The 57,671-nt window shown below is 57.6% G+C and carries 41 protein-coding genes and 1 tRNA gene (1 of these 42 running past the window's edge); 20 read left to right on the top strand and 22 right to left on the bottom strand.

Translation table 11 applies throughout. The features are described from left to right. Nucleotides 1-210: 210 nt before the first annotated feature. Both lepB and FHS27_RS04770 read right to left on the bottom strand, forming a co-directional pair. Nucleotides 211-2,262 carry a signal peptidase I gene (lepB, locus tag FHS27_RS04765; protein WP_184302459.1) on the bottom strand — a complete coding sequence of 684 codons (2,052 nt, stop codon included), beginning with the start codon at nt 2,260-2,262 and terminating at the stop codon, nt 211-213. Between the two features lie 344 nt (nt 2,263-2,606). Further along, on the bottom strand, nt 2,607-3,380 hold the full coding sequence (locus FHS27_RS04770) for a sensor histidine kinase (RefSeq protein ID WP_246419107.1): 774 nt from the start codon (nt 3,378-3,380) through the stop codon (nt 2,607-2,609). A 289-nt stretch (nt 3,381-3,669) separates the two neighbouring features. Between FHS27_RS04770 and FHS27_RS04775 the strand changes: the two genes are divergently transcribed. Further along, nucleotides 3,670-4,638 (top strand): methyltransferase domain-containing protein, encoded by a 969-nt coding sequence (locus FHS27_RS04775; protein ID WP_184302462.1) that lies wholly within the window; start codon nt 3,670-3,672, stop codon nt 4,636-4,638. A 134-nt stretch (nt 4,639-4,772) separates the two neighbouring features. Here FHS27_RS04775 and FHS27_RS04780 read toward each other — a convergent pair whose 3' ends face one another. From FHS27_RS04780 to FHS27_RS04795, 4 genes are all read right to left on the bottom strand, one after another. After that, on the bottom strand, nt 4,773-7,307 hold the full coding sequence (locus tag FHS27_RS04780) for a dienelactone hydrolase family protein (RefSeq protein ID WP_246419108.1): 2,535 nt from the start codon (nt 7,305-7,307) through the stop codon (nt 4,773-4,775). Between the two features lie 47 nt (nt 7,308-7,354). After that, complete coding sequence (locus tag FHS27_RS04785; protein ID WP_184302467.1) at nt 7,355-8,542, bottom strand: RNA polymerase sigma factor; 1,188 nt, start codon at nt 8,540-8,542, stop codon at nt 7,355-7,357. A gap of 34 nt (nt 8,543-8,576) precedes the next feature. Continuing rightward, the gene (locus FHS27_RS04790; protein ID WP_184302470.1) at nt 8,577-9,323 is read right to left on the bottom strand and encodes an FHA domain-containing protein; all 747 of its coding nucleotides are present in this window, start codon (nt 9,321-9,323) and stop codon (nt 8,577-8,579) included. Between the two features lie 1,351 nt (nt 9,324-10,674). After that, nucleotides 10,675-10,923: a hypothetical protein gene (locus FHS27_RS04795; RefSeq protein ID WP_184302473.1), complete on the bottom strand. Its 249-nt coding sequence runs from the start codon at nt 10,921-10,923 to the stop codon at nt 10,675-10,677. 379 nt (nt 10,924-11,302) lie between these two features. Here FHS27_RS04795 and FHS27_RS04800 point away from each other — a divergent pair, with 379 nt between their 5' ends. Next, nucleotides 11,303-13,102 (top strand): 30S ribosomal protein S1, encoded by a 1,800-nt coding sequence (locus FHS27_RS04800; protein WP_009097532.1) that lies wholly within the window; start codon nt 11,303-11,305, stop codon nt 13,100-13,102. Between the two features lie 670 nt (nt 13,103-13,772). Here the strand turns inward: FHS27_RS04800 and FHS27_RS04805 are convergent. Then, nucleotides 13,773-14,984, bottom strand: a complete 1,212-nt coding sequence (locus tag FHS27_RS04805) for a tetratricopeptide repeat protein (RefSeq protein WP_246419110.1) — start codon at nt 14,982-14,984, stop codon at nt 13,773-13,775. A gap of 47 nt (nt 14,985-15,031) precedes the next feature. Further along, the gene (locus FHS27_RS04810) at nt 15,032-15,235 is read right to left on the bottom strand and encodes a hypothetical protein (RefSeq protein WP_184303376.1); all 204 of its coding nucleotides are present in this window, start codon (nt 15,233-15,235) and stop codon (nt 15,032-15,034) included. A gap of 362 nt (nt 15,236-15,597) precedes the next feature. Between FHS27_RS04810 and FHS27_RS04815 the strand changes: the two genes are divergently transcribed. From FHS27_RS04815 to FHS27_RS04845, 7 genes are all read left to right on the top strand, one after another. Beyond that, on the top strand, nt 15,598-17,508 hold the full coding sequence (locus FHS27_RS04815; RefSeq protein ID WP_184302476.1) for an FHA domain-containing protein: 1,911 nt from the start codon (nt 15,598-15,600) through the stop codon (nt 17,506-17,508). A gap of 32 nt (nt 17,509-17,540) precedes the next feature. Beyond that, on the top strand, nt 17,541-18,884 hold the full coding sequence (locus FHS27_RS04820) for a hypothetical protein (RefSeq protein ID WP_184302479.1): 1,344 nt from the start codon (nt 17,541-17,543) through the stop codon (nt 18,882-18,884). A gap of 191 nt (nt 18,885-19,075) precedes the next feature. Further along, a complete protein-coding gene (locus FHS27_RS04825; RefSeq protein WP_221224889.1) occupies nt 19,076-19,618 on the top strand; it encodes a hypothetical protein in 543 nt (180 codons plus the stop codon). Nucleotides 19,619-19,765: 147 nt separating this feature from the next. Next, nucleotides 19,766-21,271 (top strand): efflux RND transporter periplasmic adaptor subunit, encoded by a 1,506-nt coding sequence (locus FHS27_RS04830; protein ID WP_184302484.1) that lies wholly within the window; start codon nt 19,766-19,768, stop codon nt 21,269-21,271. Nucleotides 21,272-21,512: 241 nt separating this feature from the next. Next, nucleotides 21,513-24,857: an efflux RND transporter permease subunit gene (locus tag FHS27_RS04835; RefSeq protein WP_184302487.1), complete on the top strand. Its 3,345-nt coding sequence runs from the start codon at nt 21,513-21,515 to the stop codon at nt 24,855-24,857. A gap of 180 nt (nt 24,858-25,037) precedes the next feature. After that, nucleotides 25,038-25,880 (top strand): biotin--[acetyl-CoA-carboxylase] ligase, encoded by an 843-nt coding sequence (locus tag FHS27_RS04840; RefSeq protein ID WP_184302490.1) that lies wholly within the window; start codon nt 25,038-25,040, stop codon nt 25,878-25,880. Between the two features lie 77 nt (nt 25,881-25,957). Next, entirely contained in the window at nt 25,958-26,965 is a 1,008-nt protein-coding gene (locus tag FHS27_RS04845; protein WP_246419112.1) for a zinc-dependent peptidase, read from the top strand. A gap of 70 nt (nt 26,966-27,035) precedes the next feature. On the opposite strand, the gene FHS27_RS04850 is transcribed toward FHS27_RS04845, so the two are convergent. Beyond that, entirely contained in the window at nt 27,036-28,013 is a 978-nt protein-coding gene (locus FHS27_RS04850) for a cytochrome c (protein WP_184302493.1), read from the bottom strand. A 181-nt stretch (nt 28,014-28,194) separates the two neighbouring features. Continuing rightward, nucleotides 28,195-28,653: an NUDIX domain-containing protein gene (locus tag FHS27_RS04855; RefSeq protein ID WP_184302496.1), complete on the bottom strand. Its 459-nt coding sequence runs from the start codon at nt 28,651-28,653 to the stop codon at nt 28,195-28,197. Between the two features lie 53 nt (nt 28,654-28,706). Between FHS27_RS04855 and FHS27_RS04860 the strand changes: the two genes are divergently transcribed. Both FHS27_RS04860 and FHS27_RS04865 read left to right on the top strand, forming a co-directional pair. Continuing rightward, complete coding sequence (locus tag FHS27_RS04860; protein WP_184302499.1) at nt 28,707-29,306, top strand: cob(I)yrinic acid a,c-diamide adenosyltransferase; 600 nt, start codon at nt 28,707-28,709, stop codon at nt 29,304-29,306. Beyond that, the gene (locus FHS27_RS04865; protein ID WP_221224890.1) at nt 29,291-31,657 is read left to right on the top strand and encodes a hypothetical protein; all 2,367 of its coding nucleotides are present in this window, start codon (nt 29,291-29,293) and stop codon (nt 31,655-31,657) included. Before FHS27_RS04860 ends, FHS27_RS04865 begins: the two co-directional genes overlap by 16 nt. Nucleotides 31,658-31,821: 164 nt before the next feature. Here FHS27_RS04865 and FHS27_RS04870 read toward each other — a convergent pair whose 3' ends face one another. Beyond that, nucleotides 31,822-32,829 carry a methionyl-tRNA formyltransferase gene (locus tag FHS27_RS04870; RefSeq protein WP_184302502.1) on the bottom strand — a complete coding sequence of 336 codons (1,008 nt, stop codon included), beginning with the start codon at nt 32,827-32,829 and terminating at the stop codon, nt 31,822-31,824. Further along, entirely contained in the window at nt 32,826-33,410 is a 585-nt protein-coding gene (gene def, locus FHS27_RS04875; RefSeq protein WP_009097491.1) for a peptide deformylase, read from the bottom strand. The genes FHS27_RS04870 and def overlap by 4 nt, the downstream gene beginning before the upstream one ends. 264 nt (nt 33,411-33,674) lie before the next feature. On the opposite strand from def, the gene FHS27_RS04880 reads away from it, so the two are divergent. The 3 genes from FHS27_RS04880 (at nt 33,675) to FHS27_RS04890 (ending at nt 35,552) form a co-directional block, all read left to right on the top strand. After that, a tRNA-Gln gene (locus FHS27_RS04880) sits at nt 33,675-33,746 on the top strand. An 856-nt stretch (nt 33,747-34,602) separates the two neighbouring features. Beyond that, entirely contained in the window at nt 34,603-34,989 is a 387-nt protein-coding gene (locus FHS27_RS04885; RefSeq protein ID WP_184302505.1) for a CoA-binding protein, read from the top strand. A 2-nt stretch (nt 34,990-34,991) separates the two neighbouring features. Next, nucleotides 34,992-35,552: a GNAT family N-acetyltransferase gene (locus tag FHS27_RS04890; RefSeq protein ID WP_184302508.1), complete on the top strand. Its 561-nt coding sequence runs from the start codon at nt 34,992-34,994 to the stop codon at nt 35,550-35,552. A gap of 11 nt (nt 35,553-35,563) precedes the next feature. On the opposite strand, the gene FHS27_RS04895 is transcribed toward FHS27_RS04890, so the two are convergent. Further along, nucleotides 35,564-36,118, bottom strand: a complete 555-nt coding sequence (locus FHS27_RS04895; protein ID WP_184302511.1) for a sugar O-acetyltransferase — start codon at nt 36,116-36,118, stop codon at nt 35,564-35,566. A gap of 1 nt (nt 36,119) precedes the next feature. Further along, nucleotides 36,120-36,926 carry a YdeI/OmpD-associated family protein gene (locus FHS27_RS04900; RefSeq protein WP_184302514.1) on the bottom strand — a complete coding sequence of 269 codons (807 nt, stop codon included), beginning with the start codon at nt 36,924-36,926 and terminating at the stop codon, nt 36,120-36,122. 432 nt (nt 36,927-37,358) lie between these two features. Between FHS27_RS04900 and FHS27_RS04905 the strand changes: the two genes are divergently transcribed. After that, nucleotides 37,359-37,601, top strand: coding sequence for a hypothetical protein (locus FHS27_RS04905; RefSeq protein ID WP_184303378.1), 243 nt, complete (start codon nt 37,359-37,361; stop codon nt 37,599-37,601). 301 nt (nt 37,602-37,902) lie between these two features. Here the strand turns inward: FHS27_RS04905 and FHS27_RS04910 are convergent, their stop codons facing one another. Both FHS27_RS04910 and FHS27_RS04915 read right to left on the bottom strand, forming a co-directional pair. Continuing rightward, nucleotides 37,903-39,597 carry a sulfatase family protein gene (locus FHS27_RS04910; RefSeq protein WP_184302516.1) on the bottom strand — a complete coding sequence of 565 codons (1,695 nt, stop codon included), beginning with the start codon at nt 39,595-39,597 and terminating at the stop codon, nt 37,903-37,905. A gap of 459 nt (nt 39,598-40,056) precedes the next feature. Further along, complete coding sequence (locus FHS27_RS04915; protein WP_184303339.1) at nt 40,057-42,204, bottom strand: hypothetical protein; 2,148 nt, start codon at nt 42,202-42,204, stop codon at nt 40,057-40,059. A gap of 1,327 nt (nt 42,205-43,531) precedes the next feature. Between FHS27_RS04915 and FHS27_RS04920 the strand changes: the two genes are divergently transcribed. Beyond that, nucleotides 43,532-45,325: a GAF domain-containing protein gene (locus FHS27_RS04920; protein ID WP_184302520.1), complete on the top strand. Its 1,794-nt coding sequence runs from the start codon at nt 43,532-43,534 to the stop codon at nt 45,323-45,325. Between the two features lie 174 nt (nt 45,326-45,499). On the opposite strand, the gene FHS27_RS04925 is transcribed toward FHS27_RS04920, so the two are convergent. The 3 genes from FHS27_RS04925 to FHS27_RS04935 all read right to left on the bottom strand — a co-directional run bounded on the left by FHS27_RS04925 (nt 45,500) and on the right by FHS27_RS04935 (nt 48,298). Beyond that, on the bottom strand, nt 45,500-46,228 hold the full coding sequence (locus FHS27_RS04925) for a metallophosphoesterase family protein (protein ID WP_184302523.1): 729 nt from the start codon (nt 46,226-46,228) through the stop codon (nt 45,500-45,502). A gap of 8 nt (nt 46,229-46,236) precedes the next feature. Next, nucleotides 46,237-46,998, bottom strand: coding sequence for a YqgE/AlgH family protein (locus FHS27_RS04930; RefSeq protein ID WP_184302527.1), 762 nt, complete (start codon nt 46,996-46,998; stop codon nt 46,237-46,239). 271 nt (nt 46,999-47,269) lie between these two features. After that, nucleotides 47,270-48,298 carry a ketoacyl-ACP synthase III gene (locus tag FHS27_RS04935; protein ID WP_184302530.1) on the bottom strand — a complete coding sequence of 343 codons (1,029 nt, stop codon included), beginning with the start codon at nt 48,296-48,298 and terminating at the stop codon, nt 47,270-47,272. Nucleotides 48,299-48,565: 267 nt separating this feature from the next. On the opposite strand from FHS27_RS04935, the gene FHS27_RS04940 reads away from it, so the two are divergent. The 4 genes from FHS27_RS04940 to FHS27_RS04955 all read left to right on the top strand — a co-directional run bounded on the left by FHS27_RS04940 (nt 48,566) and on the right by FHS27_RS04955 (nt 54,452). After that, nucleotides 48,566-49,534 carry a UDP-glucuronic acid decarboxylase family protein gene (locus FHS27_RS04940; protein ID WP_184302533.1) on the top strand — a complete coding sequence of 323 codons (969 nt, stop codon included), beginning with the start codon at nt 48,566-48,568 and terminating at the stop codon, nt 49,532-49,534. A 375-nt stretch (nt 49,535-49,909) separates the two neighbouring features. After that, nucleotides 49,910-51,724: a cation:proton antiporter domain-containing protein gene (locus FHS27_RS04945; RefSeq protein ID WP_246419114.1), complete on the top strand. Its 1,815-nt coding sequence runs from the start codon at nt 49,910-49,912 to the stop codon at nt 51,722-51,724. 232 nt (nt 51,725-51,956) lie between these two features. Continuing rightward, nucleotides 51,957-53,153 carry a hypothetical protein gene (locus FHS27_RS04950; protein WP_184302539.1) on the top strand — a complete coding sequence of 399 codons (1,197 nt, stop codon included), beginning with the start codon at nt 51,957-51,959 and terminating at the stop codon, nt 53,151-53,153. A 54-nt stretch (nt 53,154-53,207) separates the two neighbouring features. Next, nucleotides 53,208-54,452 carry an outer membrane protein assembly factor BamB family protein gene (locus tag FHS27_RS04955; protein ID WP_184302542.1) on the top strand — a complete coding sequence of 415 codons (1,245 nt, stop codon included), beginning with the start codon at nt 53,208-53,210 and terminating at the stop codon, nt 54,450-54,452. A 174-nt stretch (nt 54,453-54,626) separates the two neighbouring features. Here the strand turns inward: FHS27_RS04955 and FHS27_RS04960 are convergent, their stop codons facing one another. From FHS27_RS04960 to FHS27_RS04970, 3 genes are all read right to left on the bottom strand, one after another. Then, on the bottom strand, nt 54,627-55,793 hold the full coding sequence (locus tag FHS27_RS04960) for a TlpA disulfide reductase family protein (RefSeq protein ID WP_184302545.1): 1,167 nt from the start codon (nt 55,791-55,793) through the stop codon (nt 54,627-54,629). A 325-nt stretch (nt 55,794-56,118) separates the two neighbouring features. Further along, nucleotides 56,119-57,306 carry a 16S rRNA (adenine(1518)-N(6)/adenine(1519)-N(6))-dimethyltransferase RsmA gene (gene rsmA / locus FHS27_RS04965; RefSeq protein ID WP_246419116.1) on the bottom strand — a complete coding sequence of 396 codons (1,188 nt, stop codon included), beginning with the start codon at nt 57,304-57,306 and terminating at the stop codon, nt 56,119-56,121. Between the two features lie 47 nt (nt 57,307-57,353). Then, nucleotides 57,354-57,671 carry the 3' portion of a riboflavin synthase gene (locus FHS27_RS04970; RefSeq protein ID WP_184302548.1) on the bottom strand. It continues 309 nt past the right edge of the window, so only the last 318 of its 627 coding nucleotides appear in the window; the start codon falls outside the window, past its right edge — the gene reads right to left on this strand; its stop codon occupies nt 57,354-57,356.

Genomic DNA, 57,671 nt, shown 5'->3' on the forward strand with positions numbered 1-57,671 from the left:
CTTCTGGCATCGCCGAGGCCAAAGAAACGACGGCTTCCGCCATCGACGTCGCAACACCAAAATCAAAGAAACCTAACAAACCCTGTCATGCACCCAATCAGGGCGCGCCAAACGTGAGCCTGGATCTCTCAGTCGGATCTGACCGCTTATCGGGGCCGAATGCAGATCGGAAAGGATGATCCGTTGCCCACGAATGCCAACCAAGTCCGGCTATCGAATCAGCCGCATTCGTTGGAAATTAGGCGTAAACGGGATGGGAGATCGCCACGGGTGCGGCCAAAAGATCGCCAACGCTTTGCCGACGAGCAAATCACGCGGGACATACGACGCGTCGGCGAACAGATAGGCATCCGGGTCGACGCTACGCTGGCGTCCGAATCGTTCTTTGGTACCGGCCCAGCATCGGGCGTCGAGGCTCTCGGGGCTGTTGTCGCCCATCGGGAAAAACTGATCTTCGCCGATCGGAAACGAGACCACTCGTCGGCTCGCCCAACCGGGGAATTGATCCCAGATCTCGGGTTCGCCCATCACCGCTTGGATTTCCTCCACGCGAACGACCGAACCGGCGAATTCGGCCAATCCGGGCATCTCGTAATCGAGCATCCGTGAATTGCCGTCTTTCGTGGCGATGTAGTACTTGTCTCGATCGATCGCGAGCTGGTGTACGGTGGCTGCACCGCCCTGCACCGCGATTCCGACTGGTGACGCGTCGAGTGGATTGCCCTTGCCGTCATACATCGGGCGAGCGGACTGAGGATTCAGGAAACTCGATGACGTGAACGTGGTTGGGGCGTTGAAAGAGACCACGTCTCCATCGACCCACAACAGCAGTTCGTCGTCGCAATTGCTAAACCGAATCTTGTGGCGAGTGCCCGCGGTCACCGACGTCGTCGCGACGGGGTTGAGGTTTGAGATCTTCTCGTCAAAGGGATCAAAAAATCTCGCTTGGCCATCTTCAATCGACAACCGAGCCTCACCGGTAGCCAGATCGATCGTGCAGTTGTAATGCACACCGGCTTCGACGATTTCCATCGTGAGCGATTTCGTCCCCGATGCGGTTTCTACGTCTGTTTCGACGATCAGGTCGCCGACCCAGTGCACACCGTCGCCGGCATAGCCCGTCCCGCCATACTGTAGGTGGTTGCGAAATTGGCTGAGGTCGCCGCCCGATTGATAGCCCGGTTTGAAGACGCCGCCGGCGCGGCTTTGGCCCATCATCCGTTGCAATCGTGAGGTCCGCATCGGCGATGGTTTCAAGTCGTAGACTCGATCGGAATCAACGAACAGGTACGCGTCATAGGCATAGAAATCCGTGATCAGTCGGCTGCGATAAGGGTCGACGTTGGCCAGTGATAGGCCGGCTTCGGCTTTCTCCCACTGTTCCTGTGTCGGCCAGCGGTGGTAGTATCTCAGCCACTCGGGTTGTTCGCCCGCGTCGACCTTCGCAACCAATCCATCGGCGGACCGCGACACGTTCCACGAGTCGTCCGGCGGGATTGTCGCTCCCGGCCGCCATGGTTGAAGCCGCGCCGGATAGTCGGCCTCGATCAACGCCGCCGCTTGGTGGGCACTGTCGTAGACGAGGTGCTTCATCGCCAGCAGCTTCTCAGGCGGTTTACGCAGGATCTCGCCAAGGTCCGTGGGGCGATCGCCCGTCAACGGCTGGTTATCGCTGTCGATGTTGGCACCGGGGAGCGCGTAGACGTCACCGTGCATGATGCTCAGCGTTTCGTTGGGCAAACCGACGAGCCGTTTGATGTAGTTCTGTTTCGGGTTAACAGGCACTTTGAACACGATCACATCCCATCGGTCAGGATCGCCGATCGCGTAAGCGAACTTGCTCACCAAAATCCGATCACCGCTGAAAGTCGCGTCGTCAGGGTTGTTCTTGAGGTCGAGCGAATTGACGTGTCGGCAGTTCGGGCAGATCCCGCCGACAACCACGTTCTCGGTCGACGGTTCGCGGTATTCCAGGCTCGCACCGATCGGGAATTGTTGTCCGCATTCGTCACAGAAAATGTCCTTGTGTGCACCCATCAGCGCCGGTGCCATCGATCCGGTCGGGATCACAAAGGCTTCGGCGATGAATGCACGGAACAGGAGTGCCAGCACGAAGGCGACGACGAAGGCTTCGGCGGTCTCGCGGCCACCTTGAACCCGAAAGACCGCGGCCCGTTGTTGCAAGAGCGGCATCTCATCCCAAGCTTCCTGGGGCGAGGGTTCTGAATCTTTTTCGGTCGCGGATGCGGCGGTTTCAGGCATGTCAGTTCAAGCAAAGGGGCGAAAAAGGTCACCGGCAGCCAACGCGAACTTGGGAGGAGTTCGGCGGGCTTACCTCGTCACTGCGATCGGTCAAAATCCGGCCGACGCAGCCACGTGGGCAGTAGTGTAGCGTGAAAGCACGATCGGGCAGTACCTCAGTCCTCAGACGTTCCAACCTCGATCGTCTCAGCATACAGCCGTGTCGAGAGCAGAGACGTCTCGTCGCGTTTTCGGGCATTTTACTGGCCGTTTTTTGCGAGTTTTCGAGCGGATTTCAGCGTGCTTTTAAACAGGAGGCCGCCGGACGTCTCACCGGGGCGGCGGTGAGATCGCTCCTGGGACATTCATTGCAGCCGAGGTGGCACGGGGAATTGCAGCGAGAATTTGGTGCCGCGGTTGATCTCGCTCTGAACGCTAATCCGACCACCGTGGGCTTCGATAATCTTCCGGGCCGTCGGCAGCCCCAAACCCGAACCGCCGTCTTTTGTGCTGTAAAACGGCTCAAACATGTGCAAAACAGTGTTGTCGTCCAGTCCGCCCCCGGTGTCGATCAGGTCCAAACCCACGCCCCCGCGGTTGCTGTACGTGCGAGCCCACAATTGCCCACCGTCGGGCATCGCCTCGAGCGCATTTTTGACCAGGTTCATTAACGCCGACTGCAGCGAATCGCTGTGCAAGCGGATCGAGGGCAGGTCCGGATCGAGGTACCGCTGCAGGTCCACCTTCTGCGAATCGGCTTGAGCCTGGTACGCGTTAAGAACCTGCCGAACTTGATCGTTCAGACTGCCGGGAATCAAATCGATATGCCGCAGCCGCGCGTAACGCAGGAAATCTCGCAACAACGCTTCCATTCGCTCACATTGGGCGCGCACCATGTCCACGCGAGGCAGGCACCTGCGGCTGCCTGGTGTGTCGATTTCGACCAAATCTTCGCTCAATAGCTCGATATTCATGTGAATGATCGAAAGCGGATTTTTGATTTCGTGGGCCAACGAGCCGGCCAATTCGGCGAGTTCCTCATACTGTCCGCGGACCTCCTCCATCGCCGCCTGGTGTTGAGCGGCCTGTTTCGCACGATCGTCGACGCGAGAATTCGTTTCGTTGGGGGGAGAGTTCATCGGTGCAGTCGGAATGGTCGCGAAAGAGTAGCCGTGCGAGAACGCGCGGACAGTCATCGAATTGTAACGACTGGCAGTTTCCGTGCCGATCGGCTGACTGGTCACTTCTGGAAAACGGGCAGGCCCCGCACCGTTGACTTGGGAGGAGGCATGCGAGAACGCGGGGTTTCCCGAGTGCTGTTTTACGAGAGGAGCGAGCCGACACGGGCAGGTTCCGCGATCAAAAGACAGTCGATTGCTCAAAATCCGATATTGAAAACGCCACGACGGATTCCGTAGGGTTGGCCGAATGAGCACCATTACCAAAGACGCAGCCCGCCGTTCGCATTCATCCAACCACAATGATTCCGCATCGGATTCGCCGAACGAGGAACACGTCCTCGGCCAATACATTCCGCTGCTCTATCACTACAACATGCTGCAGGATGAAGATCGCGTCGGTGCCTTTCGCGATGCCATCAATCTGACCGTTCGTGCGGGGATGCACGTTGTCGAACTCGGTAGCGGGACAGGCATTCTTTCATCGTTTGCCGCTCGGCGAGGTGCTCGTGTCACGTGTGTCGAACGTAATCCAGAATTGGTTGAAACCTCGCGACGATTTCTCGACGCGAATGGTTTGTCCAGCCAAGTTACCGTCGTCCAGGCTGACGCGGCTGAGTACGTTCCCAGTGAGCCGGTTGATGTTGTCGTGTGTGAAATGTTGCACGTCGGATTGCTCCGTGAAAAACAATCCGAAGTGATTGCCGCATTCAAACGGAACTACCTGCACGCGATGCGTGAACGGACGCACGGGCCTATGCCATTGCCGCTGTTCGTGCCCGAAGTTTCGATCTTGATGGTGCAACTGGTCGAACAATCGTTTGACTTCGCCGGGTACCATGCCCCCGTGCCGATGTTTCAACAGCCCGCTGCCAACCAAACACGCACAATCGAATTATCCGATTTGCATCCCTACTCGAACCTCGCCTATGCCGAGCGCATTCCCAATCGGTTTGCCGTTTCGATGCCGATGCAACTGCGTGCCGGTGGGCATCTCAACGCGATCCGGTTAGTGACGCAGAACGTTTTGGCTATCGACGAACCCGCTCAACACGCGATCACGTGGGCCAACCAATGCCTCGTGTTGCCGCTCGAAAAGCAGTTCGACTGCGACGCCGGCACGACACTGAACGTCGAGTTTGATTACGCTGCCGGCGGAGCGATTGAGGACCTCTGTCAGACGCTGCGAGTCGAAGTGGCAAAAACAGCAGATGGCTGATCTAAGACGCACCGGTTCTTTGCGGGCCACGCATGCATAAAGCCCACGCGTTCGTATAGCCCGCGATTTTGTATCGCCGCTTGCGCACCGATCTCATCTCGACCGAAGGCGGAATGCTCAGCAGTTCGAATTGATCAAGGGATCGAGACCTTGCCCCAGAACGGTCGTTTTCGATCCGCTCGCGTTCGTGCATCTTCCAGCAACGTGTCGATCTCGCCGCCAAATTGGAAGTTACTGCGACGGTTGCGATAGCGAACAGTGATTTGATCGCCGAAGTCGAGCGGCATGTCTGGCGACAGCCAAACCGTGAACGCGTTGCTAGGCGCCTGGGAAATCCGAATCTCGTTGTTGGCTCCGATCGTGGAAGAGACCTGAGCGGCTACGATTCGTTCTGCTTCGTCCCACAGGATCGGATCGATGACGGTTGCTGGTAACGAATCTTGCCATTCAAGCCACCAGAAAAAACGATCGCCTTCGCGCATCGACTTCACTTCGATTGATTCAGGGAATCTCGGGCGACGGTGTTCGGCGGTCTTCATCCACTCGAAAATGCGTTCGCTCTCTTCGTAGAAGAACTCTTTGCCGCGTCCGCGATACATCACGACCATGGCATCGTGTTGGTACGTCATGTAGTCGTCATAGATGGCGCCGTTGCGTTTGAGCGGTCGCCCGTCTTTGTCGCCCATGACAATGTAAACGGGCATGTAGACCGCATTGGCATTGTAATGATGCAATGTCTTTTGCGGCTCCGCACCGATCGCGATCATTCCTGACCAGATATCCGGATGGGACAACGCGATGTCCCACGCCGCGCCGCCGCCGGCACCGTGACCGCCAATGAAGACGCGATCGGAATCAATCGAGAATCTTCGCATCGCACTGCGGAGGCTGCGTAACACGGCATCGTGTTCTCGCATGGTGTATTCGTAGCTTTGCTGCCCGCCGCGTGTCCAACGCGGTGCCACGACGATGAAGCCGTTTTGAGCGGCGCGACCGAGCCGTACATGATCGGGCACCGAAGGCTGCGTCGTCTCGGCGTCTCCGTCGGCAGAGGCGTTGGATTCTTCGGGAGCCAAGAATTGTTTCGAGGCCACCCCCGACCACCAATTTAACTGCGTTTCCGCCGATGCACCCGCGGCATGCAACGCGACGATGCAGGGATACTCTCGCAGCGGGTCATACTCCGGCGGCAACTGAACCACGTACGCGGCATCAGGGATCGCGAAAGGGGCTGCTGCCGCGGCGGCGTAGAAATCATCCTGGTTCGGTCCGACGTGGTACATCCCTTGAACGTGTTCATCAGGGACCGCATTAATCGGTAGGATGAATGGACGGTCGTCGGTTGCGGCGTCCTCGCTCCGGTGAATCGTTACCGCTTGAGCACTCGCCATCGCCGGTGGGATCAGCGGCAGCAATTTCGCGATGTAGTCGGCACGGGTCGCCTCGAGTCGTTTGAGTTGGTCGAGAATTCGGGCCCGTGCCGCTTCGTCGGGATGTGCAAGGAATTGTTGCACGAGATCACGCACTTCGATCAGCGACGTGGTCAGCATCAAGTTCTGTTCTCCCGAACCGCTGCCCAGGATCCATCCGGCGATCGCCAGCGCCACGCGTTGGCGGGCAGGCGTTGTTTCAATCTTGCCCAACCGAATGAAATCGCTTAACCGGTTGAGAGTGTTGGCTGAAAGGTGTTCGTCGATCTCGTCAACGATGGGCGTTAACGCGGCTTGGTCGGCCTGCGGCAATCCCGACACGAGTTTGCGTAGTTGAGCAACGGTTTCATCCCGCTGCGTTCGCAGTTTCGTGATCTCCGTCAACTCGTCTTGAACACGCAACCGGGTGACCCGTCCGACGCGGCCGAGCGGGAACTGTTTGAGGATCGCTTCGGCCAATTCGGGTTGCCCCGATTCCCGCCGCAACTGCGCCTGTTCGATCAACTGCATCGCCTGTCGTTCGACCAACGCGGTCAGTTGGGGACGCAGTTCTTCTTGTTCGGGGAACTGTTTGAGGATGACCTGCAGTTCACGGTGGGCGTCGCCAAAACGTTCTGCTTCCATGAAGAAACGAACGGCTTCGAGTCGCTCGTTCGGATCGGTCTGATCCATCCGCTTTTTGAAAATCCGCAGCAGCGACGGTGTGTCGATCGATTCGGTGGCCACTCGCATGTCCAGCCGAATCGATTTTTCCGCTTTCAGGCCTTCGAGTCTGGCGTAACGTGACGTCAGTTCGGTTAACCCTTGGTGCAAGATCGTCGGGCTTCCGTCGGTACCACGGACGGTCAATTGACGCCGCCCATATTCATTCAGTGACGAGACGCCGAGGATTCGTCCGATCGAGCCGACCTCATCACCACCCTCGCTGACCGGTTGTGGGAACTCGATGTGAAGGCCGAGGTCGGGAATGTCGACGGGCTCATTGTTGACCATCCCGCGTCGATGGATGTACGTGCGCCGGAGTCCGTCGTCGACGGCCCAGATTTTCGGCGTTTGGATTCCACCATCGGCGCCAACGGAAAACGAGTTTTCATCCAAAGTGGAACGTTCAATGTAAACGCCACGAAGAGTCAACCCGTTGCGCAGCGTGATTAGTTGTTCGGCGTGGACCGAATCGACGGATCCGATCACTCCGATCAGCAATCCCGCCAACACGATCACCGTTGGGTGATTCGACAAGATGGATCGTATTAGATGAGCGAGCGTTGAGGACAGCGGCCGCAACATCATGACACCGAACCGAGTATCGGTTGCCCCGCAGGGCCGTCTTCGGGGAAGGTGTCCGGCAGGCAGTTGCCGCTTGAGTCGACTCCGTCCATACGATGCGAAGGGGTCGGGGAGGTCATCGCGGCAGGCGTCGTTTCGGATACCGCGAGATCGCATCGGAAGAGGTAGGCAACGCGTTGGAGTGTCTTGCCGAGAGGTTCGATTCCCGAACGCAGATGGTTGATCGTTGGGGTTGTTTCATCGACCCACTGGGCAACCGGTAACGCGTTGATGTCATCGGCGGCGAATCGAACATTGGAGAACGAGTCTAGTGAGACGAATTGCCAGTCGATGGCGTCGAAGTTGTACTCCGGTGCAAAGGTTGGTGAACCCGATGCGGCCAAGGATGGGTTCGGTGCAACCGATGGTGAATTCGGTTTCGAAGCCGGAATGTCAGTCGAAGCGACAGACGATCGCGAGTTTCCGGTTTCAGGGACCAACGCGGGTGCCACAGATCGATCGGATGCCGTCGACTCCTCGCCGAATGGGCCGCGATATCCGGACCAGAGACACGCCAGGACGAAGACCGATGCGACCCAGGTCGCGGTGGTTTTTGCGGTTGAGGCTCGATCGGATGATGGCGTCGCCGTCGATTCTCCGGCGAGGATGCTCTGCATTGACATCTTGGCCCGGCGGACCCATGTCTTAATCGTTCCCGTGGATCGACCCATGACTGAGGCGGCTTCCGGGTAGGACATTTCTTTCCGGTGGACGAGTTCGAACGCTCGACGTTGATTGTCCGGCAGACATCCCAATGCGCGGTTGATTTGTTCGTCGAGCGACACACATTTTGCGATGTCGGATTGGACCTTCGTATCGGCCAGGCCGTCGTCGAGGCGGTCGACGGAGCGATCGTTCTTGCGGCGGGACAAAAAAGTGCGACAGCGGTTGGCCGCGATTGTCACCAACCAAGGTTCGAGGGGACGCCGCGAATCAACGCGAGGCATCGCCAACGCGGCACGGCGGAACGTTTCCTGCGTGACGTCTTCGGCATCGTGATGGTGGCCGAGATACCTCAGGCAAACGTGGTAAACCATTTGCCGGTGGCGTTTGAAGATTTCAGTGAACGCCGCTTCGTCTTGATGCCGGCAACGGTCGACCAAAGCGGCGTTGGAAAGGACCGCGAAAGATTGCGTGTGCGGGCTCATCGGATGAATAGCCGTGGAAGAGAGTCGAGGGAGATCAGCGTCCGCTGAAGAAACGCTTCAGCGCGTCATCGGCAGCATCCCGCGAGCTTTCCTGCATCACCTTTTTCAGCCCCTCGGGCAGTTTGCCGGGTTTCTGTTTTTTCGGCGGGACGAATTTCTTGGACTTCTCTGATTCGTCATCAATGCCGGTATCTTGGGTCGCGTCGATATCATTTTTGCCACCGTCCTTACTCCCCGGCGTCACTTCACTGACGGAGAGTTCATCGCTGTCGGTGCCACTTGCTGATTGTAACTCGTTCAGCGTCAATTGCCGCGTTTCGGGATCGTTCATTTTGCGAACGCGGTCAATCGCGTCGGCTTCATCGAGCCATGAACTGACGTCGACTTCTTCAAATCGGCTGTCCGAAGAACCTTCCGAATGCGTCCGGGCAGCGGCTTCGGCAACGCTCTTCACTTCGGGCTTCTTGGCCGCCTGCAGGCCGTGTTCGATCACCAATGCAAAGCTGAGTTTGCCGATTCGCAGGATGTCGCCGTCTTTGAGAACCTTGGCTTTGTCCGGCGGCAGGCGTTTTTCGTTGACGAAGGTTCCGTTGCGGCTCTTAAGATCTTGCACCAAAACGCGGCCGTTTTGAACGGCGATGATGCAGTGTTTACGACTGACGGACTCACTCTTGGGGCGGAGTTGGCAGGAATCGCTTCGACCAATGACGAATTTCTCTTGGCCTATTTCGATTTCCTTGCCCTGAAGGCTGCCAGATTGAACTCGTAGTCTTATTTTCATTTTTACCCTTCGCGATCGACGAAGTTTGCCACAGGGTTCTTCCCCATGGGTGATGCTAGTCTCACAGACCGGTAAATGACCGACGTGGCGGCCGACGTTTCCACGCTAGACATCCGTCTGAACGCTCGCTTGCTGTGAGTATGTTGCAAGATGAGGCCACGGAGGTGGCATCGCTCTCACCCATCATACTCACCCTTGCATGCATTTGCGGTGGCCGAACGTCGTTAGAGTAAGTGATTCACCCATTGGACGCCACTGCGGGTTGGATAACATACGCAAAATACTACCGGATTGCCCTATTTATCCCCCTTAGGACAGAAGGGAACACCAATTGCTTAGGCTCCAAGTCCCCGCCCAAAACGGACAGTGATTCTCTGTCTAGCCTAGACGCCTGAGGCATTAGGCCAGCCGTTTCGTCGGGATTGAAACAGAAGGCGACACTATCGCGTATTTTGGCATCAAAACGCCAGCGACCGGTGATGCAGTATTAGCAATTGGGAAGTCGCTATGCAACGCGGCTAATACACAGGGTTTGGTGCCTTTGTCGCGACTGCTGTACATCCATCTCGGTTGTTTGGGGTGCGTCACCGGGCTCGCTGAAGGGGGGCGGCGCTCAGCAGCGCATAATGAGAATCAGTGCCCTCGCCGTCTCGATTCGCGAGTACCCGATTTCAGGCTTGGGAGCGGGCGAAGAGCCAGTGGCTTTTCATTGACCCGAGTTCGTTGGTTCGGGTGTGTGATCCACCTCGAAACCTGAATGACCAAGCGTACAGCGGTGAGGCAGGAGATTGATTCGAGAGCCCAGGACGAAAATGATGGCTGTCGGTCGGTCTCCGATTGCGCACAGTGCCGACACCCGTCGCGAGGAGGGGGGAGTCGGTTTGAAAAAATTTTGGATTTTCATTAGATCCCTTCCGTCCTGAGCGTCGGAATCGCCCTGTGCCCGATGACCCTGTGCCCGATGACTCTGTGCCCGATGATGACGCTCAAGCTTCGAGGAAGCTCAAGCGTTCCATCGCGTCGGCGTGGCTAGCCCGAGGCAGCGAGCGACGGCATTTTAGGCGGTTTGGGAATTCAAACGGTTCCGGGGAATGGACGGGGACGCGAATCTTGCCCCGTTTCATTCAAGAAAGACTTGTGGCCTCGCCCAATACGCTGACCCTGTCAGGGGCAATCCAATCTTCGCTGCCGTGACAGGCCGCCAGTGGTTCGTCACGGCTTTTGGGTCGAGACGCGGAACTCAGCATGAGTTCGCGCGGGGGTCGGTTCGTTGCCCAATGGACTTGCGTAGCCCAGTGGGGTGATGGCATTGGTTACCAACCGAACCCCCAAAACTAGTTGTGCGGCCGAGTTACGCCGGTGGGTTCAGTTCCTGGAGCGACTTACCGAGACGCTTTTGTGTGGTTCCCTTGCGGGCGACCCGTTTGCGTTTGGTGGTCGTTCCCGAGCGTCCGGCGGGATCGCCGAGCAACGCGGCGACTTCCGGGTTGATTTCCGAGGCGCTGTCGGGGGTGCCGATTTGCTCGACCGCGTCGCTGACGCCGAGCAGGACGGACTGCCGGACGCCGTCACGGAGCCAGTCAAAAAAGTTGAAATTCATGGTCTTGTCTTTCAAAACGGGTGCGATTTTGAGGATGTGTCGGGCGTGGCGTGGCGAGGGAGAACGCGAGAGCGTCCATGCCAGACCGAACCCGTTGGTGTTTAGCCTTTCGCTTTTAAGAAAGCTGGAAGGGCGATGTCCATAGCGCAACTCCAGGAATCTCTCGCCCGGATGTCGGAATCCCGGATGCAGGAATCTACGCCGACTTTCCTCCACAACGCCGTTGTGACGATTTTGCTTGTTTGGTAGCCTACTTGGCTAGGCTTCCATGCCGTCAATCCGGCCCGTTCCAACAATCTCCTTTAACCCCCTCGGGATGAACTCCCGCGAGCCCAGCGGCCGGTGCTCGCCTGTTTTTGTTCATCCCTGGTAATGATTCATGGTCAACCGCAACCTCATCCGCTCACTCGAAGACGACGACATCCTCGCAGATTTGGCCCTCATGGCTCCGGAGGACGAAGTCGAAGAATGGATGATCGAGAATTTTGCTGCGGAGCAGCAAGACTACAACTCAGGAAACATCGTCGAAGGCCGAATCGTCGAAATCAATGACGAATGGGCACTCATCGACGTCGGCTTTAAGAGCGAAGGCACCGTCGGTCTTGATGAATGGGGACCAGACGAAGACACCCCGAAGGTCGGCGACACGGTCAAAGTTCTCATCGAAGAGATGGAGGACGAACTCGGTGCCGCTGACGATCCTTACGGCATGATCTCGCTGAGCAAGCGAAAAGCCGAGAAGATCATCGAGTGGGAAGAAATGATGGAAACGGTTGCCGAGGGCCAAGTGGTCACCGGTACCGTGATTCGCAAAATCAAGGGCGGTTTGCTCGTCGACATCGGCGTCAACGTCTTCTTGCCGGGCAGCCAAGTCGATATCCGTCGTCCTGGCGACATCGGCGACTTCATCGGCCGTGTCGTTCAAGCCGAAGTGCTCAAGATCGACGACACCCGTCGCAACATCGTTATCAGCCGTCGTAGCCTGATCGAACGACAACGCGAAGAAGATCGCACCTACCTGATGCAGGAACTCGAAATCGGTCAAATCCGCACCGGTATCGTCAAGAACATCGCCGACTTCGGTGCCTTCGTCGACCTCGGCGGCATCGACGGTTTGCTCCACATCACCGACATGGCATGGGAACGCATCGGTCACCCGACGGAAATGGTTTCGATCGATCAAGAAATCGAAGTCAAGGTTCTGCACATCGACCGCGAAAAGCAAAAGATTGCTCTCGGTCTGAAGCAAAAGGACCGCAACCCATGGGAAAACATCGAGTCGAAGTACCCTGTCGAATCACGTCACCCTGGCGAAGTCGTCAACGTGATGAGCTACGGTGCGTTCGTCAAACTCGAACCGGGTATCGAAGGTCTGGTCCACATCAGCGAAATGAGCTGGACCAAACGCGTCAATCACCCGAGCGAATTGGTCAACATTGGCGACAAGATCGAGGTCATGATCCTCGGCGTCGACCCCGAAGGCCAACAACTCTCACTGGGTATGAAGCAAACGCTGAAGAACCCATGGGACGAAGTCCTCGAGAAGTACCCAGAAGGCAAGGACGTTACCGGCAAGGTGCGGAACCTCACCAACTACGGTGCGTTCATCGAACTCGAAGAGGGCATCGACGGATTGCTGCACGTCAGCGACATGTCATGGACCCGCAAAATCGCTCACCCGAGCGAAGTGCTCGAGAAGGGCCAAGAACTCGAGTGCCGTATCCTCAGCGTCGACGAGCAACGCCGTCGTATCGCTCTGGGGCTGAAGCAACTCGATAACGACCCATGGGATGGCGACATTCCAGACAAGTACCAACCCGGCCAATTGGTCAAAGGTGAAGTCACCAAGATCACCAACTTCGGTGTCTTCATCGGCCTCGAAGATGGCCTCGAAGGTCTGCTTCACGTCAGCGAGTTGGCCGAGCACAAGGTCGATGATCCTGAAGAAGTCGTCAAAGTCGGTGACGAGATCGAAGTCAAAGTGCTTCGCGTCGATACCGATGAACGCAAGATCGGCCTGTCGCTCAAACGTGTCGACTGGAGCGAAGAGCAAGAGAAGTCGGCCGCCGCAGCGGAAGCTGCCGAATCGGGCGTCCCAGCAACTCTCGACGATGGCAACCTCAAGGGTGGCCTCGGAAGTGCCGGACCTCTGTTCCCAACCGGTGGCGAAGAGTCCTGAGTTTGACTCGCCTCTCTGGTTAGCAACCGAACGAAAAGCCCGATCGGATCCCCCGGTCGGGCTTTTTTCATGCACACACCTAACTACGCTCAATCGCATCAGACGCTCAAAACCGCGTTTTCACACGCCACCCCAACATCTCCCGAACGTAACACAGGCTGCCAGCCTGTAGCGACAATTAAACCAATGCCTCGTCAGGGTTGTCACTATAGCCCTGCCATTGGCTGTCTCGATGGAGTACTGCTTCGCGGTGCAGCGTTGTACGTCGGCGGGGTGCCACGCTGATTTTCGGTGCGTTTGCCTCGATGAGAGCGAGTGATGCAGATGCATGCTGGCAGCATGCACTACGGCTAAAGGGGATGCACGCTGGCAGCGTGCGATACGGAGAGGTGGAATGCACGCTGGCAGCGTGCACTACGTTTGGGCCGATGTGCTTTGGAGGAGTGCCGTGCGTCACGCGGTGCTCCGAAACGCGAGAGGGCCAACGGCCCAGGCATTTGCCCCGGTGCACCGGGTTGGCAAATGACCGGGCCGTTGGCCCTTCGAATAATGTGGATCGCGTCGGTGCCGGCTTCGTCGCCGGTGCCGCATACGCGTCGTTGATAAATCAGGTCGTCACTCAACCGCGAGGTTCAGACGCGGTTGAGGAGTTGGCTACTTCGTTTGGCGATCAACCGTTGGGAAGCGTGAAACCGCCAGGCAGCGTGAAACCGGTCGGAGCCGGGCCGTCTTGAGCAGGCGTCGCCGCTGCTGGTGCGGTCGATGTCGCTGGTGCGGTTGGCGTCGTTGGAGCAGAGGCTGCCGGGGCTGCTGTAGCAGGCGTTTGCGGTGCCGTCGGCGTTGACGTGGCGGCCGGTTGTGTGGCACCTGCCGGGGCTTGCGGCGACATGTAGCTCCGTGGGTCTTGGTAGCTGACTGGGGTCATGCTGCCAGGAACGACGGGTTGCTGCGGGACCTGGCCGAGTACCTGCGGTGATTGGTTGCTTCGGTGGGCAGGAGCGGCGGCGATGATCGCCGATGGTCCCGCGGCCGGTCCAATTTCAGCAGGCGAGCCTTGCGGCATTGCCGGACGTCCCGCAGGCATGATGCCGTTCGGGTTAAGCTGGGCGAGCATTTCTCGTGAACGATCGATCGCCCGTTTGGTGGCCGGATCCGACGAGGCTTCGTGCTCGTGGGCGAGCGACTGAGTCAGTTGGGCCTGTGCCTCGGCATTTTGACCTTTCTTGTAATGCAGGAACGCCATGTTGAAGTGAGCCACGGCGGCTTTGTTGTTCGCCTTGAGAACCTTCAACGCTTCGTCCGTCTTGCCCGACTCAAAGTGCACGCTGGCCAAATTGTTGGCATAACGAGACGTGCCTGGGGCGAGATCGAGTGCCCGCTGCAGCGTTTGTGCGGCCATGTCATGCTGGCCGAGTTTGCTCAGCGTCAGGCCGAGGTCATTGTACAGGGCCGCGTCGGTTGGGTTCTGCGCGATCGCTTTTTGAAAGTACTCCGCTGATTGCGGGTAGTTCGATTCGCGGAAGTGCAGGCGAGCGATGCTGGTTAACGCCGGTCCGTTGTTAGGAGCGGTCTCGAGGGCCTTGGAATAGCTTTCCATGGCCTTGGTCAGGTTGCCCGTCGATTCCCAGAGCTGACCGTTGGCAACGAACACATCTGGTTCGAGCTTGTCAGGTTGATTCTCCAGCGACAGCGGGTCTTCTTGAGCGAGTGAGTCGTCGTCCCCGCGTCCGAACCAACCGCCGATCGTGCTGGTAGTCTTGGAGACCATGCTCTTCGACGCGTTGACGGTACCCGATGCGACCTTGCTAGTCGTCGAAACGAGCTTGCTCGGTGTTTCGGTCACATTGGTCGTTTCAGTCGATTTCGCCTTGAAGGGGTTCATCGAGGCGAGGGACATCGAACGACCAGCGCAGCCGACGGATGAAAGGCTTACGGTTCCGCCGATGAGCATCGCGGCAACGAGTTGCCGACGGATGGCCCGCCGGGCAACGACAGATCGGCCTGAGCGATTTGATCGCGGATCTTGTTGAAAGATTCGTGTGTCGTCCATGTTTCACACTTCGTTGAATGCGGGTGATTGTCGAACAATGCGATTCGACGGAGGGCGGGCAACGGCGTGGTTGCCAGTTTCACGACCCTCGATTTCTGTTTGAATGGACAGCCGAAACTTGTTCGAGCCGTCCTACCATCATGAAAATCGGCACGACAGGGGCATCGTCTTGATCGACTTTGACGATTTGTTCGCATTTTGGGGAAATACTTCTCGGCACGGTTCGGGCGATCACTCGGTTTATCCCCCCAACGCGATGGGCCCGGGCCTGTGATGAGCCTAGCCTGTGATGGAGCCTAGCCTGTGATGGAGCCTGCCTCGCGCGTGGCAACCTGAATGGCGACCCTGTGTCATGCAGGTGACGGCACCCGTTAGGCAGTTTGCTCACATCCAATCGGTGGGATAAACTTGGAATCATAATGACTTCCACCACATCGAGGCCCGGATGAACGATCGACAATGGATAATCGGCTGCGATCGCGACGTGGATGTGCTAGTCCACGAGAGCGTCGTCTCTCGCCGTCATTGTCGACTGTCGCTGCACGGTAGTCTTTATTTCATCGAAGATTTGGCCAGCCGAAACGGCACCTTCGTCGGCGACAAAAGAGTCGTGACGCGAACCGCGATCGAGCCTGGCACCAAAGTCATGCTGGCCGACAGCGTCTTAATGCCGTGGGCGGACGAGTCTCTTGCCAAGGAAAAGTTCGAAATCGGGCGAGCCAATTCCAACGATATCGTGATCGATGACGCGAGCGTCTCATCTCATCACGCGATTCTGTTTCGCGACCCCAACGACGTCTGGATCGTCCGCGATCTCAATAGCACCAACGGGACGAGTCTCGGCGATAGCGAACCGATCGCGTCGGCGGCGCGTGTTACTAACGAAGACGTCATCCGATTCGGCAGCGTTGCCGAAACGCTGAGTAGCCTTCGTCGCAACGTGAACCCGAATACGTCGACGAGGCAATCGAAATCGGATTCTGCGAGCGGACCCAAATTACGGCGGCCTACCAAAGACACCGATGCCAAGGGGATTCCCACGATACCGGTGCGGGGAATAGGCGACACAACCGCGGTCCGCAAAACGAATTGGATGGACAACGCGATCGGGATGTGGAAGTCGCTTCCCACCGGCGTTTCCTATTCGTTGGCCGCCGCCGTTGTGCTGATCGCTCTGTTCGGCGTTTGGGGCATGATGACCAAGGGCGACTCGGCGACGCCACGCGAGGCTCTCGCGGACGGTGATCCGAACACGACTGCTGAAGATCCGACCACGGCATTGACGGCAACGAACATTGACGCAGACGCCATTGCCGGTACCACGCCACCACCCGTCACGACGGACCCTGCCGACAACCACCCGCCGGCCGCGGCCGTTAATAGCCAAAGCGAGGTTGCCGCGTCGCCCGCCAAAGAGACCTCTTTCGAGTCCGCGATTCGCAGTTGCCTCTATCAAGTGATCGCTACTTCAGAAGGGAACCGGTTTGGGTTGGGGATGGCTTTGGCGATCGACTCGGATCGACTGCTAACGACAGGCAACGTGGTTGAAAACCTGCAGCGTTTGGAGGCGACGATCCGTCCGGCGTGTCGCCACCTTACCTCCAATGAGGCGATCGCGTTGCAAGAAACCGCGATGCACCCGAAGTGGACCGAAAGTCGTCGGACCGAACAACAATGCATCGACTGGTTGAAGTACTATCAGTCGCAAGTCAGCGAACTCGCCGGGGATGAAGGCGTCGAAACCGAGGAAATGCTCCAACAACGCGATGAGGTCTATCGATCAGCGATGGTCTCTCGAACGCTCGCGCGTGCCTACGACGTCGGTGTCATCAGGACCACCGAACCACTGCCTCAGCATCTTGCGGCATTGGAGTCCAAGGCGACGGGCCAAAAGTCGACTGGAGCTGTTTCAGCATTGGAATGGATCGCGACGCCAGCCAAACCGCCTCGCCCGATGGCCATTCATCGGTTGATTGGCGAATTCGTACAAAACGAAGATCCTTTTCTTCCGCCAGACTCGGAATCATCGATCACCAAGAAACAAGTCCAGCCGCTCTTTCTCCTGCCTCGTCTCTCCACCGACATGCCGCCGATCTACGTTGGCAGAATGCGAGGCGCCGCGGACAGTGGAATGGATTACTCCGGAGGCGTCATTTTGGACGGGCGAGGTCGACTCGCAGGTCTCTTTTCGACGCCCGCGGAACTCGATCAGCAGCAGAAGAAACGCGTGGCAAGCCTCGTTGCGGATCGTGACCTGATTTTTGATTGGATTTTGATGGACGTTTTGTCTGAATTGATGGCCAGACCGTCATTACCATGGGTAGCGAATCAGACCGAAACGACCGGTACGCCGTAAATCAACTCGCTTTTACTAGAGGAACGCTCGCCATGAATCTCCAGGACCTCGGCCATAACCGTTTGGCGAATTTGGCATGGGAAACTCAGCGACGGCGTTTGACCGTTCGGTCGCTTTGCGGGGCGATTTTGCTGTCGCAATTCGTGCTGGCAACAGATCCCGTCCAAGGCCAGCCACCGGCGCCCGTATTGCCCGCGCTGCCCGCAACGCCTCCCGCCGGACCGGAAGAGGAAGGGGCCGCACCGCTGCCCGAATACCTGTTCGGACCGGTTACGAACGAAGCGATTGAGACGATGTTGGTCGATTCGGAAATCGATCTCAACGACCGTGCAATGAAGGCCTCTCGCATCCACGCGCTTGCCGACATGTACCGTTCGTCCCGTTCATGGCACGGTGACTTTAGCGGTTTCCGCGTGCGAAATTCGATCGCAACGGAATTGGAGTTGAACGTTTGGAAACAACAGGTTGACGACTACTTCAAGCGGCGGATCAAGAATCTCGAAGGCATCATGAAAGAGAAAGATGCCTACCAGCAAAAGGCAGATCAGTTAGTTCGTATTCGACGCGACAATCAGCGACGCGTCCTCAGCCAAATCTATTCGAACCCACGCTACGCTGGAAAACCCGAGAGCGTTATGAACGAGCTCTTGGTCGGATTTTCGAACACGCCGATCGGGTACGGTGTCGGTTTGGAAGAGTATTTTGCCACCAATCCGAGTCACTCGAATTGGGATCTTAGCCCTGAGATGTTTGAATCGCTGCGTGTCAAAAGCCCCAAAAATAAGGGAGGGCAACTGGAGTTCTCGTTGAGCGATCCGGTTCCGTTGCAACTCGATTGGTGGCCGCCTGTTTTCCGCGAACAGCTCTTTCAAGCCGCGATCCGAAACGTCGAAGCGAAACGTGATCAATTGATGGCCCTCAGTGAGCGGAACCCAAAATTGCCCATCGAGGCGATCAACGCCTTTGACGATGCCATGGCGCAACTCAGTGTCGAGTTCTACAGCATTTTTCCGCCACCGTGGCAGAACATGCCGACCGAACGGGTTCTCGAATTGATCGCTGCCGAACGGCACCTCATTCAGGTCAGCCGTGAGGTCGAGGCGATTCGCGATCGTGGAACGCTCAATGCCATGACCCGTGGTCAGTATTTTGATCCGTTGCGAGACGGCGAGAATGCGGCCACCCTGATCGCCTGGATGACTCGTACGGGGATGCAGTTTGCATCACCACGGCCCGGGCACGAAGACGCGTACGCGACGTTGATGGGGCAGATGAAGGAAATGTTTGTCATCTTCGGCGAACCGCTGCCGGATCCAGAAGCCCCGCTTCCAAAAACAAACCCCCGCCGCGCCACCGACATCCCCCGCCCTCAATAACCTGCAACCGCAACCTGTCACCAAATCCCTCTTTCCTTCAAATTTGTCGAGATTTTCTGATCGGCCTGGACCTTCCCCCCGTAGACTCCGATACTAGATTTGATTTCTCAATTGGAAGGAAGATCGTGTTCGTCGTCTGTCGTTTCGTTTGCATCCTTGTTGTGCTGGTACATTCGATTTTCGGATGTTCGATGCTGCACGCCTGCGATTGCCGGACGCACGAACACACGATCCATGGCGACGCGTCTGCCGACGAATCGCACTGCGATCACGACGGGCATCATCATGACTCTGGCGATGGGTGTGAAGAACGCCATGACCAGGAGTCGGCCCCAAGTGTCCCCGTTGCACTGACAATCGCGAGCCCTTTCTGCGACTGCGATGCTAAAGGCAGTATCGATGGGGGGCGTGTCAGTAACGAGGGTGTCGCGGTGCGAAATGCTGTGCATCCCGCCGTGGCGCATTGGGTGGCCGCATGTCCGGGTTGTCAGTCGTCACCGTGCGACGGCAACGCACCGGGATGTCACTCCGATGTCGGGTGCAGTTTCCGTTTGCCGAGTGATCAAGTTTTCGAGGTCGTTGTCAGCCTCGTCGGATTCCTTCCCTATTCCATGTCCGGAGCAAGCCCACAGTTGGCCTCCAGGCAAATTCGTCTTTGGAATCAACATCTCGGGCAAGGTGCCACGAGCGATGCCAGCGCCCGCTGTGCCGCTCTCTGCGTTTGGCGAATCTAACGACCGATTGAGTTTTCTCAAACGTCTGTTTGCCTGCACCCAATGATCGCCCCATCGACCTATCGCGTCCGTGACGCAGTGCGGCGTGGTGCGCGGTTTCCGGCTCGCTCGGGTGTGCTCTTTTCTTGATCCCTTGAAGGGAACGTTATGTCCATTTCCAAAATTTGGGTGTCGCGGATCGTTGCCACGTCGTTGACCGTGGTCGCGATGTTGTTGACGCTCGCGATCGGCTTCTTCGCCCTGACTGATTTGCCGCAGCGATTCGGGCTCGTTGCGTCCACGGCTGAATCGGCTCATGACCACGGCGATCACTCCGAGTGTGAACACGATCATCCGGAGGACGAACACGATCACGACCATGCGGGGCACTCCGAAGGCGAATCGATCGAGTTGAGCGAACAGGCTCGGCTAAATTTGGGGCTCGAGACTCAAAAGGTGACCGTCGGGAGTTTCAATGAATACATCGAAGTCCCCGCCGCCGTTGCCGATTGGCCTGGAAAAACTCACGTCGCAATCACTTCACCCATGACGGGCGTCATCAACGCGATTAACGTGTCGCGAGGTGAGTTGATCGAAAGTGGCATGCCCCTATTTACGTTGCGACTCACACACCAGGATCTCGTCCAAACTCAAGAGGATTTTCTTAACTCGCTCGGGCAGTTGGACATCGAACAGAAAGAGATTCAACGTTTGACGTCGATCACACAGTCCGGCGCCGTTGCAGGAAAGACCCTGATCGCACGCCAGTACGAACGGGACAAATTATTGGCTGGCATTCGCACCGCACGCCAATCCATGTTGCTGCACGGTTTGACGGAGAGCCAAGTCGACCAAATCGAACGCACGCGTGAACTCATCCGCGAAGTCACCATCTACGCACCCACGCTCCACGCCGACAGTTCGCTGCATCATGAGTCGGAACACAACCATGTGAAAAACAGTTCGGGAACGCCAACAGACCGCTACGCGTCAATGCAACCGGCGCCCACGCTCCCGGCGCATATCGATGCCGAATTCCTTGTAACTCAGCTCAACGTCAGTCGCGGGGAGGCCGTCGAAGCGGGGAAGAAGCTCGGGCAATTGTCCGACTACAGCAAAGTCTTGATTGAAGGTTATGCCTATCAACGCGATGGCGAAGCTCTGCAAACCGCAGCCAACGCGAGACTCGCGATTCAAGCCGTTACGGAATCATCGCAAGGCCAGCGAAAGATCATCGATCAGTTGGAGATCATCTACATCGGCAACGAAATCAATCGCGAAACCCGCGCTCTGCCGTTCTACGTCCTGCTCACCAACGAAGTCGAACGGACCGAACAGGTCGGCGAGCAACGCTACGTCAGTTGGCGATACAAGCCCGGTCAACGGATGAAACTTCGTGTTCCGGTCGCTGGGTTTGACAACGCCATCGTTGTGCCGAAGGAAGCCGTCGCGGAGGAAGGCCCCGAACGTTATGTCTTCGTTGAGAACAACGATCACTTCGATCGCGTCGCCGTTCATGTTTTGGCCAGCGACTCATTGCACGCGGCGATCGCCAACGACGGTCAAGTCTGGCCGGGGCAATCAGTCGCTGTCACCGGTGCCCATCAATTGCAGATGGCGCTGAAGAATAAATCGGGCGGCGCAATCGATCCGCACGCCGGTCACAACCACTAGTGATTCGTGTTCGCGTTTCGATGCAGCTCGTCGTAACTCAGTGTCGGTGAACCATCGAGCGAATCGGTCGTCAGGTTTGGGTGAGTCCACCTGTCTGTCGACGGCCGGCTTTTGGTGATCGAGCCCAGCCGACCGCGTCACATAAACCGCGGCGGATTCGATTTGCCGTGTTTGATCAATTCAGCGACGCCAGTCGCGCCCCGATTCTTCCAAATCATCATTCTGATCTCTACAAGCAAATATGTTAGATCGCATCATCTCGTTCTCGCTTCACAATCGCCTCTTGATCCTGGTGGCCGCTGCGATCCTGATGCTCGTCGGGAGTTGGCAAACCGCTGAACTGCCGATCGACGTTTTTCCCAACCTGAACCGGCCACGCGTTGTCGTCATCACGGAGGCTCCCGGGATGGCGCCCGAGGAAGTCGAAACGTTGATCACCTTTCCGCTCGAAACGGCGTTTAACGGTGCCAGCGGTGTGATGGATGTTCGCAGCAGCAGCGGTACGGGAATTTCCGTAATCTATGTCGAGTTTGATTGGGATACCGACATCTACAACGACCGACAAGTCGTCAATGAACGACTGCAATTGGCCGCCGAACAATTACCCGTCGGCATCAAACCGACACTCGCACCGATCTCTTCGATCATGGGCCAGATCCTGATGTATGGGATGTGGAGCGAAGGGGGACAAACACCACCAATGGAGGTTCGGACGTTGGCCGATTGGGTCGTCCGCCAGCGGTTGTTGACGATCCCGGGCGTTTCGCAGGTCTTCACCATGGGTGGTGGGCGAATGCAGTATCAAGTGCTCGTTGATCCCGACGCACTGCGCTCCTTTGATCTCACCATGGAGGATGTTCATCTAGCCGTTTCGGAAGCGAACCTGAACGCAACGGGCGGTTACCTCGACGACCACGGGGCGAACGAATTGCTGGTCCGCGGCCTGGGGCGGGTGACCAGTCTCGATGATTTGAGGAAACTCGTTCTCGTAATGCGTGAAGAACGCTCGATCACATTATCGGAAGTCGCGAAAGTGGTCGAAGCTCCTCAGGTGAAACGGGGGGACGCGTCCGCTTACGTTCGAAACGAATCGGGAGCCATCGAGGGAAGCGACGCCGTCGTTCTGACGATCAACAAGCAACCCGGCAGCGACACGCGGGCCGTTGACGAGGCGATTAAAGCGGCACTCGCGGATTTGAAAGTGGCGTTACCGAACGACATTCGCATCGCCAACGTCTATTCGCAGCGGTCGTTCATCGATCGGGCGATCGAAAACGTGGTCGAAGCTCTCACCGATGGCGGTGTGTTGGTGTTGGTGATTCTGTTTTTGTTTTTGTTGAATTTCCGGACCACGTTCATCACGTTGACGGCGATCCCGTTGTCGATCATTGCAACCGCGTGCGTGTTCGCGGCGTTCGGCTTGTCGATCAACACGATGACGCTCGGAGGGATCGCGGTGGCGATCGGCGAGTTAGTCGACGACGCGATTGTTGATGTTGAAAATATCTTTCGTCGCCTGCGTGAAAACCGACAATCATCGAATCCGAGGCCGACGCTCGGTGTGGTCCTCGACGCCAGTACCGAGGTGCGAAGTTCGATCGTTTACGGCACCGCGATCGTGGTGCTGGTATTCATTCCACTCTTTGCCCTCGAGGGCATGGAAGGAAAACTGTTCGTGCCGTTGGCCGTCGGGTACGTGGTGTCGCTCGTCGCGTCGCTCGCCGTTTCATTGACCGTGACGCCAGTTCTTTGTTCGTTGTTGTTGGCCGGCAAACGCAGTTGGCAGGTGGTGTTGCCGTTCCTGTCGATCGCGATTTCGATGCTGTTGTTCTACTGGGTGATCCCACGCGTCGACGCGGTCTTGGGGATCCCCTGGGAATTGCCGGGCAATCCAATGGGATGGTCGCTCGCCGCCGCTCCGTTGGTTTGGCTCGCTCTGCAGGCTGCCGATGCGTTGCTCGGTGGTACCGATGCCGAGGAAGGCCGGTTGCTCGAGGGACTCAAAGGGATCGCTGGTGTTGCGATTGATTTCAGCACGCGGTTGCCCGGGCCGGTGCTCGGTGTCGCGTTGATGCTGGTTTTGTTTGCCGGCATGTCCGTCGTGATGCTAGAACGCGATTTTCTTCCCCCCTTCAACGAAGGCAGTGTGCAGGTCAACGCGTTGTTGCAACCGGGAACTTCTCTGGCAACCAGTAACGAGGTCGGCAACGCGATCGAAAAACGTATGTTGGAAATCGAGAACGTCAAAACCATCGTTCGGCGAACCGGTCGAGCCGAACTCGACGAACATGCCGAGGGAGTGAACGTGAGCGAAATGGTTTTGGAAATCGCCGATGGAGCCGACCGCGAACAAACGATTGATGAAATCAGGCACGCTATGTCCGAATTCCCCAGCGTCGTATCGAGTACCGAGCAACCGCTCGCACACTTGATCAGTCACATGATCTCCGGCGTCAAAGCACAGATCGGCATCAAACTCTACGGCGATGATCTCGATGTCTTACGGAAAAAGGCCGAGGAGATGAAACAACGGATTGCCGGCGTTGACGGGCTCGCGGACGTTTTGGTGGAACAGCAAACGAATATTCCGCAACTGCGCATCGAACTCAACCGAGACGCGTTGATGCAATACGGCTTGCGTCCCGCTGACGTGATGGATTTGGTGGAAACGGCAATGAACGGTCAAGTAATGAGCCAGGTTTTACTCGGGCAGCGAACGTTTGACCTCGTCTTGCGATTGGACGAACGCTTCCGTGAAGACAAAACGAAACTGCGTCGGATGGCTGTCACGTTGCCTACCGGCGGCACGGTGCCTCTCGATGCGGTCGCAAACATCTACGACAGCTACGGACCCAATACGATCAAACGAGAACAGGTTCGTCGACGAATCGTCTTGCAGGCCAACGTGACCCAACGCGGTGTCGTCGACGTCGTCACCGACATCAAAGAACGCCTTGCCGATATCGAGTTGCCGGCCGGATACTTCATCGAATACGGCGGGCAGTTCGAGAGTCAGCAGTCGGCGAGTCGTCGGTTGATGGTGTTGTCGGGGATCGCGTTGCTGGGGATGTTCCTCGTGCTATACATGTTGTTTGGCAACGTCAATTTCTCAGTCCAAGTCTTGTTCGCTCTGCCGACTGCATTCATCGGCGCGGTTGCCGCGCTGGCCATCACGGACCAAAACCTCACCGTTGCCGCGATGGTCGGATTCATCTCGTTGTGCGGCATTGCCAGTCGCAACGGCATCTTGTTGCTAAACCATTACCTGCATCTCGTCGAACACGAAGGCGAATCGTGGACCCGCGAAATGGTTAAACGGGCCGGGCAGGAGCGGATGGCTCCGGTGTTGATGACGGCATTGACCAGTGGAATCGGACTGCTGCCGCTGGCTCTCGCCGCCGGCGAACCCGGCAAGGAGATTCTGTATCCGGTCGCCACCGTGATCGTGGGCGGGTTGTTAACGAGCACGCTCGCGGAGTTTTTCGTCCGACCTGCCCTCTTCTGGACGTTCGGCGTGAATGCGGGCAAGCAGATTTTGAACGACCGTGTAGCCAAGCATGACAAACCGGCGATTCCGGATGCGTGATATTCGCGTTGTTAGTCGCCGCAACGATGCCGAGTTCGGGGGACGTGTTTCTCCCGGGTTTGATCCGAGCGCGAGACCGATTCAAATACTTAATATTGAAACGGACGCGATGTTCGTTTTGAGACCGCCTCGCATCAAAAATTTGCGGTCACCACCGGCCACCGTGAATCGAACCTCATCATGCCAACCGAAGACAACAAACCCATTGACGAATCCATTCGCCGCCTGATCGACCGTTGGGTCACCTCCGGCGAGATCGCGTCGAAGGATTACCAGTCGACCATGACGTCAACCAATTCGGTCGCCGGTCAGTGGGTGCAATCCCATCGAGACAAAGACTCCTCCACGTCACCTGGTAGCACATTGGTGATCGGATTGCCGCGGTTAGTCATCGCCGATGTGCAAACCCAGGGCCGCGGTCGATTGGGAAGAACGTGGGACGCGCAGTCCGACGGCCTTGCGTTTTCGATCGTGATGAAAGGGTGTCATGAACTTCTTTCGATCGCGGTCGGCGTGGCGATTGCCGAGGCGATCGAGCATGTCGCCGCGCCGGTCCGGTGCGGATTGAAATGGCCCAACGATGTTTGGATGAGCGGCGTGAAAGTGGCCGGCACCCTAATTGAACGCTTTGATTCGTCGGTGGCCGATCGCGACCACTCTACGCCCGTCGCGGTGATCGGAATTGGAATCAATGTCGGATCCAGCCCCACGCTGGAAGACGCTGAGGCAACATCGGTTCAAGAGGCAACCGGGAAATGGGTGACCCGTGCCGCTCTGCTCGAAGAACTCGTTCCCGCACTCATCGAACAAGTCACCCGATGTGAATCGGACAGTAGTGGGGTGTTGGACGCGTTTCGTCGTCGTTGTGTATTGACGGGTGAGATGATCCGGTGCTCAATCGACGGGCAATCGGTCGAAGGCCGTTGCGAGGGGATCAACGAACACGGCGAAATGCGAGTTCGCACGATCGCGGGCGAATCGGTTTGCCGCAGCGGTGAGGTCAATCGCGTTCGCAGGGTGTAATATCACGACCATGTCACAACGTGGGATCCGTGTGGATTCGACAATGCGGGACTCATTGAATTTACGGTACAGGGTGAATGATGCTAGTCGATGCTGCCACAAACGCTCACAACCGGAAAGTGGCCATCGCGGTCGCCGCCGTGATCGCCATTGCAGGATGTTTACTCGCGATCCTGTCACCGTGGTGGCTCGTTTTGTTGCCCATCGCGGGCGGTGCCTTTTACTTCATGCGTCGTAAGACGCGGCGTCGTTTCGCCGTCATCGCTCAACCGTTCCCCGGTGTGTGGGAAGCGACACTGGAGTCGCAGGTGGAGTACTTTCGAAAACTTTCACCCGACCAACAAGAACGGTTTCGAAACTTGGTCAAAGTCTTCCTCGATGAGGTTGTGATCACTGGGATTCGTACCAACGTCGACGAAGCGACCCGAACGCTCGTCGCCGCCAGCGCCGTGATTCCGATTCTCGGATTCGATGACTTCGAGTACTCCGGTCTCGGCGAAGTTCTGATCTATCCCGGTTCCTTCGACGATCAGTATCAGACCAACAGCAGCGCCGACGCGAGAACACTCGGCATGGTCGGAGTCAGCCATCTCAGTGGCGTGATGATCTTATCCAAACCGTCGTTAGTGAGCGGTTTCGCAAACATGTCGGACAAACGAAACGTCGGCATTCACGAGTTCGCACACCTCGTTGATAAGGAGGACGGTGATGTTGATGGAGTGCCTCCCACCGCCGACGCGGAGACTTATGAACCGTGGGTCCGTTGGGTCGGTGACGAACTGCGTCGTGAGGTCGGCAACGGCGAACACATTGACGATTACGCTTACACGAACGAAGCGGAGTATTTTGCGGTACTGAGCGAATACTTTTTCGAAGCTCCTGCGGTTCTCGAAAAGAAGAATCCCAAGCTCTACGAGCTGATGAAAAAGATGTACCACCAAAACCCCAAACGGATTCTCGGCAGTCCGACGCGGCGCCGACGACGGGTGGGACGCAATTCACCGTGCCCGTGCGGTAGCGGCGAGAAGTTCAAACGCTGTTGCAAACGCAAATCAATGCGGGGAACACCGCTCGCCGCGAAGTAGCCACACCGCGGGAGTCGGAATGAGCGAGAATTGGACTCCCGCGAACGCTCGCGACATTATTTGAATTGCTCTAGCGATACTCTTCATGACAGGCGGAACAACTTTGCGTGATCTCGCCGACCGCGCCACGCACGGCGTCGAAGTCCTGCCGTTCGATCGCGGTCACGACCGATCGTGATGCCTCCGTCATCGCCCGGCTCAACGCGCGGTAGTCGTCGTCCTCGGAATCATCCATGCCTTCTTGCACCAGGATCTCTCCCAGCAGGGCGAGCAGCTCGGCGTTGCGGCGTACCGAATCCACGTTCTCCTTTGCCGACTCGGTGTCGTTGGAATCGTCGCTGAGTTTGTCGAGCACCAACTCGGCGTATTCCATCAACGGCGAGCGGTCCGCAATCATCGACCAATCGTTCTCGTCCTCGCCCGCCTTCGCCGCCGACAAACCCGCACCCGAAACGAGGTCCTGCAAATCCGCTTTACGCAGTTGCGCTTCGTTGAACACGGGAGTCGAACCGGCCGCACAATTCAGGGCCGTCTTTGCCGTGATGTCGCGTGCCGTTTTGGCGTCCGATTTCCAACGCACGTCGCCGGAGTATTCTGAAATGACGGCGAACAACGACGCTAATACCGACAGATGCAAACGTGCCTCTTGATAACCGCCCCCGTTGAAGGCGCCGGGAGTCGTGATCGATGCGTCGAATTTGAGCTTCACGCGTTTGATCTCATCTTCCAACGATACCGGCGAGATCAGCTTGTTCCATCGTTGGCTGCCGGTGTTATCTGAGTCGTCATCGGCCTCGCTCGCTTGAGCCAATGCCGCCGCCGCGTCCGTCTTTTGAAGACTCGACAACGTCGGCCGTTCGCCACGAAAAGCCGACGACAGGTCCGAGAAGAAAATACGCGAGGTCGTTCCCTCGTCAAATACCGGTGGCCGTGCCCGTTGTTGCTGCGCCGCGGCTGAACCGTTATCGACGATTACGACCAACGATCCGATGGCGAGAGTCAGCAAGAACACGCGGCAGCGGGAACGCAAAAACATTTGACGCGGCATGAAATGACTCAATGATTGACAGTTTGAAAACCGTGTGGACACAGTTTCGATAATTCTTAAACGAGCCCGCGAGGGGGGCGGAGTGTCGACCCTAGCCGAACGATCGGAATCGGCCCGTCTCGTCCGACTCTGTAATGCGGGATTGAACGACTAGCCGGGAACGCATTTCGACGCCACCAAACTAAATCGATTTCTCTTGCTTGGCTAAGTATTCTTCCACCGCGTCGAGCAACGGATCGATCGTCTGAGTTTGAATCGGTCGTCTTGGTGACCAAGCGAGCCATTCATACGACTCGTGTTCGGTAACTTCAATTTTAACGACGTCGGGCAACCAAGCCAAAAAGTACCTGACATTCTTCGGGAAAATTTTGCCAGGCTGATTCCGGTAAGTCACCTCGTATTGAATGTCAAACTGAAAATCATCGGCGATTCGGCACTTTTTGGGCGAGACACCGGTTTCCTCTCGCATTTCACGAAGGGCCGTTTCCAGGTAGGTTTCCTTCCCGTCACAATGTCCTTTCGGAAGATCCCAGCGATCAGGATGCCGCATCAGCAAAAACTGAGGCTCGGGCGTCTCCGTCATCAGCAACATGCCGGCCGCTCGCACGATACCGTCTTTCGTTTTTTTCTTCTTGGACACGCAATGACCTCAATGATTCAACTCCCCCCGACGAACCCGCGACAGGTTTCAGCATGAAGATTTATACACGAACCGGTGACAGTGGCACGACCGGGCTGTTCGGCGGACCGCGGGTCGCTAAAGACGACACCCGGATCGAAGCGTATGGGACCGTCGACGAACTCAACGCCGTCCTCGGCTGCGTACGCAGTGCCGTGGAGTCCGCTGTTGCGGAATGCGAAGACGAACCCGAACGACGCGACGCCCTCATGCAGTTCGATGATCGGATCGGCCAAGTCCAACACGAGCTGTTCTCGCTCGGCGCGGAACTCGCATCACCTCATCCCGATGAGTTTCAACTTCGCGTGATCGGCACGCGGCACATCGAACGGTTGGAAAAATGGATCGACGAAACGGAGGCGCTGTTGCCACCGCTCAAGCAATTCATTTTACCTGGCGGTAGTCCTGTTGCTGCTCAAGTTCACCTCGCTCGCGCCGTGTGTCGTCGCAGCGAACGACGGGTCATCACTCTCGCAGACTCGGTTCAATCGGAAACACCAATTGGCGAGGAGGTCATCGTCTATCTGAATCGACTCAGCGATTGGTTGTTCGTCGTCTCACGTGACGTCAATCGATTGCTCGGACGCGAAGACCAACCATGGCAAAAACCGTAACGGCAACCGTGCCCACACCGATCTCGGATCGACCCTCGCACCTCGCCCGCCGGTTCGGCACGGCGGCGTTGCCCGCGTGCAGCGTTCTCCTTGCTGCATTAGTTGCGCTCGCGCCCCACGTCACTCGAAACAACGCGTGCGCCCAATCGACCACCGACGCCACGCTCCAGCTTTCCGAGGATGCCGCCTCGGACAGCCAACTGCAAACGCTTCGCAGCGATCTGTTTGCCGCAATCACCGAGGGGGCGAGTCCTCACGCGATCACCGGTCTGGTCAACCGTCAACGGCGAATCGACGACTTGCTCGATCGTCAGTTGTTGTCCATTCGTGATGAACTCGCCGAGATCGAACGCAGCGAATTCGATCCCAAGAACACGCCCCGTCGTGAGGAGCTCAAGCGGCGACAAAGTCTGCTGTGGCTCTCGCGGGTTGAACTGGCGTCTTTGGCGACCGAAATGTTCGCCGAACGTTCTCCCGATGGGGTTGCGATGGCGGAACAATCGATCCGTTTGATGCGAGCCGCGATCGCGAGTTTTCCCAACAATGGCGTCGTCCGCGCTGAAATCCTGCGACTGCTATCCGAGGCGCAGTTGCGTGCGGGAGACGCCGACGCCGCGATCCGGACTATGCTTCACGTTGCCCATGCTAAATCGGAATCCACAGACGAACCGAATGATTCGGCCGAGACGCCGAAAGAAGAACTCGTCATCAATACGCCCGACGAACTCGCCTTTGTAATTCGCGTTGACCTTTCAAAACAAGATTGGCGTGCCGCCGAAGAGAAACTCAATCAGTTCTATGCCGACGCGCCTGCCAAGGCGCCGCTGAGTTTGGCAATGGACATGGCACGCTTGCAGTTTCTCTTGCTCAACCCAAAACGAGCAGATTCACTCACTGAGATCGGTCAGTGGATCGACGCAATCGAACAACGTGGAGGTGCGCCCGCACGGCGCGGTGCTGAAACCTTGCTCGCTCGTTATCGCGAGTTTCGCCAATCGCTGTCACCGCACCAAGATATCCCGGCGTCATCGATCGATCCCCGCGTGCTCCGCGCCGACGCGCGGTATTACCTACGCGTTGAGAAAACATTGCCCGCCGCGGTTACGTTCGCCCACGCCGCGGTGCAAGACGGCGACGCGGATCGCAGCATCGATTCGGCGATCCGTTCGGCCGCGATTCTGACTAGCACCGACAAACGACCCGCCGCGGTACAGTTGCTTCGCCAAATCGCAAACCGGCACGAGTCGCACGAAAACTCGCCACTGTTGATGTTGCAGGCCGCTTCTTTGGCGAGCGAAGTGGAGGCTGCGCAAGGGCCGGCATCGAGCACTTCGTCGAATGCAACATCGATCCCATCGGCCGATGAAATTCTCCATGAGCTTCTCGCTAAATGGCCGCTCTCTCCCGCCGCCGCCTCGGCGCGAGCGTCACTCATCGAAATCGCAAAGCAACGAAATGAGTGGATCGACGCGGCAATCTTAGCGACCGAATTGCCGGTCGAGCATTGGAATGAAACGGCGTCGAGCCGTTGCCGCGATCTTTGGATGCATGCGATCCTCCCGTCCGGCAACGCATGTTTTCCCTGCGGTTGGGACGATGACGCGTGTCGACAAAGGCTTCGTGATGAGCTCGCCAGTCGGTTGGCCCAAATGCGGAACACGTTCGTCGAATCGGCTGCGCACCCCGCGGCAATTCAAGCCCAGTTCGCTTGCGCGATTTTGCTGGATTCAGCCGAGATGGATTCGCCGGGGCGTCCGCTCCTCGTCGAAGCCGCCAAACGCACCGAAGATCCTTTCCTACGTTTTGTCGCGGAACTGCGTTTGGGCAGCGAGAACCAAGTCACGCCGCCGCACGGATTGCCTTTGCTCGGCGACGAAATGAGGCGAGCGGTCGTGTGGCGACTGCACCACGATCTCACGACCCATGCCGTTCCCCGTCGCACGGTCGCGTCGTTCTTGCTCGCGTTTGATCATGGCAACGCCGTCGCCGATCCACGCTGCTCGATCGCGTGGCTGATGTGGAGCGAGCGAACCGAGCAAGGGTTCGCCGAGCTGGGAAAATCACTCGATCACTCAAAACATCCCGGTGAACTGATCGCTGCCGCCGCGTCGGCGCTTTCCGATTCCTCTCGCAGTCGAGGTTTGAAACGGGCGGCCGGGTTATGGGACGAACTCGCCAGCGGTATTCCGCCGACCGAGCATGCGCATCAACGGGCGAAAGTGGAAAGCATCCTCTGCCGGGCACGCAGTGGCGATCTGACTGGCGCGAAAGCGGCAGCCGAGTGGATGTTGCTGAGTAATCCACCGACCGACGAATCATTGATCGAGCAACTAAAGAACGCGATCCAGTAACGCACTTGACAAAACAACGCAGACGCACGAAAGCGAGCGACGTTCGTAATAACGTAATCCACCATATGTTGTCAGGCGGACATTGCTGGCGATGAAAGCTGCGTGAATTGTTCGCGAGGCGATTCAAACCAAATCGCACCCGCGATCAAAACCGGCGAGCCTGTTCAGTTCTTGCCGAATCGGAATCCTGCCTCAAGGCGGTGGCCACGGATGAATTCGGCAGCATCCATTTCGTTTTTGCCCGCCGGTTGCAACCGCTCCACAATCACGCGTCCATCGCCGCATCCGATCGCCATCTCACCTTTCGTTTCCGTAGCGAGCAAGCACCCGATCTGGTTCGGACCGACTGCTGCGTCAACAACCGGTGTCACCTTGCGGATCGCCAACCGGATGGGAGGTTTTCCAGGTTTGGTTTCCGCGAACGTGAACGCGACCGGCCAAGGCTGCATCCCACGGACGAGACAATCGATGTGCCGTGATGATTTCGACCAATCGATCTCCGCTTCTGCTTTGCTCAGCCGAGCCGCTTTCGAAACCTTCGACGCGTCTTGAACCGAACCCAACGCGGGCAAGGGCTGTTCGCCGTCATGGTTGATGAGTTCCCGCTGCAGCAGCGTGATCGCTTCCAACGTGGCATCGACGCCGATTTGTGACAATCGTTCTTCGAGTTCACCCGCCGTTTCGGTTGAGGAAATCGGCGTTCGCCGCGTCGCGAGAATCGGCCCACCATCGAGCCGCGGTGTCATGTGAATGACGCTGACGCCCGTCTCCTCGTCACCGCTGAGTAAAGCACGTTGCACCGGCGCTGCGCCGCGGTAGGCGGGCAGCAATGATCCATGCAAATTGATACCGCCCCATTTTGATGACGCGAGCGCGGGTGGACGCAAGATCTGCCCGTAATCGCAAACCACCATGAGGTCCGCCGCGAATTCATTGAGCCGCTCGACCGCCTCGGAATCGTTAATGCTCTCGGGGGCTTCGATCGGCAACCCGTGTTCAGTGGCCCAGTCTCGCACCGGTGCCGGTGGCGGGCCGCCTCGACTTTTCACCGGAGGCATCGGACGCGTGATCACGACCGGAATGTCATGACCGGCGGCGCGAATGGCTTCGAACGATGGCACCGCGAACGGCCCCGTCCCCATCAAAACGATTCGCAGTTTATCGGAACTCATGTGTACGTTTTTTCCCAATGTGCCAATCGCTTTGCCAACTCAGCGTCGTCGGGAATGCTGCCCGTGTTGCGGAGCGATTGGAACGTGGTTTCGAATTCTGCCAAACCGTGCTCGAGATCCCGCATCGCTTCGTTGCCAATGCGATCGAAAAACATCACCCCGTCGAGATGGTCGACTTCGTGTTGCACAACACGCGACAGAAAACCGTCGAGTTCCTGGTTGATCTCTTGGCCTTTCAGATCGTAGCCCTGCAGCCGTACCGTCTTGGGGCGTTTCACTTGGGCGAACAAACCCGGCACACTCAGACACCCCTCTTGGCCCGCTTCGCTGCCTTTGGGACGGTCAATCACTGGGTTAATCACGACCCATTCCTGACCCTCGCCTCGCACGCCGCTGGCGTTGGCAACGAACATTCGAATGGGAAGATCGACCTGGTTCGCCGCCAATCCGACCCCCTCGTTTTCGTACATCAGATCCAGCATCTCGGCCGCCATCGCGTGCAGCTTGGCATCGACGCGGGCGATCGGACGGCTCCGATGGCGAAGTGTGGGGTGCGGGAAATGAATGATCGAAAGGGCCATGGCATCGACAAAATTTAGAACCGGCAAGAAAAACCAACCAATAACATGATGGATTGACCCCGCTTTGATAAGACGACAAGGGAATGGGGAGGTGACAGGTCGTAGGTTTCCTCCTGTCGTCCTGTCTCCCTCCCTCCCCCCAACCCGGCGGGCTCAAAAAATTTTCACGCAACCGGCCAGAATCCGCATAATCTCCTCTTCAGCAACCCGCATTCGACTGCTAAACTTCGCCTCGTCGCAAGGAACCCACCCGGTTCCTCCCGATACCCCGTGGTGTAATTGGCAACACAGCTGGTTTTGGTCCAGCCATTCTAGGTTCGAGTCCTAGCGGGGTAGCTTAATGGCAAGACACCAAGAGCCGATTGAAGACATACCCAGTTATTTACGGGGTTTTCTTCAATCGGCTTTTTTCGTGTCTCCGAATATCTGCCCTTGGCCTGCGCTGTCGGTGGTGGATTTCGTGGTGTTTTTGGTGTGCCGTTTCGGCCACCCCTTCTGCGTTCGCTCGAATCTCGCGGGAACAATCGGGGGTTGGTTTGGGGGATTCCGGCGGCGTTCTGGTCGCGCCAACAATCTTGGCACCCTGCTGAATCCGAAAACGGAACGCGAGAGGCTGGTCTGGGTGATCGGATCGCGCGACGATCGCGTCTCATTCAAAACCATCTCGAATAACCTTGCACCCTTGTTCCCAGGCTCCGCCTGGGTACACGCCGCACCGGAGGCTCCTGCCTCATAAGTCCGAAACCGACAGGCAGAGCCTGTAAGGCATTGCGTTCCCAGGCGGGAGCCCGGGAACGAGTTGGTTGAGTCATCGTCGAGGTTTGGTATGAGCGAGCAGATGAATTACGCGATCACGCCTGAGCTAACACCGTCTGCACGGACTGGATGTAGCCAGCCGAGTTCTTGTACCCAGGCTCCGCCTGGGTACACGCTGCACTGGAGGCTCCTGCCTCATAAGGCCAAGACCGACAGGCAGAGCCTGCAAGACATTGCGTTCCCAGGCAGGAGCCTGGGAACGAGGTGGTGGATTCAAACGCCAGCCCAGCATCATCGACTGTTGTGTGTTCGGAGAGATCGATGCTTTCACGTCCCGATGGTTCGCGTAGAATGTCGCGTTCACATAAACAGAGACGCGCGAGATCGTGATTTTATTTCACGCGGGCGCCGAGTAACTCAAGAGAGACTCGCCACAATGAACTCAATCGAAAATTTTCTCGCTGCGAAAACATACGCCGTCGCCGGCGCATCGGCCCGCACGCATAAATACGGTTACAAGGTTTTCAAAGCCCTCCTGGCCGCCGGACGCGAGACGTATCCGCTCAACCCAGTCACGGAAGAAATTGAAGGCCACAAGGCGTATCCGAAAATCGCGGACCTCTCAATCGTCCCCGAAGCACTTTCGATCATCACGCCACCAGAAATCACCCGGCAAGTCATCGCCGACGCGATCGCAGTCGGCGTGAAGCACATCTGGATGCAGCCAGGGGCGGAGCACGAGCAGGCCAGTGAGTCGGCACGCCAGGCTGGCATCAACGTCATCGACGACGGCAGTTGCATTCTCGTCCTATTGGCCCGCTAATCATGACGCGCGGCAATGTGAACATTCGCAACGCCACGGACCAGGATCGTGATTCGATTCTTGCTGTCCATATGAATGCCTTTGGCGAGGGCGAAGGGCCGGTGATTGCCGAGCTCGTCGATGAGATGCTCGATGACGCTTCCGGCGAGCCGATGCTATCGCTTGTCGCTGAAACGGACGGCGAACTCGTTGGACATCTTCTTTTTACGTCCGCAAAAATCGAACCAGGCCTTGACCAAGTTTGTGCAAGTATCCTCGTACCTCTGGCGGTTGTGCAAGATCGACAACGCCAGGGAATTGGCGGTCTTTTGATCGCAACCGGGCTACGCCTGCTGGAGGAATTTGGCGTCGACCTCGTCTTCATTCTCGGCTATCCCGACTACTATTCGCGGTTCGGGTTTCGTCCCGCAGGTGTCCGGGGGCTTCAAGCAACCTACCCGATCCCACCTCAAAACGCAGACGCGTGGATGGTGAGGGAACTGACGTCTGGAAAGATCGAGAATTGCAAGGGAACGGTTCGCTGCTCCAATGCATTAGACCACCCGCAATACTGGATTGAGTGAGACGCACGCGGTTATTCGAGCTCGCGAATGATCTTGGCCGGGTTCCCCGCGACAACCACTCCGGCGGGCACGTCCTTCGTCACCACGCTGCCGGCACCGATGACGCTTCGATCGCCAATCGTGATGCCGGGGCAAATGGTCGTTCTTCCGCCAATCCAAACATCGTCGCCAATCGTGACCGGTTTGCCGGACTCCTGCGTGCGGCGGAGCTCCGCGTCCAATGGATGTGTGGCGGCATAGATGTGGACGCCGGGGGCGACAAAGACGTTGTTGCCGATCCGCACTTCGCAAACGTCCAAGATCACGCAATCGAAGTTGAAGTAGACCTTCTCGCCGAGATAGATGTTGGTCCCGAAATCACAGCGAAAGGGTGGTTCCAACCAAACGGAATCGCCGCCGCTGCCGAACAGTTCCGTCAAAAGGTCTCGCAGTCGCTTTTCATCGCGAGGGTCATTCGTATTGATCGCGCGACAGCGTTCCCTCGCAATCATTCGAGCCTCCGCCAAATCCGGATCGTTCGGGGCATAGAGCTCGCCGGCCAACATCTTCTCGCGTTCACTCGCCACTCTATTTACTCCCAAGCTTCGATGCTGCTTTTACGAATCGCTTGACCACTTTCGCATCGACCTCGTCGAGGCTCTTGTACGTCAAATGCCGCCGGAATTTGCCCTTGCCCTCGAGCAACCCGTTCGGATCGTCGAGCTCGTTTCCTTTGGCGAACGACAACTGAACGTGAGCCTTGTACGGGAACACACCACAGAACGGACCTTCTTTCTCGTCCGGTTTCAGCGTGTAGAGCGTCCCACCGTACTTCGCAATCTTGGTTGACTTCAGCGCGGCCGTCATGACGAGCGCGTCGAGTGTTTCGATTAGGTTCTGTTTCTCCGCATCGGTCATTGCTTTGGCCTTTTCAGCTAACAAAAAATCAATCGTCTCTTCGACGCGACGCTCCCGAGTTTCCACCTTCTTCGCCGAAGCGACACGATAGCAGAGACCGCGGCGTTTGCCCGCCGTTGATTGGTTCCATGCGTTCATCGCGTCGTCGTTGGCTTCCAATGCGAACTGCAGTTCGTTGGGCACGGTGATCGCGTCCTGATGCGCGATGTCAAACGACACCCGCACACGGTCGCCCATGGTCACCCCGCACAACTTTTGAAGTTTCTTCGACACCATCAGGTACCACCTGCCCTTGGTGGGCATCAAAGCCCCTTCGATGCGGATGCCTTCGATCTCTCCGTCAATCCGCAAACGTTTTGACTCGCTGAAGTCGAGTTGAGACACGACGTCCTTGGGCACGTAGACGACCGAAAAGACAATCTTGCTCAAGCCATATTTCACGATTTTTGCGTCGAAGTTGTAGGGGTAATCACTCATGTGGCTTCGAGTCGTTGGACCGGAGAAGATGCTCGGCGGATTCAAGTTTGCTCACGTGTTGTATCCGCAAAGGCGAACGCAGTGCAGCCGGTCAACGCCAGTGATCGTCTCGATGGCTTTCGAGATTTTCTCGTCGAGTTTGCGTGCGAGAGAGTTTCTGTCAATGACGTCGGTCGTCCAAGGTCGCGACGTTCGCCAGAATGTGGTCCACCGGGGGCGACAACCAACCTGGAACTGCTTTGGATGGCATCACTGGGGCAGTCGACGAGGTCGCAGGCGTGATCTCAAGCGCGGGGCCTTGATTGATCGGCACGGTGATTCCTCGGCGCGTAGCTTGAGGGCGCAAGGCTATCTACTGTCACAAGTGGTTGTTCGTGGACGAGCACTACGGAGGGGGATGTCGAGGCTAGTCGCGAGCGATCGCGGGCGTGGATGTCGTTGGCAGGCGTGGATAAGTCTCGGATCGGCCGAGCGAGCTATTGGAATCGTGAGGTTGTGCCTCGGCTGACGGCAGCCTCCGATGGTGAGTGGGTTCGTGGCGACGAAGTCCGGAGGCGACTGAAGTTGACGACCTGCGAGCTGGCCCACCTTCGCGAATCAGGGGCGTTGCCGTTCCAAAAGAATGGCAACGCGTTTCTCTACCACCTCAATGATGTGAAGCCGGATCGCTCCTGACGCAAACGCCAAATGACCTTGCTGGTTCCTCCGCGCGGCTGCGTGGGTAGGCAGAAAGGAAAGGGCCATGCGTTATCATCTTGCCGGGTGTTGGGTGAGGGGGACTGTTGGTTTGAGGTGACTGGCGGGTCGACGCGTTGGATGCTTTGATGGGAGAGCAGCGGTGGGCGGGGTGGGGATGTATGTTGGGGTGGGGCCTGGGGGCCTGCTCAAGGGCCTGAGCAGGCTACGTGAGTGGGGTTGGTTGTGGCCGCCTCACGGTGTGAGGCGGATGCTTTGGCTAGAAGCTAGAAGCTAACCGCTATTCCCCTTTCCAAGTTTGGATGTTGCGTTTTCCGGCTTGGAGTTCTTGGAGGCGGCGTTGGAGGTAGCGGTGGGAGACTTGTTCGGCTTCGGCTCGGTCGGCTTCGTCGTAATTCCAGAACCGTTGGACGATCTCTTCGCATTTCGGGTAGTGCGAACCGTCGTCGCCGACGCGTTGGCGGGTTTCGGCGAGCCGTTTTTTTAGCTCCGCCACGAGGCTGGCGTGTTCGGGGTTGTCGATCAAGTTGGTGGTCTCGTGCGGATCGTTGACGAGGTCGTACAGCTCCCATCCCGCGGGCGTTTGGTAGCCGCCGTCGTAATTGCACCCGTAGTAATAAATCAGCTTGTGCGTCTTGGTGCGGATGCCCATGTGGCCGGGGTTGTCGTGGTGGGCCATGTGCATCCAGTAACGGTAGTACGCTTCCTGTTTCCAGTCGTCGGGTTCGTTGCCGGTTTCGAGCAGCGATTTGAATGAGCGTCCTTGGACCGATTCGGGGATCGTGGCGCCGGCGAAGTCCAGCATGGTGGGCCCGTAGTCGACGTTTTCGATGATCGTGTCGAAGCTTTGACCGGCTTTGACGGTTAGTGGGTAGCGAACCAGGAACGGCATCCGCTGCGACTCTTCGAACATCCACCGTTTGTCTTGGTAGTCGTGCTCACCGAGCATGAAGCCTTGGTCGCCGGTGTAAATGATGACGGTGTTGTCGAGTTGCCCGGTGGACTCGAGGTAATCGAACAGTCGTCCGAGGTTGTCATCGATGCCTTTGACGCAGCGGAGGTATTTTTTGAGGTACGCGTTGTACGCGAACCGCGTGTTTTCTTCGTCGGTGTGGTTTTTCGGATCGAAGTTTTTGGGGAACTCGTTGGGGTACAGTTTGGGCAGGTCTAAGAGGTAGGACCGGCGTGGGTTCCGGCCTCCGATGGAGGTGCCGATGTGAGGCAGGAGTTCGTCGTTGGCGCCGCGTGTTGCGATCGATCCGAAACGTGGGGATCGGTTCCAAAGCGTTTCGGGTTCGGGGATGTTGACGTCGGCCAAGTACGATTCGTATCGGTGGGCGTTGTCGAAATAATCGTGGGGTGCTTTGTAGTGATGCATCAAGAAAAACGGTTTGTCGGTGTCCCTGCCTTCTTTGAGCCATTCCAACGTGAGGTCGGTGATCGCGTCGGTCGAGTGTTTGCCTTCGAATTTGATCGTGTTCTTGCCCCACGGTTTGTCGCCGCGGACGCGGAAGTCGGGGTTGTGGTAATGACCTTGCCCCGGGAGCACGCAGTAGTAGTCGAAGTCGGCCGGTTCAGCTTTGAGGTGCCACTTGCCGATCATCGCGGTTTGGTACCCGGCGTCTCGCATTTGAATGGCGAGCATTTGTTTGCCGGGATTGACGACGCCCCCAAGGTCAAAGGAACCGTTGACATGGTTGTACTGGCCCGTCAACACGCAAGCGCGTGAGGGGGAGCAGATCGAGTTGGTGCAGAAGGCGTTGGTGAACATTGCACCTTCTTTGGCCAGCCGGTCGATGTTCGGTGTGGGGGCGACTTCGGCGAGCCGTCCGCCGTAGGCCGAGATCGCGTGCGCGGCGTGATCGTCGGACATGATGTAGAGAACGTTGGGGCGATCCTCAGCCATGAGAGGCGTCGCCGTGAGTAACGCGGCGATGAACAGGCAGCTTCGATGGAGCATCAATTTCGAATTCATTTACGTGCACCTTGGGGACGGTGTGGGACGGGGTGGTGATGGAGTGTCGGACGAGGTGACGACGGATGAAGGGCGACGACGGCGGGAGGGCGAGACAAGTCCATAGGTTTTGCGGTCGCGGATTGGCGACGAGGATGTTGGTTGAGCAAGCCAACATGGATGTCGGCGTTGGCACCTGAACGTTCGCTTGTGACTCGTTTCGTCCTGGCGAGTTTAACCGCGCGACTGGCGAGGTTCACCACCCTTGGCGAGCAGAACGAGGAGATTGAGGTGGAACAGGGAAAGAGGAAGACAGGAGGCAGGAGTTAAGAAATTGACGCCTCGCGAACTGCGAACCTGTCACCTTCGACTCGCGCATAAAAAAACCGCGTGAGCGAGATGCTCACGCGGTTTCATGAATGGTTTTCCTTCGACGGGGCTGGTGGTTAGGCCAGACTCGTCATGAGGGAATCCGATCGACTAGCCACCGCAGGTGGTGCAGCCTGCACCGGTTTGCATGACGGGAGCCGATTGCACAGGAGCCGACTGATAAACAGGAGCCGATTCCATCACAGGAGCACTTTCGTAGCTTACGGCGGGTGCGCTGTAAACTGGGACCTGGATGGTGGTCGGGACTTGCTTGCAGACTTGAACCGAAACTTCTTTCATCGTCGTCACTGGGACGCAGACGGTGTAGCTTTCCGGAACTTCTTCGGTGACGGTGTCATAGACGGTCACGTTGTAGTTACGGGTACGAGTTTCAGGAACGTTCACGGTGTAAGCAACTTCGCGGGTGCGTTGTTGCGTTTCCATGCGGGTCTTGTTGACCGTACGGGTGCGTTCTTCGGTCGTCATGGTCGTTTGTGGGACCATGCGGGTGCGAGTTTCAACGCGGGTCTTTTGAACAGGAACCATCCGAGTTTTGGTTTCGGAACGGTACTTGGTCACGTCGTACGAACGCTCACGAGTTTCTTGACGGCACTTTTGCACGGTGACGGTGCGCGAGCGTTGCTCGGTGGTCATCGTGGTGTAAGGAACCGTACGGGTGCGAGTTTCCATACGAGTCTTTTGCACAGGAACCATACGGGTCTTGGTTTCCGTGGTCATGGTGGTCACAGGGATTTCGCGGGTGCGAGTTTCCATGCGGGTCTTTTGAACAGGCACTTCGCGAGTTCGTTCTTCGGTGCGGTACTTGGTGACGGTGTAGTCACGGGTACGCGATTCTTGGCGAGTCTTCGTAACGGAAACCATGCGGGTGCGGGTTTCGGTACGGCACTTGGTCACGTTAACCATACGTTGACGAGTTTCGGCACGCATGCGGGTAACCGGGACCATACGGGTCTGGGTTTGGCAGGTGTACGAAGTCGTGGTGTAGGTGTAAGGAACCTTCGAAGTCGTACGTTGGTACGAAGTCGTTGGGACTTGTTGGGTGACGACGTTAGGAACGTAGACTTTGCGGTAAGTCACGGCTGGTGCACAAGCCGAAGCTGCTGCACTGCCGCCACAACCACAGCTGCTTTCGCAACCGCCGCATCCGCCACAAGGGCTTCCGCAGGCGCTGGTGGCACAACCACAACCGCTCGAAGCGGCTGGAGCTGCAGCAACAGCTTGGCACTCGTAGCTGCCGCCCATGTCTTTGGTGACCGTCTTCATGGTTGTCACAGGGACGCACTGGCTGACGGTACGGTAGGCGGTGTGAGTTTGTTGAACAGGAACACGCACGGTGTAGTTCTGGGCAACTTGCTCGGTGTAAGGAACGTTCACGGTGTAAGTCTGAGCGACTTGCTCAGTGTAAGGGACCGTTACGTTGTACGACTGTTCAACTTGCTCGGTGTAAGGAACGTTGACGGTGTACGTTTGGGTTTGCGTTTCGGTGTAAGGAACTTGAACGCTGTAAGTTTGGGTGACCGTTTCGGTGTACGGCACGCAAACTTGATAGCTTTGGGTTTGCGTGGTCGTGACAGGAACTTGAACGGTGTAAGTTTGCTCAACTTCTTCGGTGTAAGGCACGCACACTTGGTACGATTCTTCACGAGTTTGTTGAACAGGAACCTGAACCGTGTAAGTTTGCTCAACTTGCTCGGTGTAAGGAACGTTCACGGTGTAAGATTGAGTTTGCGTTTCGGTGTAAGGAACTTGCACCGTGTAGGTTTGCTCAACTTGGTCCGTGTAAGGAACCGACACTTGGTAGGACTGTTCGACTTCGGTCGTGACAGGAACCTGAACGGTGTAGGTTTCTTCTTCGGTGTACGGCACTGCGACTTGAACGTCGTAGGTTTCCGTACGGGTTTGAGTTTGAGGAACGTTAACGGTGTATTCTTGCGAACGTGTTTCCACGCGTGCAACTTGCTTCGTCACGCTCTTCATGCGGGTCTGGGTTTGACGCTGATACGTGGTGGTTGGGACCAATTTGGTCTCTGTCACGTACTGCGAACGCATGACCGTTTGCGTTTGATAAGACACGGTCGAGCCACAGCCCCCCGCGTCGCCATAGGCGGCAGCACCGCCACAAGCAACTGCCGAACCTGCAGAGGCACAATCGCCTCCGGTGGCGCAGCCGCCGCAATCACCGCATCCTGCGTGGACCGAAGCAGCAAACAACATCGCTGCAGCGAATCCCATAAACATCCTCATAACACTCGACTTCATTGAAAACCCTCTCGAAATGCTCACGACCTGTGAGGCAACAGAAGAAACACGGGTAAGCTTTAACGGCTGCGTATTCTGGGCGGACATCGCCCGTCAGCCCCAAAAGGTAGATGCTGGCGGATTCGTGTCAACAATAAGGCTTTGAATCCTGGACAAGTTTTTAGCTTTTTTCACTAATGTACGTTGGTATCCTTCAAGCAGGCGCATATCTCGCCCCTAACGGGGTGGCTTCATGTGCGTTTTGAAGCGCAACAATCGTGCGAATCCGCTCTTGTCGTGTGGGATTACGCGGAGCGAATGGGCGATGCCCGCGACGCAATTTGAAATTTCATCAAAGCCGTTTTGAATGCTCTGCAAAGCCGCTGTTGAAATGCCTGCAAAGCGGCTGTCGAGGTGCTCGGGCAAACGGCATCCATGGCTCTCGCGAAACCTCGCGGTCACGTGATCACGGAATGTCGGCTAAACAGCGTCAAAGTCCCAGTGAAGTGACTTCGTGAATTCCCGTCGGGCGGATGGACGAATGCCATGGCCGCGCTGTTGGGAGGCAAGATCGAGTCGCAAATCGGTTGATCGGACAACGCCTAAGTGAAGAGCCCCGGAGGGCGAGCCGGGTTTCGGGAGTGGATGTTTGGCCCGGAAGAGGAACCGTGCGGGGGCTGGAAGATGATGAGTCGTTGACGCCGTGTTGTGGTCGCCGACGCACGGCGGTGGTGGGGCGTGGCGCCACGGTCGGTGTTGCCGGGAGTGAGATATCGGTTGCTTCGAAGGCAGCAGCGCGAGGGGCAAATGAGGATCGAGCCGTGCGAAGGAAATCTTGGTTTAAATATGGATTGGGTTGGACATTCGGTTTGAGGCTAGAGCCTAGAGCCTAGAGGCTAGAGGCTAGAGGCTAGACAGGTGGCGGGTGTCGCGTGTCGCGTGGCGTTCTTGGTAGCGGGGGGGCGTGGTGGTGGTGTGGGGATTTGTGGGGGTGTTTTGAGCAAAATCAAAAAACTTATTGGATTTGCGTCGACTCTTTGGTTCCGCTTATTGTATTGCAGTTCGCGTGAAGCTTCCGGTAGGGCGTTGTGCGGGGCGGGATTGTCCCCTTGGGTGAGCGTGGAGACCCGCAGGCGGTGGAGGCATTGGATATATTGCCGTTGGATCCGTGCTACAAATTGTGGAAAGTAGTTGAAAACGGTTATCATTCTGCAAACATGTAGAACAGTGGTCATGGATTTGATGGTTTCGCTGCTGAAATGGTGGCACTGCCGAGTCGTCTGTGCACCTGCATGAAGGGCTTCCAGAGGTGGGGGGAAATCAACCTGTGTCGAAAATTATCTGGGTAGGCGATGGCAATGTGCCACCGGAGGGTTTGGTCGCCGACACAGCCAGCGATCCGGGTGGTGTACAGTGGGTGCGATCGGACTCGGTCGTCGAAGCCTTCCCGCTGCTGGAAGAAGAAGACGTCGTGGGCGTCTGGTTAGAGCGAAACAGCCTGCCGCAAATTTCAGAAGTTCGAGGCATCTCCCAGAGTGGATTGATGCTCCGCGACATGCCCGAGGGCGTCGCGTTGTTGGATTCGGATCTGCGAGTGATCTGGGCCAACCGCCAATTGTTGCAGTGGGCGGGCCGGGAAGAGGGCACGCCGCTGGGAATGACGTTCTACGAACTGTTGCACAACCCTGAAATCATGGGGCCGGACTTTTGTCCCTTCCACACGTCGCTGGCCACGGGCGACCAGAGTCATTCGACGTTGCACAGCGCCGGTAGTCAGTATTTCAAAGTCCACGCGGCCCCGATTCATTCGGCCGACGCACCGCGGCACCTGATCGTGACGATCAGCGACATCACCGAAGAGATTCTGCAAGAGCAGAAATTGGCGGCGATCCACCAGGCGGGACGAGAGCTCGCGGATCTCCGCCCGAACGAAATTTTTATGATGGAAGTCGACGAACGGATCGACTTGCTCAAGGACAACATTCAGCACTACCTGCGTGACTTGCTGAATTTCGAAGTGATTGAGATTCGCGTGCTCGAGCAATCCACGGGCGATCTCTTGCCGCTGTTGAGCGTTGGGATCGACGAGGAGGCATCGGATCGTCGCCTCCTGGCCCGGATGCATGAAAATGGGATCACCGGTTATGTCGCCGCCAGTGGTGTTCCTTATATCTGCCACGACGTGTTGAACGACCCTCTGTTCATCCCCGGTGTGGCCAACGCACGCAGTTCGTTGACGGTGCCGCTGATTTTGCACGATCAGGTCTTGGGCACGATCAATGTGGAGAGTCCGGACGTTTCGGCGTTCTCGGACAGCGATCTGCAGTTCCTCGAGATCTTCGCTCGCGACATCGCCTTCGCGCTCAATACGCTCGAACTGTTGGTGGCTCAGAAGGCGAACACGGCGCAGCAGAGTTGCGACGCGATTCATAGTGCGGTGGCGATGCCCGTGGACGCGATCCTGAATGACGCCGTCCATGTGATGGAGGGATACATCGGGCACAGTCCGGAGGTGATGGATCGTCTCGGACGTATCTTGCAAAATTCGCGAGACATCAAGCGAACGATTCAGCAGATCGGTCAAAAAATGACGCCTCTCGAGGCGGTCGCGGCGGACGAGAAGTCGGAACAGCACGCGGCGCTGCGAGGCCAGCGGATTTTGGTCGTCGATGAAGATGAACAGGTTCGCGAGGACGCCCACCGGTTGCTCGAGAAATACGGCTGTGTCGTGGAGACGGCACACGCGGGTGACGAAGCGGTGTTGATGGTCCGGCGAAGTGGTGGCGAGGATTCTTACGACGCCATCATCAGCGACATTCGGTTGTCCGACTACAGTGGCTATCAGTTGATGTTGCGGTTGGGCAAATTGATGGATCACGTGCCGATGATCTTGATGACCGGTTTCGGGTATGACCCGGGCCACTCGATCGTGAAGGCGAAGCAAAACGGTTTGCACCCCAAAGCGGTGCTCTACAAACCGTTCCGGTTGGATCAACTGATCGATGTCTTGAAGACCGTGCTCGAAGCAACCCCGAAGCCGCCGGGCGACGGCGGGGATTTGGCCGACGAAGAAAATGGGGCCGGGCATCCGACGACCACCTCCAGTGGTGCCCGGCCATAATTAGGGCGTCATGGTGGTTTGATCGAGCGACCGTGGAAGGTCGTGGCCCGCGAACCGCAGAGCGGCGTTTGTTAGTTGCTTGTTGTGTGGTGGGGCCGGCTCACGGCGTCAGCAGGCTAGGTGGTTGTGGCCGCCTCACGCTGTGAGGCGGATGTCTTGGCTGAAAGCTAAGAGCTAGTCAGCGGTTGTTGTTGGGGCTTTTTTTCTTAGCCATCGGATGCATCCGGTGAGGGCGTGTAGGAGGTGTTCGATGGGGACGCGGCGGACGTGGCCGTGCCGGTCGGCTTGCGTGACGCTGTGGGTTTCCAGGTTGACGGCGGTGAGGTATCCGCCGCCAAAGCAATACGTGTCGACGCCGACGAGGTGGGCGTGGCAGAGGATTTCGCCGCTCGGTTGGGGCGTGTGTCCGAGGTAGACTCGCTTGCCGCTGACGTGCGGCATCGGTACGGGGTTGGGCAGGTGGGCCCAGTACGTTAGCTCGTCGTTTTGGTCGGCGATGTTTTGCAGTGGGTTGTACATCGCGTGGACGAAGATCTCCGTATCGGTTTCGTGGAAGCGGTGCAGGTCACGAAAGAAGTCCAGGTGGCTCGAGGGGATCTTTGTTGCCGATCCGCCGTAGCTGGTCACGGTGGCTTTCCCGCCGCTGCGCATCCACGTTTCGTCATTGAGGTCGCTCATGACGACGCCCTGCAGCATGACTTCGTGGTTTCCCCGTAGTGCGATCACGCGGCACGTTTGCGAGAGTTGGATCAGTTGTTCGATCACGTCGCGTGAGTTCGGTCCGCGGTCGACGTAATCGCCGACAAAGATGACTTCGTCTTCACTGCCGAGTGACAGCGCGGTCAGCAGCGATCGCAATGCTTTGCCACATCCATGTACGTCGCCGATAACAAAGCGTGCCATGCGTCTTGCTAATTCACGCTCGGGTCGAAGCCGTCTTTCTCGTCGGGGAACGAGAGGTCCGGGCGGAGGTCTTTCAGAATGGCGTGGCCACAGCGGTGGACGAGTTTTTCCCACACGTCTTCGGGCGATTCGAAAATCGAGTCTGCGTCGGCGCGAGTCACCAGCCACCCGCCGGCTTGGAGTTCGCGATCGAGTTGCCCCGAACCCCATCCGGAATAGCCAACGATGAATTTCAGGCGTGACTCTTCGCGACGAACAAGGATACGGAGGTGGTCTTCATCGGCGGTCATCCAGGCGGGAACATCGGACCACTGGATCGACATCGATCCCCAGGGTTCGGCCGGGTGATCGTGCAGTGTGGTCTTGGTGCCGGCGGGGTCGTGATCGCTCGGCGTGCCGGTGGCGGAATCGTCCGGTTGGCCGCAGGGTTCACCGATCCCCGCGATTTCGTGGAGTGCTAGCAGCGGTCCTTCGACGGGGCCGCCGATGTAAATTTGGTCACGGTGGGGACCGTCGCTCGTCGAGCCGGAGCTGGAGGCCGTGTTGCCCGAGCCGCCCGGTGAGATGTCGGAGGGACTCGATTGCCACGACGGGCTCGACATTTCTACGACTTCTCCGAACCGTTTGGAGGAGCTGCGGTTGATCACGACGCCGAACGCGCCTTCGGAAGTGTGGCGAATGACAAACACGACGGCGCGGAAGAAATGCCCGTCAGTGAGGTAGGGAGACGCGACCAGGAAACAACCGGTGCAGTTTTGAGATTGACTCATTGTCGCCCTTTCCCTCTGTCAAAATGCGTCGTCACGATTCGTGGTCGTCGTCACGCGGTCGAAATCCGCGAATCGTTGTTTTGGTTTTCAAGGCTTGCGTCGTTGGCACGTCACGGCGTTGTCGGCGAATGGCGGTGTCCGTCTACAAGATGTCGTGTCGTCAGTGGGACGCGTCGGTTCGCGTCGTGGTAATGCGATGCGTTCGAATGTTTTTGGTGATGGGTGACGGGGCGTGCGATCCGAAAAGTCCGGCCGTTTCGCCACTGTATTTTTATGCTGGTCGCGTTTGTGGGTGATCGCCGATCCAGTGATCCTGCCAGAGGCATCCGGCCCATGAAAGTCCGACGCCGAAGCCGACGAGCATGTTGGTGTCCTCGGCGCTGAGTTCGCCGCGTCGACGAATTCGATCGATCAAGATCGGCAATGTACACGATACCGTGTTCCCGATATCCGCCAAGTCGATGGGGAGTCGTTCTTGGGACACATCCATCCGTTGCCGGAGTTGGTCGAGCATTTTCCAGGTGGCCTGGTGCATGAGGTAACGATGCACGTCGCTGTCGCTGAGCGAGTTCGCTGCGAGGATTTCGTCGACCAGCCGCGGGATCGCTTCGACGGTGAATCCGATCAGGCTGGGGCCGTCCATGTACAGGCGGCTCTTCCATCGTTTGCGGTGTCGTGGCGGGATGGCGGCTTCGGCCGGTCGTGCTCCACCGTCGCCGACGATCAGCATGTCCGCACCGCTGCCGTCGCTGCCGAATTGGAATCCCCACAAACTCGGTTTGTCACCGGCGGTTAGCAACGTGGCGGCCGCGGCGTCGCCGAAGATTGTTCGGAGGCTGCGGTCGTCTGCATCAATGTATTTACTGTACGTTTCCGCAGTCAGCAGGAGCACCCGTTTGGCCAGTCCGCTCTGGAACAGGCCGTCGGCCATTGCGAGGCCGTAGACGTAGCCGCTGCATCCGAGGTTGAAATCGACGGCGCCGCAGTGGGTCGGCAGGCCCAAGCGGTCTTGCAGCAGGCACGCCGTGGTCGGCAAGGGATAGTCAGGGGTTTGCGTGCACAGGAGTACAAAATCGATTGTCGCCGGATCGATCGACTCGCGTTCGAACAGGTCGACGGCGGCGTTGTAGGCGAGGTCCGCGGCGGTGACTTCGGGAGCGGCAATGTGCCGCTGTTGGATGCCGGTTTTTTCCGCGATCAGTTTCAGGTCCCAGTTGGGGAACTGCTCCTGCAGGCTGTCATTGTCTTCCACCCGTGGCGGCAAATGAACGGCAATCGGACCGATTTGAGCGTGAGGCACGTGAGTTTTCAGCGGGCGGGGAGAGGAAGTTTCGGAAATAAGTTGTGATGAGCGATCCACCAGTCATTGGGGCAAAGCGTACCAGCCTGCTCGCCCGGGTGGAAGGAATGCTAATTTCGCTGAGGAAGTACGGATTCTTTGGATTGCGTGAATCCTAACGGCCCTCCAACGTTCGTACCGATCTCGCGGCGGGTTCGTGGGTCGACAGATTCCGGGTTCCCAAGCACTATATCGGCTCTCTCATCCACCACACACGAAAGCATCTCAATGATCGATCGAATTCTCGTCACAGGCGGGGCCGGTTTTCTCGGGTCTCACATCTGCGAACGACTCGTCGAGGAAGGTCACGACGTCATCTGCCTGGACAACTTTTTTACCAGTCAGAAAACGAATGTGGCCCACCTGCTCGGCCGACCCAATTTTGAGTTGATCCGCCACGACATCACGTTGCCGATCCATTTGGAGGTGGACAAGATTTACAACATGGCGTGTCCCGCCGCACCGGGACACTATCAGTACAACCCGATCAAGACGATCAAGACCAGCGTGCTCGGTTCGATCAACATGTTGGGCATCGCCAAACGTTGTGGCGCGAGAATTTTGCAAGCGAGCACGAGCGAAGTTTACGGAGATCCCGAAGAGCATCCGCAAACCGAATCCTACCGCGGCAACGTCAACCCGATCGGAATCCGTGCGTGTTACGACGAAGGCAAACGTGTCGCCGAAACGTTGTTTATGGACTACCACCGCAGCAACAACGTCGACACACGCATCGTTCGGATCTTCAACACGTACGGACCGCGAATGCACCCGTATGATGGACGTGTGGTGTCGAACTTCATCCGCCAGGCTCTCGCGGGAGAAGACATTTCGTTGTTCGGCGACGGAACGCAAACGCGATCGTTCTGTTACCGCGATGACCTCGTCGAGGTAATCATTCGGATGATGAACCAGGACGAATTTGTCGGCCCGGTCAACATCGGCAACCCGGATGAATTCACGATCCGCGAACTCGCGGAAAAGGTGATCGCGATTTCAGGATCGTCGAGCAAGCTAACCTTTGCGCCGTTGCCCGCAGATGACCCCACCCGCCGGCGACCAGATATCTCGCTGGCCAAGGACAAGCTCGGTTGGGAGCCGGGGATCAAACTGGATGCCGGTTTGAAACAGACCATTGATTGGTTCAAGACGATTAACCTGGACGACTACCGGCCTCCAACACCGAACTACGCGTAACGCAACTCGGTAATCGCGATTGGCACGTCGGCGGGCCGCACAGTGCCGCACTGGGGCTCGCGTCGACGGACTAGCGAGGTCGTGCGGTGTCCGTTTGTGCGGGGTCCGTCTGGAAGAGACGGACCTGCGTGGACAATGTTCTGTGGGTGGGGCTGCATGGATAGGGTTCTGTGGGTGGCGTCGGTATCATGGGGGGGAACGTGACGGCATCTTCGTGGCGATGCGGCGAGCGTGGCTCGGCACTAGCGCCGTGACTCAGGATTAGGTAAACTACGACCCGTTCGCTCCCCCGCGGCACGTTCGGATGCAGTCTTTATTGGCGACTGCGGGCGTGTATCCTCTCTCGATCTCAGTGTAAAAGCCACGATGACCTGCATGGGATCTTTCTTAATCGGAGACGCCGGGGTAGTCGAAGTTGCCGCCGATGCCGCTGCGATGTTGTCACATGGCGAATCGATCGTCGCGACATCGTTGGGGCAAGCAGAACCGATCCACATCGCGACGACGGTCGGGTTGCTGCTGGCGTCCAGTTTGTTGGCGGGTCTGGCTAGCGAAATGTTGCGATTGCCGAAGGTCACCGCTTATTTGATTGCGGGTTTGTTGCTCGGGCCGAGCGTGTTTGATGTGATCCCGCACGAGCATCATCAATTCCTCGAGCCGCTGACCAAGCTCGCGATGGCGTTGGTGTTGTTTTATCTGGGGACGTTGTTTCCGTTCGATCAGATGCGGCGGATTCGTAAGAAGGCGATTCCGCTGTCGGCGGGAGAAATGTTCTTCACCGCGTTGTTCGTGACGGTGGGGATTTATTTGCTCGGCATGTCGCCGGCGCAGTCGGCGTTGTTGGGAACGTTAGCGATCGCGACGGCGCCCGCGACGACGATGTTTGTGTTGCGCGAGACAAACGCGGAAGGTCCGGTGACGAGCCTGACGGGTACGCTCGTGACGTTGAACAATCTTGTCGCGGTGGTGGCGTTCGAATTGGTGTGGTTGGGGATCGAGTTGGCGACGGCCAGTGATGCACAGTCATTGTCCGTTGGGGCGACGTTGATGCGTTTGGTGCGATCGCTCGGTGGTGCGTTTTCGCTAGGCCTGATCGGCGGGCTCGTAATGAGTTACGCGTGCGAAATCATGCACACGCGTCGTTGGTTGGTATTGCTCGTCGGGATGGCGTCGTTGTTGCTCGGCCTCAGCGAGTCGTGGAGCCTTCCGTACATGCTGGTGTTCTTGGTCGTGGGGGTGGTGGTCGTGAACTCGTCCAGTGGGACGCAAAAGATCACCGCTCAACTCGATTCGATCGGCGGGTTGTTGACGGTCGTTTTCTTTTCGGTCCATGGCAGCGAACTCGACCTGAGTCTGTTGGCCGATGTCGGTGTGATCGGTGCCGGCTACGTTGTCCTGCGAAGCGTCGGCAAGGTGTTTGGGATCTGGGTGGTCGCGTCTCGCACGGGAGCATCGCCGGAGATCAGGACATGGCTCGGGCCGGCGTTGTTAGCGCAAGCGGGTGTTGCGATTTCGCTCAGCGCCACGGCGACATCACGTAACCCTGACATCGCCGGGCATGTGCAAACGATCGTGCTCGGCACGGTGGTGGTGTTTGAAATTTTCGGACCGCTGCTGACGCGGGCTGCGGTGCTGCGAAGTGGCGAGATGCCGATCGCGAATTCGATCCACCATACATTCGGGACGCCGCTCAGTGCGCTGCGCAATGTGTTCACACGGTTGGCGGGTTCGGCGGGTTTGCTTAATAAGAAGACCGCTCTTTCGGAACGGATGCGGGTGGAACAGGTGATGCGCCGCAGCGTCGAGGGGATCGCCGAAAACGCGGACTTCAACGAAGTCGTTCATTTTGTCGAGCATTCGCACGACAACACATTCCCCGTGGTCGACGACGATCGATGCGTGGTGGGTTTGATTCGATTCGATTTGTTGAACCAAGCGTTCTTTGATCCGACGTCGGACCACCTCGTTCGAGCGGGTGACTTGGCAACGCCACCGGACCTGTTGCTCTACCCGTCGCAGCCGGTCCGCGCAGCCGTGGACTTGTTTCGCCAAACGAGTGATGACTGCGTGGCGGTGGTGACCGACGAGGCGCCGCACCGCTTGATCGCGACGGTTCGCCGGAGTGATCTGACGAGTCTGCTTATTCGAGATCGCAAAGCCGGGTTGGGCGGCAGCGAATCGTCCGAGTGACTCCCTCGGGATCGCCCGCCGTTTTGCAAAACGGGGCGAAGTGTTCAGTATTGCGTTACCGAGTACCGTACGCAGGTTCTACAATTGAATCGGCGAATTCTGCGGGGGCGTGAATGGTCGCTTTTTTTGACGCGTCACGAATTCAGTCACGGTCGCCGGGCTCGGGTATAACTGTTCGTGTGGTGAGGTCACTTGACTGCCACGAACGAACTCAACTCCCCGAGGATTCCGAATGAATAGCAAGAACGCAACTCGTCGCGTGCCCCGATCTCCCCGATTCAAACGTGTGTTCGCGGGTGTGGGGGTGATCGCGGTCATGTCGTGGTGCGGAATGGTTTCGCTCGCCAACTCGCAGGACGAATTGGCGGGCGCGTCGGTGTCGGACGCGATCCATGCGGTTCGGTCGATCGGACCCGAAGGTGCCGGATTCAACGACGCGGGTCGCGCGGCCGAGCGACTGAGAACGCTGCCGGGGACGCGTGTTTTCGAAGTGTATGAGGCGATGCAAGACGCCGGTCCGGTCGCGCAGAATTGGTTGCGAGGGATCGCCGGTGATATCGTTCGTGGTTCACAGCCGCCGACAGTCGTGGCGATCGAGTCGTACGTGCTCGATGAATCCAACAGTGATGTTGGGCGATCCACGGCGATGGGGCTGCTGCGCCAACTCGATTCGGATCGGTTTGATGAATTGTTGCCCGGTCGTCTCGATGACCCGAGTTTGTTGATTCGCGAAATGGCCGTCGCGGCAAAGGTTAAGGAGTTTGACGGTGGCAAAGACTCGTCGATAGCCACAGTTGACGAGGTTCGCCGTGTTTTGGAATCGGCGAGACATCCTGTTCAAGTATCGAATTTGATCAAGAAACTCGATTCGATGGGCGAGACCGTGACGACGGCGGATGCGTTTTCGATGATCAGACAATGGCGGGCGATCGGGCCGTTCGATAACCGAGGTGGAATCGGATTCGACGAGGCGTATGCACCGGAAGCGAAATTCGAAGCGACCGGACGAGTCGATTTAGCGGCGACGTACGACGGGAAGAACGGCCCGGTGAGTTGGATGGCTTTGGAAGCGAAGGGGGACGACGGTAAGGTGGACCTCGCGGCGGCGTATGACAAGGAAAAGGGGGCGGCCGCGTATGTGTACACCGAATTCGAATCGGCGATTGCGGCCGACGCCCAAGCACGCCTGGGATGTATCTGCGCCAGTCAGGCGTGGGTGAACGGGAAACAGGTGATGTCGAACGAGGTTTATCATTCCGGAACGAGAATCGATCAGTACGTCGCAGACATCCAATTGCTGTCCGGGACAAACCGCATCCTGTTGAAGATCTGTCAGAACGAGCAAACGCAGTCCTGGGCTCAAGAATGGGAGTTTCAGTTTCGTGTGACGGATCCGACGGGCAAAGGGTTGCAGAGCCGAGTGGAGTGATATTTGTGTGATGTGTTTGTCCCCTTTCGTTTTCTTTGAGCCAAAAGTGATTTTATGAACCGTGTCATCGTCTCTGTCGTTTTCTGTACTCGTTGGCTGTTGCTGCTGCTGTGTGTGATGTTGTTGGTCTCGTCTCGAAGTATGGCCGAACCGGTGACGGGGTGGTTTGGATTTCGCGGTGACGGGACGAGTGTTGCTGAGCGAGGCCCGTCGCGTTTGTCCATTGAGGATGACAGCAATCGAACGTGGAAGCGTGAGATGCCCGGCCGAAGTGTGGCCGGCCCAATCGTGATCGATGATCTCGTGATCACGACCAGTTCGTCGGGACCGAGCGAAGAGAACCTGTTCGTAACGGGGGTTGATCTGAACTCCGGTGCTGTCGTTTGGCAGCAACAGTTTCGCGCGACCGGCCGGCCGTTCTTTCATCCCACCGGCGCAGGTGCGGCTCCGTCGCCGGTTACCGACGGCGAGCGGGTGGTGGCGTTGTTCAGCAGCAATGATCTGGTGTGTTTGTCAACCGACGGAGCGTTGAAGTGGGTGCGGGGGTTGGGCCGCGACTACGAAAAGGCGGGGAACGATTTGGGGATGGCATCGTCGCCGGTAATCGCCGGGGACGTGGTGATCGTGCAGGTTGAAAGTCAGGGCGATTCGTTCGCGGCGGGGATTGATCTCAATACCGGTGAAAACCGATGGCGAATCAAACGCCCGCCTCTGGCAAATTGGTCATCACCGGCTGTCGTTCGGTTTGGTGACGGGGCGTACGAGGTCGTTTTGCAATCGCAGCAGGACGTGCTCGCCTTGGATGCGGGAACCGGCGAGACGCGTTGGACACTTGGGGAGGGGCGAGGGACGATTCCGTCACCAACGGTATCGGGCAAGCACATCCTATTGCCCGGCAGTGATCTGCTCGTGATGAAAGCAACCGCTCCCGGTGAAACGCCGGTGGAGTTATGGCGAGACGGGAAGTTGGCGCCCAAAAACCCGAGCGTCGCTGCGGGGCGTGACCAGCTTTACGTCCTCAAGGGTTCGGTGTTGTTGAAGGCGGATCTCGCGACGGGTGACACCGTTTGGAAATCGCGATTGTCGGGGCTCGGTGCCACGTGGGCGACGCCGGTGGTCGCGGGAAACTCGATCTATGTGTTCGACCAATCAGGAATCGGATTGGTGGTCGCCGACGGCGGTGACTCAGGTGAAGTTGTTTCGCAGGTTGAATTAGAAGAGGGCGTTCTGGGGACGCCCGCAGTCGCCAACGGGCGTTTGGTCGTCCGCAGCAAAACGATGTTGCACTGTTTCGAGTGATTGACGCGTCGCCTGAACGAAGAAAAGCCACCCGCCCGACGAGCGGGCGAGTGGCTTAATGGAGTCAGAGGCACTCGCGGGGAGTGAGACCGTCGATCGAAGTCCTGCACGACACGGTTCACAAGGTTTGGGAACCGGTGAACCGTTTGCGTTGCGGGATATCGAATCGGAAGACTATTTGTCTTCGTTCGATTCATCGCTCTCGGGGGCTTCCTTGGAGGACATTTCCTTGAGCTGATCGAGCATTTGTTGCATTCGCTCTTTCTGTTTGCCGGTGGAAGTTTCGACGGCTTTGACTTGGGCCTCGATCGCTTCATCGAAGTTTGACATCGACGCGTTCATTTGAGCGATCAGCACATACATGTATGGCTTGACTTCGTCTTCGGCACCGTCGACTTCGGCAACGAGGGCGTCGATGGTTTCTTTCGCCAGCGGGCCGGGGTCGGTGCCTTGTTGCATCGATGACATCAGACCGTAACCGAACTGCGTGATGGCTTGTGCGTCACCCTTGGCATCGGCGATTTGTTTGCGGAAGAAGTCAATGACTTCGTCGCTGCGGTCGCCGGCGTCGAGGCGAAGGTTGAATCGGAAATTGACGAGTTGTTCGCGGATCATTTCGCTCTGCGGGTCGTCACCCTTCATTTCGTCGATCACTTTGTCGACGACTTTGATCGCGTCCTCAAATTTGCCACTGCCGGCAAGTTGGTTGACCTTTTGCATCGCTGCGAGCAACTTTTGTTGTTGCTTCATTTCTTCCTTGTAGGCTTCGCGATCCCAAGTTCCGGCGACGACTGCGGCGAGCGGTTCGTCGAGTTCCATGGGGTGGCCGATCCATTCGATCAAACCCGATTTGCCGACCAGGAATGAGGACGGAATTCCGTTCTGTCCGGCGGCCCGCATGTAGTCTTCACTGACCGAGGCATCCGGGTCGACGGTGAGCGTGTAAGCACTGGTCAGTTCTTCGAACGTTTTGTCTTCGCCGGGATACTCTTTGGCGAGCATTTCCTCAACGGTATCGAGGTCTTCGTCCGAAACGCTGATGATCTGAACACCTTCGCCGCGATATTTGTTTTGCAATTGGACCAAGTGTGGCATGCTTTGGATGCATGGGCCGCACCAAGTCGCCCAAAATTCGACGACGTAGACTTTGCCCTTTTCGAACTCGGTGACTTCGCCAAACCCTTCTTTGGGTTCGTGCACGTAGTGTTCGATATCCAAAGCAGGTGCTTTGTCACCGATACCGAGAGTGACTTCGGCAGACGCGGGTTTTGCCATCAAAAGGCCCGTCAGCAGGACAGTCGAGGCCAGTGTGGCGGTAGTGCGAAAAAAGCGACGGTTCATTCGGAAACCTGAACGGGTGATATGTGGTTTAAACGGACGGGATTGGAGCCCCGAAATCTAAGGATACCGGTGGCCACGCGGCCCGTCGAGAGTTGGCGGGGGTGTTGGCACGCCAATCGGTGTCCCCGAAATAGCGAGAGAAACGGGGTTCGCACCAAAGTTCTCGACGATGGACTCGGTACCGACGGAAATCCAATTCCGGTGCAATTGAAATGCCGGAAACTGAAACGCCGGAAACCATGCATTTGCATCGCCAAAAATTTGACGCGAGCGGACGGCGCGTCTCGTCACGGGGTTGGGATACGTTCTGTAATGTCCAACCGGTCTAGGGAGCCGCCTTTATTTCGGCCTGCCGGAGAGCTTCGACGAGATCACCGATTTGCTTCAGGTCGAGTTCCTCGGCTCGTGCGGTTTCGCCATGGCCGAGCGAGGCGAGGACTTCATCGACGGCCGATTTATCCAGTCGTCCTTTGAAGGCACTGATCACCACGCTGCGGAGAAATTTGCGGCGGTGGAAGAACAGAGATCGCACGGTTTGATGAAAGAATTTCAAATCCGGGATGGCGTTGCGACGTTCGTGGTCGAGGTCCAACCGGATGATCGCGGATTCGACTTTGGGGCGTGGCCAGAAGACACCCGAGGAGAGCACACGAACGATTTCGGCGCTACAAACCGACTGCACCCAAACGCTCAAAGCGCCGTAGTCCTTTGAGCCGGGGCCCGCGATCATTCGTTCGGCGAGTTCTTTTTGGATGGTGACGACGATCCGGTCAGGCGGCGGGTTTTCGTGCAGCAGGTTGCTGACGATCGGAGTCGCGACGTTGTACGGCAGGTTCGCGACCAGCATGAATCGGCCGCTCTCGGGGAGTCGGGCTTTGGCGTCCCGGATGCTTTCCATGATGTCGGCGCGGAGCGAGTTTTTATTTCGCAACGCGTCGCCTTGGATCATCTTGACGTGCGGGTAGTCGGACAGTTCTTCGCCGGCCAACTCGTAGAGGTTTTTGTCGATTTCGACGGTCAAGATCGCGCCGGCTTGTTCGGCCATGATCGCGGTGAGTGACCCGACGCCGGTTCCGATTTCGAGAACCACGTCGTCCTGTTTGAGTTCAGCCGAGCGAGCGATCAGTTCGATCAGGTTGAGGTCAACGAGAAAGTTCTGGCCGTATTTCGAGACGGGACGCAGACCGGCGGAGGCTAATCGTTTGGAGAGGTAGCTTACCGTTTGCCGCGAACCCTGTTGGGCTCGCTTGGCACGGATGTAGGCGGCCTGCGATTGATCTTCGGGGTTGGATACGGGTTGGGGTTTTGGTTTTTTGGCCGATTTGCTTTTCCAGGCGTCATTGCTGGCGGGCGCAGGCGGCGTTGGATCGGGGGCCGGGCGACGATACTTGGATCGGTCTCGATCGAGCTTGATGATTTCTTCTTGCTCGCTGCCGGGGGCTTGGCTGTCCGGATTCGGCGCCGTCACGTTTTCGTCTTTGTTGGGGGCAGCCTGATCGGGATTGTCTTGCATTGGGGAGGCGCTGGAAGGGTTTTCGTTAGGCGTTTCGTCAGAGGGCTTCATCGGCTCGGCTGGGTTGTGCGTTGTTCCATCGACCGCTGCACGTATTTGGCGAGCAGGTCGGTTTCCAGGTTCACGGTGTCCCCAACACTTCGTTTACCGAGTGTGGTGACCGCGAGGGTGTGTGGAATTAGGGCAACAGTGAAGAAATCGTCACCGACATCGACCACGGTGAGGCTGATGCCGTCGACGGTGATGCTGCCTTTCGGGACCACTTGGACGGAGAATTCGGTGGGGATGGAGAATTTCAGGTTCGACCAGGGAGGATCGTCCACTCGTTCGATCAGTTGACCGGTGGCATCGACGTGGCCGGTGAC

It is taken from the genome of Aporhodopirellula rubra (genome assembly GCF_014192335.1).
Lineage (GTDB): Bacteria > Planctomycetota > Planctomycetia > Pirellulales > Pirellulaceae > Rhodopirellula > Rhodopirellula rubra.

What these genes read in the sequence shown, in the direction of transcription:
- FHS27_RS04940 (WP_184302533.1), top strand. Translation starts at nt 48,566, where the DNA reads ATGATCGATCGAATTCTCGTCACAGGCGGGGCCGGTTTTCTCGGGTCT.
- FHS27_RS04905 (WP_184303378.1), top strand. Translation starts at nt 37,359, where the DNA reads ATGTCGTTGGCAGGCGTGGATAAGTCTCGGATCGGCCGAGCGAGCTAT.
- FHS27_RS04915 (WP_184303339.1), bottom strand. Translation starts at nt 42,204, where the DNA reads ATGTTTATGGGATTCGCTGCAGCGATGTTGTTTGCTGCTTCGGTCCAC.
- FHS27_RS04785 (WP_184302467.1), bottom strand. Translation starts at nt 8,542, where the DNA reads ATGAGCCCGCACACGCAATCTTTCGCGGTCCTTTCCAACGCCGCTTTG.
- rsmA (WP_246419116.1), bottom strand. Translation starts at nt 57,306, where the DNA reads ATGCAAGACAATCCCGATCAGGCTGCCCCCAACAAAGACGAAAACGTG.
- FHS27_RS04930 (WP_184302527.1), bottom strand. Translation starts at nt 46,998, where the DNA reads ATGAGTCAATCTCAAAACTGCACCGGTTGTTTCCTGGTCGCGTCTCCC.
- FHS27_RS04850 (WP_184302493.1), bottom strand. Translation starts at nt 28,013, where the DNA reads ATGCCGCGTCAAATGTTTTTGCGTTCCCGCTGCCGCGTGTTCTTGCTG.
- FHS27_RS04845 (WP_246419112.1), top strand. Translation starts at nt 25,958, where the DNA reads ATGATGCTAGTCGATGCTGCCACAAACGCTCACAACCGGAAAGTGGCC.
- FHS27_RS04865 (WP_221224890.1), top strand. Translation starts at nt 29,291, where the DNA reads ATGGCAAAAACCGTAACGGCAACCGTGCCCACACCGATCTCGGATCGA.
- def (WP_009097491.1), bottom strand. Translation starts at nt 33,410, where the DNA reads ATGGCCCTTTCGATCATTCATTTCCCGCACCCCACACTTCGCCATCGG.
- FHS27_RS04815 (WP_184302476.1), top strand. Translation starts at nt 15,598, where the DNA reads ATGAACGATCGACAATGGATAATCGGCTGCGATCGCGACGTGGATGTG.
- FHS27_RS04800 (WP_009097532.1), top strand. Translation starts at nt 11,303, where the DNA reads ATGGTCAACCGCAACCTCATCCGCTCACTCGAAGACGACGACATCCTC.
- FHS27_RS04960 (WP_184302545.1), bottom strand. Translation starts at nt 55,793, where the DNA reads ATGAACCGTCGCTTTTTTCGCACTACCGCCACACTGGCCTCGACTGTC.
- FHS27_RS04840 (WP_184302490.1), top strand. Translation starts at nt 25,038, where the DNA reads ATGCCAACCGAAGACAACAAACCCATTGACGAATCCATTCGCCGCCTG.
- FHS27_RS04860 (WP_184302499.1), top strand. Translation starts at nt 28,707, where the DNA reads ATGAAGATTTATACACGAACCGGTGACAGTGGCACGACCGGGCTGTTC.
- FHS27_RS04890 (WP_184302508.1), top strand. Translation starts at nt 34,992, where the DNA reads ATGACGCGCGGCAATGTGAACATTCGCAACGCCACGGACCAGGATCGT.
- FHS27_RS04825 (WP_221224889.1), top strand. Translation starts at nt 19,076, where the DNA reads ATGCTGCACGCCTGCGATTGCCGGACGCACGAACACACGATCCATGGC.
- FHS27_RS04835 (WP_184302487.1), top strand. Translation starts at nt 21,513, where the DNA reads ATGTTAGATCGCATCATCTCGTTCTCGCTTCACAATCGCCTCTTGATC.
- FHS27_RS04950 (WP_184302539.1), top strand. Translation starts at nt 51,957, where the DNA reads ATGAATAGCAAGAACGCAACTCGTCGCGTGCCCCGATCTCCCCGATTC.
- FHS27_RS04885 (WP_184302505.1), top strand. Translation starts at nt 34,603, where the DNA reads ATGAACTCAATCGAAAATTTTCTCGCTGCGAAAACATACGCCGTCGCC.
- FHS27_RS04820 (WP_184302479.1), top strand. Translation starts at nt 17,541, where the DNA reads ATGAATCTCCAGGACCTCGGCCATAACCGTTTGGCGAATTTGGCATGG.
- FHS27_RS04770 (WP_246419107.1), bottom strand. Translation starts at nt 3,380, where the DNA reads ATGAACTCTCCCCCCAACGAAACGAATTCTCGCGTCGACGATCGTGCG.
- lepB (WP_184302459.1), bottom strand. Translation starts at nt 2,262, where the DNA reads ATGCCTGAAACCGCCGCATCCGCGACCGAAAAAGATTCAGAACCCTCG.
- FHS27_RS04945 (WP_246419114.1), top strand. Translation starts at nt 49,910, where the DNA reads ATGGGATCTTTCTTAATCGGAGACGCCGGGGTAGTCGAAGTTGCCGCC.
- FHS27_RS04870 (WP_184302502.1), bottom strand. Translation starts at nt 32,829, where the DNA reads ATGAGTTCCGATAAACTGCGAATCGTTTTGATGGGGACGGGGCCGTTC.
- FHS27_RS04805 (WP_246419110.1), bottom strand. Translation starts at nt 14,984, where the DNA reads ATGAACCCCTTCAAGGCGAAATCGACTGAAACGACCAATGTGACCGAA.
- FHS27_RS04910 (WP_184302516.1), bottom strand. Translation starts at nt 39,597, where the DNA reads ATGAATTCGAAATTGATGCTCCATCGAAGCTGCCTGTTCATCGCCGCG.
- FHS27_RS04775 (WP_184302462.1), top strand. Translation starts at nt 3,670, where the DNA reads ATGAGCACCATTACCAAAGACGCAGCCCGCCGTTCGCATTCATCCAAC.
- FHS27_RS04830 (WP_184302484.1), top strand. Translation starts at nt 19,766, where the DNA reads ATGTCCATTTCCAAAATTTGGGTGTCGCGGATCGTTGCCACGTCGTTG.
- FHS27_RS04790 (WP_184302470.1), bottom strand. Translation starts at nt 9,323, where the DNA reads ATGAAAATAAGACTACGAGTTCAATCTGGCAGCCTTCAGGGCAAGGAA.
- FHS27_RS04795 (WP_184302473.1), bottom strand. Translation starts at nt 10,923, where the DNA reads ATGAATTTCAACTTTTTTGACTGGCTCCGTGACGGCGTCCGGCAGTCC.
- FHS27_RS04955 (WP_184302542.1), top strand. Translation starts at nt 53,208, where the DNA reads ATGAACCGTGTCATCGTCTCTGTCGTTTTCTGTACTCGTTGGCTGTTG.
- FHS27_RS04925 (WP_184302523.1), bottom strand. Translation starts at nt 46,228, where the DNA reads ATGGCACGCTTTGTTATCGGCGACGTACATGGATGTGGCAAAGCATTG.
- FHS27_RS04900 (WP_184302514.1), bottom strand. Translation starts at nt 36,926, where the DNA reads ATGAGTGATTACCCCTACAACTTCGACGCAAAAATCGTGAAATATGGC.